The 57,671-nt window shown below is 59.7% G+C and carries 48 protein-coding genes, 1 tRNA gene and 2 pseudogenes (2 of these 51 cut by a window edge); 20 read left to right on the forward strand and 31 right to left on the reverse strand.

The window, feature by feature from the left end:
- The 6 genes in view from sctN to PMI01S_RS07030 are tightly spaced (at most 22 nt apart) and all read right to left on the reverse strand, a layout consistent with a single transcriptional unit that may run on beyond the window.
- Positions 1-462: the beginning of a type III secretion system ATPase SctN gene (gene sctN, locus PMI01S_RS07005; protein WP_084318712.1), read on the reverse strand. It extends 825 nt beyond the left edge of the window; the window shows 462 of its 1,287 coding nt (coding positions 1-462); its start codon is at positions 460-462; its stop codon lies beyond the left edge, outside the window.
- On the reverse strand, positions 459-866 hold the full coding sequence (locus PMI01S_RS07010; protein ID WP_084318714.1) for an InvB/SpaK family type III secretion system chaperone: 408 nt from the start codon (positions 864-866) through the stop codon (positions 459-461). Before PMI01S_RS07010 ends, sctN begins: the two co-directional genes overlap by 4 nt.
- Before the next feature lie 12 nt (positions 867-878).
- The gene (locus PMI01S_RS07015; protein WP_084318715.1) at positions 879-2,930 is read right to left on the reverse strand and encodes an EscV/YscV/HrcV family type III secretion system export apparatus protein; all 2,052 of its coding nucleotides are present in this window, start codon (positions 2,928-2,930) and stop codon (positions 879-881) included.
- Positions 2,931-2,952: 22 nt separating this feature from the next.
- On the reverse strand, positions 2,953-4,059 hold the full coding sequence (gene sctW, locus PMI01S_RS07020; RefSeq protein WP_084318717.1) for a type III secretion system gatekeeper subunit SctW: 1,107 nt from the start codon (positions 4,057-4,059) through the stop codon (positions 2,953-2,955).
- Positions 4,056-5,711, reverse strand: coding sequence for a type III secretion system outer membrane ring subunit SctC (sctC, locus tag PMI01S_RS07025; RefSeq protein ID WP_084318719.1), 1,656 nt, complete (start codon positions 5,709-5,711; stop codon positions 4,056-4,058). Before sctC ends, sctW begins: the two co-directional genes overlap by 4 nt.
- A 4-nt stretch (positions 5,712-5,715) precedes the next feature.
- The gene (locus PMI01S_RS07030; RefSeq protein ID WP_084318721.1) at positions 5,716-6,444 is read right to left on the reverse strand and encodes a helix-turn-helix domain-containing protein; all 729 of its coding nucleotides are present in this window, start codon (positions 6,442-6,444) and stop codon (positions 5,716-5,718) included.
- Positions 6,445-6,672: 228 nt separating this feature from the next.
- Between PMI01S_RS07030 and PMI01S_RS07035 the strand changes: the two genes are divergently transcribed.
- The 7 genes and pseudogenes from PMI01S_RS07035 to cobA all read left to right on the forward strand — a co-directional run bounded on the left by PMI01S_RS07035 (position 6,673) and on the right by cobA (position 16,744).
- Entirely contained in the window at positions 6,673-7,884 is a 1,212-nt protein-coding gene (locus PMI01S_RS07035) for a CmpA/NrtA family ABC transporter substrate-binding protein (protein ID WP_084318723.1), read from the forward strand.
- A 15-nt stretch (positions 7,885-7,899) separates the two neighbouring features.
- On the forward strand, positions 7,900-8,475 hold the full coding sequence (locus PMI01S_RS07040; RefSeq protein ID WP_084318725.1) for an ANTAR domain-containing response regulator: 576 nt from the start codon (positions 7,900-7,902) through the stop codon (positions 8,473-8,475).
- 283 nt (positions 8,476-8,758) lie between these two features.
- Positions 8,759-9,970, forward strand: coding sequence for a nitrate/nitrite transporter (locus PMI01S_RS07045; RefSeq protein WP_084318727.1), 1,212 nt, complete (start codon positions 8,759-8,761; stop codon positions 9,968-9,970).
- A gap of 7 nt (positions 9,971-9,977) precedes the next feature.
- Positions 9,978-11,648 carry a bifunctional protein-serine/threonine kinase/phosphatase gene (locus PMI01S_RS07050; protein ID WP_084318729.1) on the forward strand — a complete coding sequence of 557 codons (1,671 nt, stop codon included), beginning with the start codon at positions 9,978-9,980 and terminating at the stop codon, positions 11,646-11,648.
- Between the two features lie 377 nt (positions 11,649-12,025).
- A pseudogene (locus PMI01S_RS07055) lies at positions 12,026-13,225 on the forward strand (NAD(P)/FAD-dependent oxidoreductase); the annotation flags it as partial.
- 20 nt (positions 13,226-13,245) lie between these two features.
- Positions 13,246-15,963 (forward strand): nitrate reductase, encoded by a 2,718-nt coding sequence (locus PMI01S_RS07060; RefSeq protein ID WP_084318733.1) that lies wholly within the window; start codon positions 13,246-13,248, stop codon positions 15,961-15,963.
- A gap of 10 nt (positions 15,964-15,973) precedes the next feature.
- Positions 15,974-16,744 (forward strand): uroporphyrinogen-III C-methyltransferase, encoded by a 771-nt coding sequence (cobA, locus tag PMI01S_RS07065; protein WP_084318735.1) that lies wholly within the window; start codon positions 15,974-15,976, stop codon positions 16,742-16,744.
- A gap of 129 nt (positions 16,745-16,873) precedes the next feature.
- On the opposite strand, the gene PMI01S_RS07070 is transcribed toward cobA, so the two are convergent.
- The 8 genes from PMI01S_RS07070 to ppsA all read right to left on the reverse strand — a co-directional run bounded on the left by PMI01S_RS07070 (position 16,874) and on the right by ppsA (position 24,997).
- Positions 16,874-17,908 carry an OmpA family protein gene (locus PMI01S_RS07070; protein ID WP_017337464.1) on the reverse strand — a complete coding sequence of 345 codons (1,035 nt, stop codon included), beginning with the start codon at positions 17,906-17,908 and terminating at the stop codon, positions 16,874-16,876.
- A gap of 107 nt (positions 17,909-18,015) precedes the next feature.
- Positions 18,016-18,606 carry an RNA polymerase sigma factor SigX gene (gene sigX / locus PMI01S_RS07075; protein WP_011333251.1) on the reverse strand — a complete coding sequence of 197 codons (591 nt, stop codon included), beginning with the start codon at positions 18,604-18,606 and terminating at the stop codon, positions 18,016-18,018.
- 86 nt (positions 18,607-18,692) lie between these two features.
- Positions 18,693-19,517: a mechanosensitive ion channel family protein gene (locus PMI01S_RS07080; protein ID WP_008027407.1), complete on the reverse strand. Its 825-nt coding sequence runs from the start codon at positions 19,515-19,517 to the stop codon at positions 18,693-18,695.
- Positions 19,518-19,519: 2 nt separating this feature from the next.
- Complete coding sequence (locus tag PMI01S_RS07085) at positions 19,520-19,768, reverse strand: hypothetical protein (RefSeq protein WP_007944521.1); 249 nt, start codon at positions 19,766-19,768, stop codon at positions 19,520-19,522.
- Between the two features lie 63 nt (positions 19,769-19,831).
- A complete protein-coding gene (gene cmaX, locus PMI01S_RS07090) occupies positions 19,832-20,827 on the reverse strand; it encodes a divalent cation transporter CmaX (RefSeq protein ID WP_084318737.1) in 996 nt (331 codons plus the stop codon).
- 26 nt (positions 20,828-20,853) lie between these two features.
- The gene (gene rraA / locus PMI01S_RS07095) at positions 20,854-21,345 is read right to left on the reverse strand and encodes a ribonuclease E activity regulator RraA (RefSeq protein ID WP_084318739.1); all 492 of its coding nucleotides are present in this window, start codon (positions 21,343-21,345) and stop codon (positions 20,854-20,856) included.
- A 121-nt stretch (positions 21,346-21,466) separates the two neighbouring features.
- On the reverse strand, positions 21,467-22,456 hold the full coding sequence (locus tag PMI01S_RS07100) for an alpha/beta fold hydrolase (RefSeq protein WP_084318741.1): 990 nt from the start codon (positions 22,454-22,456) through the stop codon (positions 21,467-21,469).
- Between the two features lie 165 nt (positions 22,457-22,621).
- A complete protein-coding gene (gene ppsA, locus PMI01S_RS07105) occupies positions 22,622-24,997 on the reverse strand; it encodes a phosphoenolpyruvate synthase (protein ID WP_084318743.1) in 2,376 nt (791 codons plus the stop codon).
- A gap of 174 nt (positions 24,998-25,171) precedes the next feature.
- Between ppsA and ppsR the strand changes: the two genes are divergently transcribed.
- Positions 25,172-25,990: a posphoenolpyruvate synthetase regulatory kinase/phosphorylase PpsR gene (gene ppsR / locus PMI01S_RS07115; RefSeq protein ID WP_084318745.1), complete on the forward strand. Its 819-nt coding sequence runs from the start codon at positions 25,172-25,174 to the stop codon at positions 25,988-25,990.
- Between the two features lie 112 nt (positions 25,991-26,102).
- Here the strand turns inward: ppsR and prpD are convergent, their stop codons facing one another.
- From prpD to PMI01S_RS07145, 6 genes are all read right to left on the reverse strand, one after another.
- Positions 26,103-27,587 (reverse strand): 2-methylcitrate dehydratase, encoded by a 1,485-nt coding sequence (gene prpD / locus PMI01S_RS07120; RefSeq protein ID WP_084318747.1) that lies wholly within the window; start codon positions 27,585-27,587, stop codon positions 26,103-26,105.
- A 183-nt stretch (positions 27,588-27,770) separates the two neighbouring features.
- Entirely contained in the window at positions 27,771-28,961 is a 1,191-nt protein-coding gene (prpF, locus tag PMI01S_RS07125) for a 2-methylaconitate cis-trans isomerase PrpF (RefSeq protein WP_084318749.1), read from the reverse strand.
- A gap of 56 nt (positions 28,962-29,017) precedes the next feature.
- The gene (acnD, locus tag PMI01S_RS07130) at positions 29,018-31,615 is read right to left on the reverse strand and encodes a Fe/S-dependent 2-methylisocitrate dehydratase AcnD (RefSeq protein ID WP_084318751.1); all 2,598 of its coding nucleotides are present in this window, start codon (positions 31,613-31,615) and stop codon (positions 29,018-29,020) included.
- Between the two features lie 199 nt (positions 31,616-31,814).
- The gene (prpC, locus tag PMI01S_RS07135; protein WP_084318753.1) at positions 31,815-32,942 is read right to left on the reverse strand and encodes a bifunctional 2-methylcitrate synthase/citrate synthase; all 1,128 of its coding nucleotides are present in this window, start codon (positions 32,940-32,942) and stop codon (positions 31,815-31,817) included.
- Between the two features lie 152 nt (positions 32,943-33,094).
- Complete coding sequence (gene prpB / locus PMI01S_RS07140; RefSeq protein ID WP_008027432.1) at positions 33,095-33,985, reverse strand: methylisocitrate lyase; 891 nt, start codon at positions 33,983-33,985, stop codon at positions 33,095-33,097.
- Positions 33,982-34,701, reverse strand: coding sequence for a GntR family transcriptional regulator (locus tag PMI01S_RS07145; RefSeq protein WP_174602652.1), 720 nt, complete (start codon positions 34,699-34,701; stop codon positions 33,982-33,984). The genes prpB and PMI01S_RS07145 overlap by 4 nt, the downstream gene beginning before the upstream one ends.
- 1,019 nt (positions 34,702-35,720) lie before the next feature.
- Here PMI01S_RS07145 and rloA point away from each other — a divergent pair.
- The 4 genes from rloA (at position 35,721) to pabB (ending at position 40,264) form a co-directional block, all read left to right on the forward strand.
- A complete protein-coding gene (gene rloA, locus PMI01S_RS07160; protein WP_084318757.1) occupies positions 35,721-36,257 on the forward strand; it encodes a retropepsin-like aspartic peptidase RloA in 537 nt (178 codons plus the stop codon).
- 5 nt (positions 36,258-36,262) lie between these two features.
- Positions 36,263-37,798, forward strand: a complete 1,536-nt coding sequence (gene rloB, locus PMI01S_RS07165) for an osmotic stress tolerance membrane protein RloB (protein ID WP_084318759.1) — start codon at positions 36,263-36,265, stop codon at positions 37,796-37,798.
- On the forward strand, positions 37,798-38,784 hold the full coding sequence (locus tag PMI01S_RS07170; protein WP_084318761.1) for an alpha-L-glutamate ligase-like protein: 987 nt from the start codon (positions 37,798-37,800) through the stop codon (positions 38,782-38,784). The genes rloB and PMI01S_RS07170 overlap by 1 nt, the downstream gene beginning before the upstream one ends.
- A 142-nt stretch (positions 38,785-38,926) precedes the next feature.
- Positions 38,927-40,264 (forward strand): aminodeoxychorismate synthase component I, encoded by a 1,338-nt coding sequence (gene pabB, locus PMI01S_RS07175; protein ID WP_084318763.1) that lies wholly within the window; start codon positions 38,927-38,929, stop codon positions 40,262-40,264.
- Positions 40,265-40,374: 110 nt separating this feature from the next.
- Here pabB and thrH read toward each other — a convergent pair whose 3' ends face one another.
- Complete coding sequence (gene thrH / locus PMI01S_RS07180) at positions 40,375-40,992, reverse strand: bifunctional phosphoserine phosphatase/homoserine phosphotransferase ThrH (RefSeq protein ID WP_084318765.1); 618 nt, start codon at positions 40,990-40,992, stop codon at positions 40,375-40,377.
- Positions 40,993-41,164: 172 nt separating this feature from the next.
- Between thrH and PMI01S_RS07185 the strand changes: the two genes are divergently transcribed.
- The 3 genes from PMI01S_RS07185 to PMI01S_RS07195 all read left to right on the forward strand — a co-directional run bounded on the left by PMI01S_RS07185 (position 41,165) and on the right by PMI01S_RS07195 (position 44,793).
- Positions 41,165-41,905 (forward strand): phosphoadenylyl-sulfate reductase, encoded by a 741-nt coding sequence (locus PMI01S_RS07185; protein ID WP_008042297.1) that lies wholly within the window; start codon positions 41,165-41,167, stop codon positions 41,903-41,905.
- A 566-nt stretch (positions 41,906-42,471) separates the two neighbouring features.
- Positions 42,472-44,007, forward strand: a complete 1,536-nt coding sequence (locus PMI01S_RS07190; protein WP_084318767.1) for an NCS1 family nucleobase:cation symporter-1 — start codon at positions 42,472-42,474, stop codon at positions 44,005-44,007.
- Between the two features lie 57 nt (positions 44,008-44,064).
- Positions 44,065-44,793, forward strand: a complete 729-nt coding sequence (locus PMI01S_RS07195; RefSeq protein WP_084318769.1) for an aspartate/glutamate racemase family protein — start codon at positions 44,065-44,067, stop codon at positions 44,791-44,793.
- 46 nt (positions 44,794-44,839) lie between these two features.
- On the opposite strand, the gene PMI01S_RS07200 is transcribed toward PMI01S_RS07195, so the two are convergent.
- Positions 44,840-45,763, reverse strand: coding sequence for a LysR family transcriptional regulator (locus PMI01S_RS07200; RefSeq protein WP_084318771.1), 924 nt, complete (start codon positions 45,761-45,763; stop codon positions 44,840-44,842).
- A 125-nt stretch (positions 45,764-45,888) separates the two neighbouring features.
- On the opposite strand from PMI01S_RS07200, the gene PMI01S_RS07205 reads away from it, so the two are divergent.
- The gene (locus tag PMI01S_RS07205) at positions 45,889-46,635 is read left to right on the forward strand and encodes a 3-oxoacyl-ACP reductase family protein (RefSeq protein WP_084318773.1); all 747 of its coding nucleotides are present in this window, start codon (positions 45,889-45,891) and stop codon (positions 46,633-46,635) included.
- A gap of 167 nt (positions 46,636-46,802) precedes the next feature.
- Here the strand turns inward: PMI01S_RS07205 and PMI01S_RS07210 are convergent, their stop codons facing one another.
- Positions 46,803-47,498, reverse strand: coding sequence for an HAD-IA family hydrolase (locus tag PMI01S_RS07210; RefSeq protein ID WP_084318775.1), 696 nt, complete (start codon positions 47,496-47,498; stop codon positions 46,803-46,805).
- Positions 47,499-47,759: 261 nt separating this feature from the next.
- Between PMI01S_RS07210 and PMI01S_RS07215 the strand changes: the two genes are divergently transcribed.
- The gene (locus tag PMI01S_RS07215; protein WP_084318776.1) at positions 47,760-52,628 is read left to right on the forward strand and encodes an RHS repeat-associated core domain-containing protein; all 4,869 of its coding nucleotides are present in this window, start codon (positions 47,760-47,762) and stop codon (positions 52,626-52,628) included.
- On the forward strand, positions 52,625-53,020 hold the full coding sequence (locus tag PMI01S_RS07220; protein ID WP_084318778.1) for a hypothetical protein: 396 nt from the start codon (positions 52,625-52,627) through the stop codon (positions 53,018-53,020). Before PMI01S_RS07215 ends, PMI01S_RS07220 begins: the two co-directional genes overlap by 4 nt.
- Before the next feature lie 59 nt (positions 53,021-53,079).
- On the opposite strand, the gene PMI01S_RS07225 is transcribed toward PMI01S_RS07220, so the two are convergent.
- The 8 genes and pseudogenes from PMI01S_RS07225 to PMI01S_RS07260 all read right to left on the reverse strand — a co-directional run bounded on the left by PMI01S_RS07225 (position 53,080) and on the right by PMI01S_RS07260 (position 56,294).
- Positions 53,080-53,295 (reverse strand): hypothetical protein, encoded by a 216-nt coding sequence (locus PMI01S_RS07225; protein WP_084318780.1) that lies wholly within the window; start codon positions 53,293-53,295, stop codon positions 53,080-53,082.
- Between the two features lie 108 nt (positions 53,296-53,403).
- Complete coding sequence (locus PMI01S_RS07230) at positions 53,404-53,592, reverse strand: hypothetical protein (protein WP_084318782.1); 189 nt, start codon at positions 53,590-53,592, stop codon at positions 53,404-53,406.
- Between the two features lie 128 nt (positions 53,593-53,720).
- Positions 53,721-54,149: a glycine zipper domain-containing protein gene (locus PMI01S_RS07235; RefSeq protein ID WP_084318783.1), complete on the reverse strand. Its 429-nt coding sequence runs from the start codon at positions 54,147-54,149 to the stop codon at positions 53,721-53,723.
- Between the two features lie 191 nt (positions 54,150-54,340).
- A complete protein-coding gene (locus PMI01S_RS07240; RefSeq protein ID WP_008027331.1) occupies positions 54,341-54,712 on the reverse strand; it encodes a hypothetical protein in 372 nt (123 codons plus the stop codon).
- Between the two features lie 310 nt (positions 54,713-55,022).
- On the reverse strand, positions 55,023-55,211 hold the full coding sequence (locus tag PMI01S_RS07245) for a hypothetical protein (protein WP_084318785.1): 189 nt from the start codon (positions 55,209-55,211) through the stop codon (positions 55,023-55,025).
- A 178-nt stretch (positions 55,212-55,389) separates the two neighbouring features.
- Positions 55,390-55,710 (reverse strand): YbjQ family protein, encoded by a 321-nt coding sequence (locus PMI01S_RS07250; RefSeq protein WP_084318787.1) that lies wholly within the window; start codon positions 55,708-55,710, stop codon positions 55,390-55,392.
- A gap of 28 nt (positions 55,711-55,738) precedes the next feature.
- Positions 55,739-56,083, reverse strand: a pseudogene (locus tag PMI01S_RS07255) (6-aminohexanoate hydrolase); the annotation flags it as partial.
- Positions 56,084-56,204: 121 nt separating this feature from the next.
- Positions 56,205-56,294 (reverse strand) — tRNA-Ser (locus PMI01S_RS07260).
- 310 nt (positions 56,295-56,604) lie between these two features.
- Between PMI01S_RS07260 and PMI01S_RS07265 the strand changes: the two genes are divergently transcribed.
- On the forward strand, positions 56,605-57,294 hold the full coding sequence (locus PMI01S_RS07265) for a crotonase/enoyl-CoA hydratase family protein (RefSeq protein WP_084318789.1): 690 nt from the start codon (positions 56,605-56,607) through the stop codon (positions 57,292-57,294).
- A 213-nt stretch (positions 57,295-57,507) separates the two neighbouring features.
- On the forward strand, positions 57,508-57,671 hold the 5' end (the start) of the coding sequence (locus PMI01S_RS07270) for a 1-acylglycerol-3-phosphate O-acyltransferase (protein WP_084318791.1). 559 nt of this gene lie beyond the right edge of the window; 164 of the gene's 723 nt are visible here — the first part of the coding sequence; its start codon is at positions 57,508-57,510; its stop codon lies beyond the right edge, outside the window.

The following is a 57,671-nucleotide window of genomic DNA, read 5'->3' on the forward strand; positions in this document are numbered from 1 at the left end:
GATGCGCTGACCGACACCGCAGGTCAACAAGCCATCGATAACGCGAATGCCGGTGCTCAGCGGCTCTGCGACCGGGCGACGCTGGTGGTACGACGGCGGGGCGGCATCCACCGGATAATCCTGTTGCTCAACGGCTGTCGACGGTGCCAGTCGCTCAACGATATTGCCCTGGGGATCGACCACGCTGCCCAGCAGCGCATCGCTGCAGCGCAGGCGCAATGTCGAACCCGTCGGGACAATCATCGACTCCCTGGACAATCCTTTGGCGTCGCCGAGCAAACTGAGCAGGACGGCGCCGGGTTTGAAGCCGATGACTTGCGCCCTGGCCGCCACGTGCGGCGAACGCCAATGGCGACGCACTTCGCAGACTTCACCGACCACCACATTGTCCAGCGCCGCTTCGATCAAAGGACCGCTCAAGCGCAAGGGATGGGCAGCATGCCGTTCCAACCGGGCGCTCATCGGCGCAGCAGTTCGCACAGCGTTTCAATCGACTGCACAAAAGCATCCAGGGCTTGGGCGAAATGCTCGGCGTCACCCAGGGCGTGGTCGTTGGCCATCAAGCGCAGTTCGAGCTGCCCCTGGACTTCGCACAGGTGCAGTTGGCCAGTGCGAGAAAAAGCATTGCCCTCCAGCAAGAACTGCATCAATTCGAAGGCGCAATGGTTCATGACGCTTGAGGTCGCCTGTGCGACTGCGGCCCAGATCCACACATCGCCCGCTACCACGGCCACGTTGACACTGGGCAGGTTTTTCATCTGCATTTCAATGGTGCTGTGGCTGTCGAAATGCCCTATCTGGCTGTCCACGCAGCCACTGTGTCGCAGGGCTTCACGCAGCAGGTCGGCAATATCGGGCTGTCTCATTTACAGGTTTCCTCAGAGGGTCTTGATGACATTGACCGAGATGGTCTCGGAGATTTCGCCGAACGACATCACGTCCAGCTCCCGGAATCGCCCCTCGATCAGTTTCTTGATGTAGCGCCGCACATCGACCGAACACAGCAACACCATGTCTTTGTGCGCAATGTGCAGGCTGTCCAGGCCGACACTCAGGCGGTCCATCAGCTCTTCCGACTCTGCCGGCTCCAGGTTGATGAAACTGCCGCCCGAGGTTTGCCGGATGCCCCGGCGTACCACCTCTTCGAATTCCGGCGACAACAGCAGGACGCGCAAGTCATTGCCGTGGGCGAATTTGTTGCTGATGTAGCGCGCCATTGCTCCGCGAACGTGCTCGACCAGCGCCAGCACGTCCTTTTCCCGCGACGCCCAATGGGCCAGCGACTCCAGGATCAGCTTCATGTTGCGCACGGAAATGCGTTCGCCGATCAGGCGCTGCAACACCTCGGCGATCTTCTGCACCGTGACGTGGCGATACACTTCCTTGAGCAGATCGGGGTATTTCGCTTCCATTTCGTCGAGCAGTTGCTTGGTCTCCTGCACACCGAAAAACTCCTGGATATTGCGCGCCAGCAACGTGACCAGGCAGCGGTAGCACTCCTCGTCCGCGGGGCGCAGTTGATAGCCCAACTGTTGCACTCGCTCCTTGTCTACGGCGTTGACCCAGACGCCGCCCAGGCGATTGCTGTCGTTGCCGCGCACCAGGGCAAAACCCAAAGGTTCAAGGTCTGGCGAATAGTCGAGCAGGCGCCAGTGATCGAAATGGATATCGAACTGCTCGGCACGCACTTCATTGATCAGCACCGCCACTTGATGAGCCGGCAACGCCTCGCTGGCGCGTACCTGCGGTTCGGGTATCCGCAAGCCGTAGTCGACGAAAAACTGGCTGCGAAAGCGCGCCGCCCAACGGGCTTTGCTCAGCGCACCCAGTTGCGACGTGGGCACCAGCAGCATCAGGGCGATGGTTTCGGTGGCGATGTTATCGACGTCATCGAGCAATCCCGCCCCGGTTTGCAGCGCGTCTTGCTCCGTGGCGGCAGCACGGTTTTCACCGTCGCCGGTTAACCTGGAGGCCTTTCGATGCCGGGTAAACACCACCAGCGCCAGCATCGCGGCGATGGGCAGAAACGTCATCAACGGGAAACCGGGGAGCAGACCGACCCCCACCGCCAGCAGCGCAGTGACCCCCATCACGAATGGATTGCCGAGCATCTGGGCCAGCATGTTGCGCCCCAGGTTGCTGTCGTCGCCGTTGACCCGGGTCACGATGAAGCCGGCGCCGATGGCGATCAGCAGCGCTGGAATCTGTGCGACCAGGCCATCGCCGATGGTCAGCAATGTGTAGGTCGACAAGGCTGTGGACATGTCCATGCCCATTTGCCCGACACCGATGGCCATGCCGCCGATGAAGTTGACGAAAATAATGATGATGCCGGCGATCGCATCGCCCTTGATGAACTTCATCGCGCCGTCGAAGGAGCCATACAACTGGCTTTCACGCTCCAGCACGCTGCGTTTTTCCTTGGCTTCTTCGGCCGTGATGGCGCCTGCCTTGAGGTCGCCGTCGATGCTCATCTGCTTGCCGGGCATGCCGTCCAGCGAGAAGCGCGCCGCGACTTCGGCGACCCGCTCCGAGCCTTTGGTGATCACGATGAACTGAACAATGGTGACAATCGAAAAGATCACGAAACCCACCACCAGGCTTTCGCCGATCACGAACTCACCGAAGGACGCGATGATCTCACCCGCATCGGCCTGGCTCAGGATCAAGCGGCTGGTACTGATCGACAGCGCCAGGCGAAACAGCGTGGTCAGCAGCAGCAACGCCGGAAACGTCGAGAAGCTGAGGATGCGTTCGATGTAGAACGACCCCATGAACACCAACAGCGAAATGACAATGTTCAGGCCGATGAGAAAATCCACCAGCACCGTCGGCAGCGGAATGATCAGCATGGCGATGATCATCACCATGAGGGTCAGGATCAGCAGCTCCGGGCGAGCGCCGACGTTGCGCAAAAACACATTGAGCATGGCAGTCAGCTCCGGGGAAAAGTCATGAGCAACCGCCGGGACGACGCTGTTCGATACATTCGTGGGCGTAGGCAACGTCGGCCAGCAGCGAAAACTGTTGCGCCAGGCGCAGCGGCGCCTCTTCGTCGGCAAACAGTTGCAACGGCAGTTGCAGGCTGAACCGGCGCACCGTCTGCAGCAGCGTCGAGCGCTCACGGTGCAGGCTCAACAGCACGCGCTCACCGAGCACGCCGAGCAACAACTGGTCGAGCTCATCGGGCCAGGTCAACAGGCCGAACAGGAACAACAGCCAGTCGGATTCATCGGGGTTGTGCTGACGGATCAGTTCATCGCGCAGCAGGCCGCCGATGAACAGGCCGTCGGCTGAACGCAGGCGCTTGAGGTCATTCAGCCGGACCAGCAGTTGGCCAAACTCTGTGCGCGAGCAACTTGGATCCTGGGCGCTGATATCGGTGAGCAGCGCCGCTTCGATGAAGGCCAGCACATTCGTGCGTTGCGGTGGGCCGTACAGGGCAATCCAGTCCTGATAACAGCTGACCGGCCCTTCATCGGACTCGAGAAAATCCCGGTACGTTTCGCGCAACAGCGCGGCGCGCACGGCCATGCTCTTACCGAACATTCTGGCCTTGAGCGCGGCATTGATGCCGGCGTTCATGCGTTTGGGGGACGCTTGGGCGACCACCGTCTGCAACAGCGTTTCGAGCCGCTGACGGGTGCTTTTCTCGAGCTTTTTACGGCGCAACAGTTCTCGCAGCACCAACGCCAGGTCGCTGTCATCGGCAAACAGCTTGCGCGCCATTTGCAGCAACCAGCTGACGGGTTTGTCGGCGAGCCGCGCCAGGCTGAGGATCTGCCGCACCTTGGGCACGGTGTCGTCGTCCAGCACCCTTTCGAAGTTGTCGGTCAAGGTGTCGGACTTCAGTTCGAAATGCCGCCGGCCACGAAACTGCGCCAATGCCGCCGACATTTCATCGCTGATCTGCACGAAACGCTGCATAACGGCAGCCGTGCCGCTTTCGTCGAGATCAGTGTCCACCGTTGCCTGTGACTGCGGATGCTCTGCGGCCTTCTCGGCATTCAGCCGCGCCTGGGCCGCTCGCCCGCCGGTGGAAATCGCCGGCAGGATCATTTTATGGCCGCCCGAAAATAGGAACGGCGCAACCGTTCGTGCTGTTCCGGGGTCAGCAACTGTGGAGCCGGTTCAACGGCGTTCGGCTCGAGCGTGTCGCGAATTTCCTTGGGTTGAATCAGGAACACCCGCACGGTATTGGCCGAGCGGTTCTGTCGATAACTGAACAGCCGACCGACCCAAGGAATCGACCCCAGCACCGGAATCCGGCCGATCTGTTCGCTGTGGTCATCGCGGGTAAAACCGCCCACCAACAGGCTCTTGCCCGGCGGCACTCGCGCTACGGTGCTGATCCGGGTGCGGCCGACCGTCGGCAGAGCGCTCGGTCGCTCGCCCTGGCCCGGGTTCTCGATTTCGTTGCCGTCTTCGATATTGAGCGACATTTCAATCTCGTCCGCCTGGGCGAAACGCGGCAATACGCTCACCAGCGTGCCGTAGGTCACATGCTGCAAATCAACACTGCGCTCGCCCACCAGCGGCGCATAAAAGGTGCGGTTATTGTCGAAAATAGCCGGCACATTTTCCTGGGTCAGGATCACCGGTCGCGACACCACATTCGCCCGACTCGTGCGCTCCAGCGCCATGACCTGGGTGACGAACGACGCACCGTCAAGCGTGGTCGCGGAGCCAGCGTTGAGCGAGGCGCTGAATTTTCCGCCCGAATTTACGACGCCTTGCCAATTGACGCCCAACTGATTGAGTTCATCCTTGTGCAGATCAATGATCCACAACGACAACTCCACGTGACGTTTGGGCGTGTCCAGCGCGCTGACCAGGTTCTCGATAAAGCGCACCTGCTCGGGCAACCCCTTGACCAGCAGGCTGTTGGTGTCGGGATAGGCCACGACCCGAATGTTCCCGGCGGCCGTGTCGCGGGCAATAATTCGCGGCGCGGAGGGGTCCTGACCCGAAGGCCCGGTCGCCAGGCCTTCCAGTGGAAACGCCGGCATCAAGCCTGGCGGTCGTTGTGCCGGGACTTGCGCCACCGCAGACTCGACGCCATTTTTTTCGCCACGCAGCAAGGCCTCAATCACGGTGGCCAGCCCGGGAATCGTCACCTTGTCATCACGCAACTCGTATTTACGGTCGCTCACAAAGGTGTTTCGCACCTGGATAACGCCGATCTGCTGCTTGCCCAGCAACAGTTCCGAGCGCTGGTTATCCATCAACCCGGCCGCTTGCGTGACCAGATCGACATACATCGGCGGGCCGGACACATGGAACGTACGCAAACCATCGTGACGCAACGGATAACGCCGATCGTGCAACCCGGAACGTTCCAGGAATGCCTGAAGCTTCGCCACGGTCAGGGTCTGCAGCGATACCATCGAGCTTTTGAGTTCCGGGGCGTCATACAGATAAATCGCCTGACCATCGCTGTACCAGATAAGCCCCATTTGCGCGCTGACTCGCTCAAAGGTGCGTTGCGGCGCGAGCAGGTCGAACGTACCGGAAATCCGCTTGGCCGCAGCGGCCTTGCTGACGATGACCGGCTTGCCCAACGATCCGGACAGCTCACTGAAAAAAGTGCGCGCGCTTTGTTCACGGGCCTCGAAATCATAGGTAGCGGCCGGTGCGGCAAAGGGTGCGAGCAGCAACACCGTAGTCAGGCAGACGGGCAAAAGGGATAAGGGCAACGATCGGCGTTTCATCGGTTCACTTGCCTGGAAGGTAGGTAATGTCGGCGAGGCTGCTGGGCGTGAACCCCACCAGTTCGCGGATCTCCTTGGAGAAATGCGAAGAAGAGGCAAAACCGAATTCCAGCGCGACCTCTGTCAGCGAGCAGTCCCGCAGACTCATGTTCAACAGCGCCTGAGCCGTGCGCCAGCCGCGCAACGCAGGCTTGGCGGCACTGCCCAGCGCCTGTCGGCACAATCGACGAAAGTGCGACACGGAAACACCATAGCGTTGCGCCAGGTCACTCAGTTTTTCACTGCGGGTGCCCTGCTCCAGCAGGAATCGCACAAGCCCGTAGCTCTCGGTATGACGCAGCACGCCGGCGAAAGCCTGAAAAGCCGAACCGCCACCCATGGCCTGCGCGATGTACCAGCGTTCCAGTGCGCCCTCCGACCGAACGGTCTCGTACGTCACCGGCAACATCGCCCACGGAGCATGGCGTGGTCGCTGGCCCGTCAACGCATCACTCAAGTCGATAAAGACCTGCAATTTCACCAGCAGGGTTTCGGACAGCGGCAGCACTTGCACACAGCCGCCGCGCATTTGCAGAGTCTCGCTGACCGCGACCAGCCCTTCCCAGCCGCCGGGCAACCGATGGCACTGCGTCGACCCCAGCAGGTCGGTCGATTCGCTGACACGCAGATGCAACATGCGCTCGCCGGAACGAGCATCCGGGAATGTGGTGGCACGAAGTGATTCGGTTTGCACGCCAACCTCCTTTGCAGCCTGACGATGAAGGGTCGGCAGGATGAAAGAGCGGGCGCGGGAAGTCCTGATGGAAAGCTGATGAAACCCGGGATGGCATATGCCTTGCACCCTCATTGACATCAGCACTCATTCCAACGGCGGGATGAGTCGAAAGACAAAGGCGTCGTCACCTGGCCTTGCCCTGGCAAGCAGCCAGGTACGGCGCTTTTTTTTGGAAGGTGTTTAGCCATGAATGAAACCACAGCCGGCCCATTGGCCTGGGTCAATGGCAGCGATGCCCCGGAAAAGACTGAAATCAACCTCGGTTTCATGGCCCTGAGCGACTGCGCCTCGGTGGTGGTCGCGGCCACGCAGGGTTTTGCCCAGCCTTACGGCCTGACCCTTAACCTCAAGCGCCAGTCCTCCTGGGCCAACCTGCGGGACAAACTGGTCAGCGGCGAACTCGATGCCGCCCACAGCCTTTACGGCCTGATTTACGCCGTGCACCTGGGCATCGGCGGCGTCGCGCCCACCGACATGGCGGTGCTCATGGGCCTGAACCAGAACGGCCAGAGCATCAACCTTTCCCATGGCTTGCAGGCGCTGGGCGTGACCGGTCCTGAAGCACTGGACCGCCACGTGCACCAAACTCGCCCAAAACTCACCTTTGCCCAGACATTTCCGACCGGCACCCACGCCATGTGGCTGTATTACTGGCTGGCGAGCCAGGGCATTCATCCGTTGCACGACGTCGACAGCGTGGTGGTGCCGCCACCGCAAATGATCGCGCACCTGCAAGCGGGCCGTATCGACGGGTTCTGCGTCGGTGAGCCCTGGTCCGCCAGCGCCGTGAAACAGAATCTCGGCTTCACAATGGCGACGAGCCAGACCATCTGGCCCGACCACCCGGAAAAAGTCCTCGGTTGCACCCGCGCGTTCGTCGAGCAATACCCCAACACCGCCCGGGCGCTGGTGATGGCGATTCTGGAAGCCAGCCGCTTCATCGAAGAAAGCGTCGAGAATCGCTGCAGTACCGCGCAGCTGTTAAGCGCCGCGGATTACCTCGATGCACCGCTCGATTGCATCAAGCCACGCCTGCTTGGCGAGTACGACGACGGCCTCGGCAATCGCTGGCAAGACCCGCACGCATTGCGCTTCCACGCAGGCGGCGACGTTAACCTGCCTTATCTGTCCGATGGCATGTGGTTCATGACCCAGTTCCGTCGCTGGGGCTTGTTGCGCGACGACCCGGACTACCTTGCGGTGGCTCGTCAGGTCCAGCAGCTAGACTTGTATCGAGAGGCGGCGACCGCCGTCGGTGTTGCCTCGTCGAGCCATGAAATGCGCAGCAGCCAGTTGATCGACGGCAAAATCTGGGACGGTTGCGACCCGGCCGGTTATGCCCGCAGTTTCAAGCTGCACGCCATGAGCGACAGCTCGCCCCTACTCGCCAGCCGCTGACAGGAGACTGCGAACATGTTGCGTATCCTGCTGATCAACGACACCGCGAAGAAAGTCGGCCGGCTGAAAGCGGCCCTGACCGAAGCCGGATTCGAAGTGATCGACGAATCCGGCCTGACCATCGACCTGCCCGCACGCGTCGAAACGGTGCGTCCGGACGTGATATTGATCGATACCGAGTCACCGAGCCGCGATGTGATGGAGCAAGTGGTGCTGGTGTCCCGCGACCAGCCGCGGCCGATCGTGATGTTTACCGACGAACACGACCCCGACGTGATGCGCCAGGCGATCAAGTCCGGGGTCAGCGCCTACATCGTCGAAGGCATTCATGCACAACGCTTGCAGCCGATTCTCGACGTGGCCATGGCACGCTTCGAAAGCGACCAGGCCCTGCGCGCCCAACTGCACGCCCGCGACCTGCAACTGGCCGAGCGCAAGCGCATCGAACTGGCCAAAGGGTTGCTGATGAAGATGAAAGACTGCAACGAGGAAGAGGCCTACACCCTCATGCGCCGCCAGGCCATGAGCCGCCAGCAGAAGCTGATTCAGGTGGCCGAGCAGATTATTGCGATGAGTGAGCTGCTGGGCTGAGACTTCGTGGCTCCTTTGATGGCCCCTTCGACTTGCTCGCGAAGGGCAGCGACCCGGTCTCAAATTGTTGGCACAGATCTCGCTAAGTAATCCACACAGGTAACCAACGGCGGTTGCCCCACCTACGACAAAGACGTCGCTCACCTCATTTGCCCATGGCGAATCCGGTGGCGGCGTTTTTTTGTTTTGGCCCCACAGCCCGGGGCCGGTGGTGCGGCCGTTGCGGCGCCCCACCTGCAAGCTCATGACTCCTTCTCGAGACGACTCACAGCTGAGGTGTGCAATGAATTCAAGCTTCTGGAAATCCGGCCATACCCCGACACTGTTCGCGGCCTTCCTCTATTTCGACCTGAGCTTCATGGTCTGGTACCTGCTCGGCCCTTTGGCGGTGCAAATCGCCGCCGACCTGCACCTGACCACGCAACAACGCGGCATGGTGGTGGCTACGCCGATTCTGGCCGGTGCCATATTGCGCTTCATCATGGGCATGCTTGCAGATCGCCTGTCGCCGAAAACCGCCGGGCTGATCGGCCAGGTGATCGTCATCTGCGCCCTGTTCGGCGCCTGGAAACTCGGCATTCACAGTTACGAACAGGCGCTGCTGCTGGGCCTGTTCCTCGGCATGGCCGGCGCGTCTTTCGCCGTGGCGCTGCCGCTGGCTTCGCAGTGGTATCCGCCGCAGCATCAAGGCAAGGCCATGGGCATCGCCGGTGCCGGTAACTCGGGCACCGTGCTTGCGGCCCTGATCGCCCCGGTGCTGGCCGCCGCGTTTGGCTGGAGCAACGTGTTCGGCTTCGCCCTGATCCCGCTGATCCTGACCATCATTGTCTTCGCCTGGCTGGCCAAAAACGCACCTGAACGGCCGAAAGCCAAATCGATGTCCGACTACTTCAAGGCCCTGGGCGACCGCGACAGCTGGTGGTTCATGTTTTTCTACTGCGTGACCTTCGGCGGCTTCATCGGCCTGGCCAGCGCCCTGCCCGGCTACTTCAACGACCAATATGGCCTGAGCCCGGTCACCGCCGGTTACTACACCGCAGCCTGCGTGTTTGGCGGCAGTCTGATGCGCCCGTTGGGCGGTGCACTGGCCGACCGATTTGGCGGGATTCGCACGTTGCTGGCGATGTACACGGTGGCGGCGATCTGCATCGCGGCGGTGGGTTTCAACTTGCCGAGTTCCTACGCGGCGCTGGCACTTTTTGTGTGCACCATGCTTGGTCTGGGTGCGGGTAACGGCGCGGTGTTCCAATTGGTCCCGCAACGTTTCCGTCGTGAAATCGGCGTGATGACCGGTTTGATCGGCATGGCCGGTGGCATCGGTGGTTTCGCCCTCGCCGCAGGCATGGGCGCGATCAAGCAAAGCACCGGCAGCTATCAACTGGCCCTGTGGTTGTTCGCCAGCCTCGGCGTCCTCGCCTGGTTCGGTCTGCACGGCGTGAAACGTCGCTGGAGAACCACCTGGGGCTCGGCAGCCGTCACCGCGGCACGGGTGTGAGGGCTGAATGAGCCTGCAACTGAGTTTCGCCGAAGCCAGCGCCACGGGTCCACGCGAGGAGAATCAGGACGCCCTGCGCCTGGTCACTCCCGCGCCGGCGCTGGCGGCGAGCAAGGGTTATCTGTTCGCCATTGCCGACGGCGTCAGCCAGTGCGCCGATGGCGGGCTCGCCGCCCGTTCGACTTTGCAGGCGCTGGCGCTGGACTACTACGCCACCCCGGAAACCTGGGGCGTCGCCCAGGCACTGGATCGTTTGCTGCTGGCACAGAATCGCTGGTTGCAGGCCAATGGCGGTGGGCAACCGCTGCTGACCACTGTCAGTGCCTTGGTCATGCGCGGCAGGCGTTTTACCCTGGCGCATGTCGGTGACTGCAGGGTTTATCGCTGGCACGCCGATCAATTGCAGCGGATCAGCGAAGACCACGTCTGGGACCAGCCTGGCATGCAACATGTGCTCAAACGGGCGCTGGGCCTCGATCAACATCTGGTACTGGATTTTCTCGATGGCGAGTTGCGCCTCGATGAAAGTTTCGTACTGCTCAGCGATGGCATCTGGGCCGTGTTGGGTGACACCGCCATTGCGGCGATCCTGCGCGATCAACCGGATCTGCGCAGCGCGGCACAAACCCTGGTGAGTGCAGCGCATCTGGCGGGCAGCCAGGACAATGCCAGCGCGCTATTAGTGCGGGTCGACGCCCTCGGAGAAACGAACATCGGCGATGCCCTGATTCATCTGCAGCAATGGCCATTGCCGCCGCCGCTGAAACCGGGGCAGAACTTTGAGGGCTGGCAGGTCGAAGGAATACTCGGCCAGAGTCAGCAATCGCTGCTTTATCGGGTGCGCGACGCTCAGCAACAGCCCTGGTTGCTGAAAACCTTGCCCGGTGCACTGCGCGACGATCACCTGGCCGGGCAAGCGTTGCTGTCGGAAGAATGGTTTCTCAAGCGTGTAGCCGGTCGGCATTTTCCTGAAGTCCATGCCGCTCTTCAGCGTCAGCATTTGTACTACGTGATGCGTGAATACTCCGGCGCTACCCTGGCGCAACTGAGTGAGCGAAACGCAATGCTGCCGATGGCTCAGTGGCAGGACTTGGCGGAACGTTTGCTGCGGGCGGTCGGCATGTTGCATCGACGGCAGATTCTCCATCGCGACATCAAACCGGAAAACCTGCTGCTGGGGGACGACGGCGAGCTGCGCCTGCTGGACTTCGGCCTCGCCTACTGCCCCGGTCTGTCTGAAGATCAGGCCTCGGCCCTGCCCGGGACCCCCAGCTATATCGCGCCGGAAGCCTTTCGCGGCGACCCGCCTTCCGTGCAACAGGATTTGTATGCGGTCGGCGTGACCTTGTATTTCCTGCTCACAGGGCATTATCCCTACGGCGAAATCGAAGCATTCCAGCGACCGCGGTTTGGTGCACCGGTCAGTGCCAGTCGCTACCGGCCCGACCTGCCCGAATGGATCGCGCTAAGTCTGGAGCGCGCGGTGGCGGCGAATCCGGATGAGCGATATGAAACGGCGGAAGAATGGTTGCTGGTACTGGAACAGGGCGAGCGACGCAGTTTGAGTGTGCGACCAAAGCCTTTGCTGGAGCGCGAGCCGGTGAAGGTCTGGCGGACGTTGGCGCTGGGCTCGTTGCTGGTGAATCTGGTGCTGTTGGTTTTGGTGTTTCACGGCTGAACCGAGTCGCGTCCTTCGCGAGCAAGCCCGCTCCCACAGGGGGAACACATTCCAAATGTGGGAGCGGGCTCGCTCGCGAAGACGCAATGACAGCCAACACAAATCCACCGCCAGCCCGCTCCATTAACGGGCACCACGCTTCGATTCGGTGCAAGCGCAACGGTTGATAAAGTGCTCAGGGCCCATAAACCGGCCACCGGACAACTTGGCACAACCGCTGCATTACCTCTCTCAACTTACATAAAGCCCAGCCTTCAACGACGAAGGATGCGCTTCCCGAAATAACGGGACCAGGACAAAGGCGTCCTCGCTAGGCAACTAGCGGGACGCCTTTTTTTGTTTGCGCGAAATGTGTGCCGAGCCCCCCGGAGAACCTGATGAAAAAACTCAAACTGGTGATGATCGGCAATGGCATGGCCGGGGTTCGGACCCTGGAAGAGTTGCTCAAGCTGAGCAACGAGCTGTACGACATCACCGTCTTCGGCGCCGAACCCCATACCAACTACAACCGCATTCTGCTGTCGCCCGTACTGGCCGGCGAACAAACCTTCGAAGAGATCGTGCTCAACGATCTGGACTGGTACCTGGACAACAACATCAAGTTGCTGCTCAACCGCAAAGTGGTGGAGATCGACCGGGTCAAACGCCGGGTCATCGCCGAAGATGGCACCGAAGCCGAGTACGACCGCCTGCTGATCGCCACGGGCTCGACCCCGTTTATCCTGCCGATCCCCGGCAACACCCTGCGCGGTGTGATCGGCTACCGCGACATCGCCGATACTCAGGCGATGATCAACACCGCCAAAACCCACGAGCATGCCGTGGTCATCGGCGGCGGTCTGCTGGGGCTGGAGGCGGCCAACGGCCTGATGCTGCGCGGCATGCAGGTCACCGTGGTGCACAACGGAGAGTGGTTGCTGGAGCGACAACTGGACAACGTCAGCGGCCAAATGCTGCAAACCGCGCTTGAGGCCCGTGGCCTGAAGTTCCGCCTTCGCGAGCAAACCCGGGCCCTGCACGATGCCGGCAATGGCCGGGTCGGCTCGGTTGAGTTCCACAATGGCGACATCATTCCCGCCGACCTGGTGGTAATGGCCGCCGGCATTCGCCCCGCGACCGAGCTGGCGGAAAAGTCCGGCCTCCCCTGCAACCGCGGGATTCTGGTCAGTGACACGATGCAAACCTACGACCCACGGGTCTACGCCATCGGCGAATGCGCCAGCCACCGTGGCATCGCCTATGGCCTGGTCGCGCCACTGTTCGAACAGGCCAGAGTCTGCGCCAACCATCTGGCCCGGCTGGGGTTCGCCACCTACAAGGGGTCGGTGACCTCGACCAAACTGAAAGTCACCGGCATCGACCTGTTTTCCGCCGGCGACTTCATGGGCGGTGAAGGCACCGAAACCATCACCCTCTGCGATCCCATCAGCGGGATCTACAAAAAACTGGTGATTAAAAATGACGTGCTGGTGGGCGCCTGTCTGTACGGCGACACGGCAGATGGCGGTTGGTATGTCCGGCAGATTCGTGAGAACCAGGACATCGCTGAGCGCCGCGATCACCTGATGTTTGGTGAAACCCTGAAGGAAGCCAGCTGATGAACCGCCAGATCACCGCCTCCACTTGCTGCTATTGCGGGGTTGGCTGCGGCGTGCTGATCGAGCATGACGGCGAGCACATCCTCGGCGTCAGCGGCGATCCGACCCACCCGGCCAACTTTGGCAAACTGTGCAGCAAGGGCTCGACCCTGCACCTGACCGGTGACCTCGCGGCCCGAGCGCTGTATCCGGAACTGCGCCTCGGCAAAGGCCTGGCCCGCAGCCGCACCGATTGGGACACGGCCCTCGATCACGCCGCCAGTGTCTTCGCCAAAACCATTGCCGAACACGGCCCGGACAGCGTGGCGTTCTACATCTCCGGGCAACTGCTGACCGAGGATTACTACAGTTTCAACAAACTGGCGCGAGCGCTGGTCGGCACCAACAACATCGACAGCAATTCACGGTTGTGCATGTCATCGGCAGTGGTCGGCTACAAGCGCAGCCTCGGTGCCGATGCACCGCCATGCAGCTACGAAGACCTGGAATCGAGCGACTGCGTGATGATCGTCGGCAGCAACATGGCCTACGCCCACCCGGTACTGTTTCGTCGCCTGGAAGAGGCAAAATCCCGCCGGCCACAGATGAAAGTCATCGTCATCGACCCACGTCGCACCGACACCTGCGACCTGGCTGACCTGCATCTGGCGATTCTTCCGGGCACCGATGTCGCGTTGTTCCATGGGATTTTGTACCTGTTGCTGTGGGAAGACTGGATCGACCGCGACTTCATCCAGGGCCACACCGAAGGGCTCGCCGAACTGAAAGACCTGGTTCGCGACTACACCCCGCCGATGGTTTCGCAGCTGTGCGGGATCAGCGTTGAACAACTGCAAGAATGTGCCGAGTGGGTGGGCACCTCGCCGAGTTTCCTGTCGTTGTGGTGCATGGGCTTGAACCAGTCCACCGCGGGCAGTGCGAAAAACAGCGCGCTGATCAACCTTCACCTCGCCACCGGGCAGATTGGCCGTCCGGGTGCAGGACCTTTCTCCCTGACCGGTCAGCCGAATGCCATGGGTGGTCGCGAAACCGGCAGCCTGTCGAACTTGCTGCCGGGCCATCGCGAAGCGGCCAACGCCGAACACCGAGCAGAAGTGGCAACCTACTGGGGCGTAGACCAGTTACCTGAAACCACCGGGCTCACCGCTATCGAGCTGTTTGAGCAGGTTCGTAGCGGAACCATCAAAGCTCTGTGGATTGCCTGCACCAATCCCGCGCAATCCATGCCGGACCAGACCGCCGTGCGCGCAGCCCTGGAAGCCTGCCCGTTCGTGGTGTTGCAGGAAGCCTTTCGCACCACCGAAACCGCCGCGTTCGCCGACCTGCTGTTGCCTGCCGCCAGTTGGGGTGAAAAGGACGGTACGGTCACCAACTCCGAACGGCGGATTTCCCACGTCCGCCGTGCGATTGTCGCCCCCGGAGAAGCACGCTCAGACTGGGCGATCACGGTGGATTTCGCACAGCGTCTGGAAAAACATCTGCGTCCCGGGCAGGACAGCCTGTTTGCGTTCGAAGCTGCGGCGCAGATCTTCGATGAGTACAAGCAATTGACTCTTGGCCGAGATCTGGACCTGTCCGGCATCAGCCATGAGCTGATCGACCATCTCGGTCCGCAGCAATGGCCCTTTCCTGCAGGCGCCAGCGAAGGTACGGCCCGTCTGTATGTGGACGGCGTTTTCCCGACCGCCAACGGACGCGCCCGGTTCATCGCCGATCCGTATCGCGCCGCCAGAGAACAACGCGATGGGCAGTTCCCGCTGACCCTGATTACCGGCCGCCTGCGGGATCAGTGGCACGGCATGAGCCGCACTGGCACGGCCGCGCAGTTGTTCGGTCATGTGAGCGAAGCCGTGTTGAGCCTGCACCCGGATGAACTGCACCGCCATGGCCTGCAACCGGGTGAGCTGGTCAGCCTGAAAAGCCGTCGCGGCGCGGTCATTGTTGCCGTCGGCAGCGATGACAGTGTGCGCCCCGGCCAGGCCTTCCTGCCCATGCACTGGGGTGATCGCTTCCTGAAGGGGGGTGTCAATTCGATCACCCAACCGGCGTTTGATCTGTTGTCGAAACAGCCTGAACTCAAACACACCGGCGTAAGACTTGACCCGGTAAACCTGCCCTGGAACCTTTTCGTCTTGGTCGAGGGTGATATCCAACAGCATTTTGAGACGCTACGACCACTCTGTGAGGCGTTTTCCTACGTCAGTCTCAGCCTCGCAGGCCGTGAACGCCCTGCGCTGCTCATACGCGCTTCCAGCGCCGCCGCGCCAGATCCGCAATTGCTGCGTGACATCGACCGCTGCCTGAAGCTCAACGACGGGCCAGTACTGGCCTATGACGACCCTCAACGCTCCATCGGTAAACGGGTGCGGATCGAGAACGGCCGAATTACCGCGATTCGTCTCGCCGGCGAAACCCTCGCGCAGCACTGGCTGCAGGATCTTTGGCACGAAGGTCGCGTCGACCAGCAACTGCGACGCTGGCTGCTCGCACCGCTGAGCGCGCCGCCAGGTAACGCCAGCGCGCCGACCGCCGGCACCCGGACCCTGTGCAACTGCAAAAACGTCAGCCAGAACGCAGTCTGTGCCGGCATTCGCCGAGGACTGGACTTGCAAGGTTTGAAACAAGAATTGGGTTGCGGTACGCAATGCGGCTCCTGCGTCCCGGAAATCAAGCGTTTGTTGGCTGCCACCGCGCAGCCGATCGCCGTCATCTCGTGAGGAAAACACTATGAACGCAAAAGTCTGGCTGGTGGGTGCAGGTCCTGGCGACCCGGAATTGCTGACCCTCAAGGCTGTTCGAGCGTTGAGCGAAGCCGAAGTGGTGTTGATCGACGATCTGGTGAACGAAGCCGTGCTTGAGCATTGCCCACAGGCGCGAATCATTGCCGTGGGCAAACGCGGCGGCTGTCGCTCCACGCCTCAGGCGTTCATTCATCGATTGATGCTGCGTTATGCCCGTCAGGGCAAATGCGTGGTACGGCTCAAGGGCGGCGATCCGTGCATTTTTGGTCGCGGCGGTGAAGAGGCGCAGTGGTTGCGCGAGCGCGGGGTCGATGTCGAGCTGGTCAATGGCATCACTGCCGGGCTTGCCGGTGCGACGCAATGCGATATCCCGTTGACTCTCAGGGGTGTGGCGCGGGGTGTGACGCTGGTGACGGCCCACACGCAAGATGGCAGCAGTCTGAATTGGCAAGCCTTGGCTCAAGGCGGCACGACATTGGTTATCTACATGGGCGTGGCGAAGCTGAGTGAAATTCGCGAGCAGTTGCTGATAGGAGGAATGGCGGCGGATACCCCGGTGGCAATGATTGAAAACGCTTCCCTGCCACACCAACGGGAATGTCGCAGCGATCTGACCGCGATGGAAGAGGATGCCTGCGCCTTTGAGCTGAAGAGCCCGGCCATTCTGGTGATTGGCGCGGTGGCCGCCCACACAAGTCACTGTAGGAGCGAGCTTGCTCGCGAAGAACCTGAGAACGCCGCGGCGTGTCAGGCTTAACGCGTCATCGTTGACGACCATCGTCGGAACGCCCGGAGACAAGCTCGCGCCTACAAACGACGTGAAACCCAAATCGCAGACAAAGAAAAGCCCGGCCTAAGCCGGGCTTTTCTCAGAGCTGCGGGCTAATTACTTAGCTTGAGCTTCAACCTGCGCTTCTACGCGACGGTTAACAGCGCGACCAGCTTCAGTTTTGTTGTCAGCAACTGGGCGGGATTCGCCGTAGCCAACAGACTGAACGCGGGACGATTCAACACCGTACTGGTTGGTCAGAACTTGCTTAACGGCGTTTGCACGACGCTCGGACAGTTTCTGGTTGTAAGCGTCAGGACCGACGGAGTCAGTGTGACCTTCAACAGTAGTGGTGGTGGATGGGTACTGCTTCATGAAGTCAGCCAGGTTCTTGATGTCGCCGTAGCTGTTGGTTTTAACAACAGATTTGTCGAAATCGAACTTAACGTCCAGCTCTACACGAACAACTTCAGCAACTGCTGGGCAGCCATCAGCATCAACAGTTACGTTGGCTGGGGTGTCCGGGCACTTGTCAACGTTGTCGCAAACGCCGTCGTTGTCGCTGTCGGAGCAGACTTCAGCCGGTGCTGGAACTGGAGCAGCAGCTGGCTTGGAGCCGCCACCGAAGTTCACACCGATACCGACGCTAGGAGCCCACTCGGTGTCGCCCTGGTCGATGTTGTACTGAGCTTCAACGCCGGCACGAGCGTAGAAGTTGTCTGTGAAGTACAGCTTGGCACCGCCGCCAACGTTGGCGAAGGTGGAACCGTTACGACCACCGCGATCGTTCTGACCGATGCTCTGATCGGAGAAGCCGGCCGAAACGTACGGACGCAGCATGTCGCCTGGGTTGTTGAAGTGGTACAGAGCGTCCAGGGCGGTGTTGGAGCCCTTGATGTTCTTGCCCGACTCGCTACGAACGTTGTGAACTTCGTCGTAGCCCAGACGCAGTTCAACGTCGTCGGTCAGGAAGTAACCAACCGAACCACCGAACAGGTTGCCGTCGTTTTTGAAATCGCGCTGGCTATCGTAATACTCTTTCTTTGCAAAGCCTTCGATTTCAACTGCGCCTTGGCCTTGTGCCAGTGCGCCGAACGAAGTGGCTGCAATAAGAGAACCAATGGCCAAGCCCAAGGTGTTTTTCAGTTTCATCCGTTAAATCCCCATCTGGTGATTGTGAAGCAGTCCCGCAAACCGGGGGACAACTCGGCGGCAAGTCTATCAGAACTTGCCTACACGTAAGAGATATTTGCGCCGAACTAAGTTTCAGCAATACCTGCAAATTTCTCACGCAATTTGTCTAGAGCGCGTTTGTAACGCATTTTTGTTGCACTCAAACCCATGTGCATGATGTCTGCGATCTCCTGAAACTCCAGCTCTGCGACAAATCGTAGCACCAGAATTTCACGGTCAATCGGGTTCACATACACCAGCCAGCGATCAAGTCCGCCCTTCTCCTCGGGTTTCGGCGCCTTCTCTTCAGACGCTTCCTCGAGGGGGTCCAGACTCAAAGCATCCATCAAGCGACGCTTTCGCCGTTCTTTCCGATACTGCGTGATGCACTCGTTGTACGTGATGCTATATAGCCATGTCTTGAACTTCGATTTCCCCTCGAAGTTCTTCAGGCCATACAACACCTTCAACATCACTTCCTGACAGACATCGTCTGCATCGCGATCGTTCCCAAGATACCGTGCACAGACGTTAAATAATGTTCGTTGGTAACGCCGCATCAATTCTTCATAGGCGCGCGTTACGTGAAACAGCTCGGTATGCGAGCGCGCGACCAACTCCTCATCAGAGAGCTCGCGGGGGTCGTAGCGCGTGGAGAGCGTTTGAGCTTTATTCAAAACAAGTCGGGCCGACAGTCAGGTCAATGTCCGCCGCAGCCCCTCGGGGCATTTTGCGGCGGCATACATTAGCAGGGTTTGCCGGGTTAGCGGCTACTCACATGCTGCTCCAGGAGAATCCGATTGGAGAGAGAGACTAGCTCACCCTCATCGGTCAGCAATGTGGTTTTAACCGTGCCGATCTCTTCGATCTGACCTTCGACCTCGCCAACACGCACTTGTTGCCCAACCTGATACAACTCACGCACATAGATGCCCGCAAGAATCTGACCGGCAATTTCCCGGCTTCCCAAACCCATGGCCAGCGCAACCGCCAGACCAACGGTAATCAATACGATCACAATGACATGGTTCAGCAGGTCGGTCTTGACCTCCAACTGGCTGATCGCGACCGAAATACTGATGATAATCACCAGGCCCTGGGCGATTCGCCCCAGCCCAGCGGCGTAATCCAGCCCTACGCCTTCTGCCGCTCCCCGTACCAGCCCATTGGCCAGTTGTGCCAGCAAAACACCCACCAGCAGCACCAGCGCAGCGCCGAAAACTTTCGGCAAATACAGCGCAAGCATGTCCAGCGTAGCTGAAACTCGCTCAAGTCCAAGGGATTCTGCGGCCGAAACCAGAAAAATCAGCAGAACGAACCAATAGACAATTTTGCCAATCAGCGTCGAAATCGGCACTTGAAGGCCGGCCCGGGACAGCAATTTTGTCAGACCGGTACCGCCCATCAGGCGATCGAGCCCAAGCTTGGCGAGCAACTTTGACAGCAAAGTGTCCAAAAGTTTCGCAACGACAAAACCCAACAGCAGCACAACCAATGCGCCGAACAGGTTCGGAATGAAATTCGCAACCTTGGTCCATAACGCAGTCATTGCAGTGACGAGGCTCTGAGTCCAGAGATCAAGTTCCATATTCAATCAGCCTTATCAGCAGTGCGAACGGTAGGTTTACGGTGACGTGAAACCGGCGAAACATGCGCCGATCCGTTATTCAGGGCGATCATCAGCGCGGGCAACCAGCGGCCCAGCAGGCTGAAAAGATCACCGGCGCCGACCTGGCGGTTGGCGGTTTTCAGGACACGCCCGAGGCACGCATCGTCGTCACGGGTGGACGGTGAGGCGTTCAGCATGTCGCGCAAAGACTGTTCAAACGGATCGTGCATACGCACCTCTCGTGATGTCTGTGAAAGACGCGGTCAGATTTGCACGGGTCACATGGCTCATCGTCAGACCCAGCGCAAACGTCGGAATAACCACCACTGCCCCAGTGCCACCGAAACCATCATCAGGCAGGCAATCAGGAAGCCATAAGGGCTGGCAGAGAACGGAATTCCCCCCACGTTGATCCCCAAAAGACCGGTCAGAAAACTCATCGGCAAAAAGATTCCGGTGATGATCCCGAAGCGGTACATCGTGCGGTTCATGCGCACGCTCAAACGTCGGTCTTCAGCCTCCAGGACCAGCCCCACGCGCTCCCGGGTCAACTCCAGCTCCTCGAGATAGCGGGTCAGGCTGTTGTTCAATTCGTTCCAGTAATCGCCGTCATCTTCGACAAACCAGGGTAGTTTTATCCGCGTCAGCTGTCCGAAAATTTCCCGCTGCGGTGCCAGAAAACGTTTCAGCGCAGCCGCCCTTCGACGGATCTGCAAAATGGAGTCATGTTCGGGTGTATACCGTTCGTCGGTATCCAGTTTCTCTTCTTCCTCATCGACCACTTCCGAGAGGCAACCGACCAGATCCTGCACCTTGTTGGTGAGGAACTGAGCCATATAAAGGATGAGTTCGGAGGCAGTTTTCGGTCCTTTGCCTTCGCCGAGCTGCACCAGCAATTCATCGGTGGCACGCAACGGACGCAGGCGCAGGGAAATCACCCGCTGTGCCGAGGCGAAAATCCGCACCGAGACCATGTCTTCCGGTTCGGCCCCCGGATTCAGATTGACCCCGCGCAAAAATAGCAGCAGTTCGCTGTCGGAAAGCTGTAAGAGACGCGGACGGGTGTTTTCTTCGAGCAGCAAATCACAGCTGAATTCACTCAGACCGCTGGATTTGCGCAGCCAGGTCTGGGTTTGCGGGTGACTGCGATCCCAGTGCAGCCACAGGCTTTCATGCGCCTGCAGCTGCAAGTCATCGAGTTCTGTCCGGGCTATCGAACGCGCACCGCCTTTACCATCCAGCACCAGGGCATGCACCAGCCCCCACTGCGCGTTTTCTTCCTCGAACATCCTCACCCCTTTGCTTGGCTCAACGTTTATTCAGGCATCTTCAGTGGGCTTGGCGAGATGATCACGCCGTTATTGTCCGCATAGATGTATTCGCCTGGACGGAACGTCACACCGGCAAAAGTCACCACCACGTTGAGATCGCCGAGCCCGCGCCGGTCGGATTTCCTCGGGTGGCTGGCGAGGGCCTGAACGCCAAGATCGGTCTGCGCGATGATGTCGACGTCGCGGATGCAACCGTAGATCACCAGCCCTTCCCAACCGTTGTTCGCGGCTTTCTCGGCCAGCATGTCGCCCAGCAACGCATGACGCAAGGAACCGCCACCGTCGACCACCAGCACTTTGCCATTCCCCTTGAGCTCGACCTGCTCCTTGACCCGCGAGTTGTCTTCGAAGCACTTGATGGTCACGATTTCGCCGCCGAAGGAATCACGGCCGCCGAAATTGCTGAACATCGGTTCGAGCACCTGCACCAGTTCCGGATAGGCGTCGCACAGGTCAGGCGTGATGTAATGGTTCATCGAGAAACTCCTGTAAAGAGGAAGACAATCGAGGATGTCGTAAAGTGACCGGAAAAGCTCAATGCGTCATATCTTAGCCGCAAGCCGATCAGAGCGAAATGCCCTTGATAGAGCATCAGGCTCAGACTGCCGCCGCCAAATCCGGCTTGTCTCCCGACAACGGGGTGTGCTGATCCGCCAACCAGCGCGCCACCAATGGCCAGACCTCAGTCTGCGCCGCTTTGCTGACGAGCATTTCCACGTGACCGAAGTTGTCGCCAAAGCCCTGCTCACGACCGAGGTTGATGAATTGCTTGTGCTCGGAGCCAACCTGGTCAAATAACTTGCGGCAGGCCCACGCAGGGTCCTGGTGGTCGCCTGCCGCACTCACCGCCAGTACCGGCAAGCGGACTTCGGCCAATCCGGCCCACCAGTCCTTGTCGGCATCGCCAAAGCGCCCGAACAGACCGTACCAGCGCATGCTTTCCAGGGCCAGGCCAATCGGCTCGTCCTCCGGGCCGCGCTTGAGCCGTGAACCGGATAGCTGGGCGAAACGCTTGAGAATGAAGCGCCCGCTCCACTCGACCGGCGGGATCTTCAACGGCCAGTAGGTGCGGCTGACTTGCGTACCAAAGAACGCCGCAGAGGCCACAACCGGTTCGCCGATGTACTCGCCACCGAGCGCCGCCGCCAGGGTAATCCCGCCCAGCGAATGGCCGATCCAGTGCGGCACCTGGCCGCTCTGCTCACGCACGAACGCGCCAATGGCCGGCAGATCGTAACGAGCGTAGTCGGAGACGCGGTTTTTACGGTAGTTCTGGTTGCGCTGGGACAGGCCATGGCCGCGCATTTCCGGAATCCATACATCGAACCCCAGGCGAGCCAGGTAAGCCCCGAGTCCCAGCCCCTTTGGAGAAAACCAGAAGCGCCGGTTGGAAAAACTGCCGTGCAACAGAATCACCGGCACGCCCCCGTGCGCGGGCGCATCCGCCATGCCTAAACGGGTCACCGCCAACTCCACAGTGCCATCAGGACTGTTGCCGGGTTTCAAACGATAGACGTCTTCGCTCAGATCGCCGCGCCGCTCGGCGCTGATCAGGGCGACAGGAAATAGGTTGCTGCTGCTTTGCATAATGCTCTTGCACAAAAAAGGGCGGCATCCTTGAGGAGCCCGCCCTACTTCAATCTCTTAAAACGGCCCCCCCCCTGTAGGAGCAGAGCTTGCTGGCGATGGCGATTTTGAAGACGCCATCGCGGGCAAGCCTGCTCCTACAGTGAGCGAGCCGTTCCCACACCATCACGCCGAAGCTTGACCTTCCGCCAGGAAGAACCAGGTTTCCAGTACGGAATCAGGGTTCAACGAAACGCTTTCGATACCCTGTTCCATCAGCCATTTGGCCAGATCAGGGTGGTCCGAAGGGCCCTGACCGCAAATGCCGATGTACTTGCCGGCCTTGTTGCACGCGGCAATGGCGTTAGCCAGCAGCTTCTTGACCGCCGGATTACGCTCGTCGAACAGGTGAGCGATGATCCCGGAGTCACGATCCAGGCCCAGCGTCAGCTGAGTCAGGTCGTTGGAGCCGATGGAGAAGCCATCGAAGAACTCGAGGAATTCTTCCGCCAGAATCGCGTTGGACGGCAGTTCGCACATCATGATGATGCGCAGACCGTTCTCGCCGCGGGCCAGACCGTTTTCAGCCAGCAGGTCGACGACCTGGCTCGCTTCGCCCAGGGTACGGACGAACGGCACCATGATTTCGACGTTGGTCAGGCCCATCTCGTTGCGCACACGCTTGAGGGCGCGGCATTCGAGTTCGAAGCAGTCACGGAACGATTCGCTGATGTAACGCGAAGCGCCGCGGAAGCCCAGCATCGGGTTTTCTTCTTCCGGCTCGTAAAGCTTGCCGCCGATCAGGTTCGCGTATTCATTGGACTTGAAGTCCGACAGTCGCACGATGACCTTTTTCGGCGTGAACGCTGCCGCCAGGGTGCTGATGCCTTCCACCAGTTTGTCGACATAGAAGTCGACCGGATCGTTGTAACCGGCGATGCGCTTGTCGACGCTGTCCTTGATTTCCTGCGGCAGGCCGTCGTAGTTCAACAGCGCTTTGGGGTGCACACCGATCATGCGGTTGATGATGAATTCCAGACGGGCCAGGCCCACACCGGCGTTCGGCAGTTGCGCGAAGTCGAAGGCGCGGTCCGGGTTGCCGACGTTCATCATGATCTTGAACGGCAGGTCCGGCATGGCATCGACGGAGTTCTTCTTGATGTCGAAGCCCAGTTCGCCTTCGAAGATGTAGCCGGTGTCGCCTTCAGCGCAGGAAACGGTCACGCCCTGGCCGTCTTTCAACAGCTGGGTGGCGTTGCCGCAACCGACCACGGCCGGGATGCCCAGCTCGCGAGCGATGATCGCTGCGTGGCAGGTACGGCCGCCACGGTTGGTGACGATGGCGCTGGCGCGCTTCATGACCGGCTCCCAGTCCGGGTCGGTCATGTCGGAAACGAGAACGTCGCCCGGCTGGACTTTGTCCATCTCGGACACGTCCTTGATGATGCGAACCTTGCCGGCGCCGATGCGCTGGCCGATGGCGCGACCTTCAACCAGCACGGTGCCGGTTTCTTTCAACAGGTAACGTTCCATGACGTTGGCCTGGGTGCGGCTCTTCACGGTTTCGGGACGGGCCTGAACGATATAGAGCTTGCCGTCGTCGCCGTCTTTGGCCCATTCGATGTCCATCGGGCACTGGTAGTGCTTCTCGATGATCATCGCCTGCTTGGCCAGCTCGCTGACTTCGGCGTCGCTGAGGCAGAAACGTGCGCGATCGGCCTTGTCGACGTCAATGGTCTTGACCGACTTGCCGGCCGTGGCGACTTCGCCGTAGATCATCTTGATCGCTTTGCTACCCAGGTTACGGCGCAGGATGGCCGGACGGCCAGCCTCGAGGGTTTGTTTGTGGACGTAGAATTCGTCCGGGTTCACCGCGCCTTGTACGACGGTTTCACCCAGGCCGTAGGCGCCGGTGATGAACACCACGTCACGGAAGCCCGATTCGGTATCGAGGGTGAACATCACGCCGGCGGTGCCGGTTTCGGAGCGAACCATGCGCTGCACGCCAGCCGACAGGGCCACCAGCTTGTGATCGAAGCCCTGGTGCACGCGGTAGGAAATGGCACGGTCGTTGAACAGTGAAGCGAACACCTCTTTGGCGGCGCGAATGACGTTTTCGACACCACGGATGTTCAGGAAAGTTTCCTGCTGACCGGCGAAGGAAGCGTCCGGCAGGTCTTCGGCAGTAGCGGAAGAGCGCACGGCCACGGCCATGTCAGGGTTGCCGGCCGACAGCGTGGCGAACGCGGTGCGGATCTCGGCGTTGAGCTTCTCGGGGAATTCGGCTTCCATGATCCATTGACGGATCTGGGCGCCGGTCTTGGCCAGGGCGTTGACATCATCGACGTCCAGGGCGTCGAGGGCAGCGTGGATCTGATCGTTCAGGCCGCTCAGTTCCAGAAAATCACGATAAGCCTGAGCTGTCGTGGCGAAGCCACCGGGCACCGATACACCGGCACCTGCAAGGTTACTGATCATCTCGCCCAGGGATGCGTTCTTGCCCCCTACGTGCTCTACATCATGGACGCCGAGCTTATCGAGGGAAACTACGTACTCTACCAAGGTGATCTCTCCACTAACTGTGTTGGAAAAGCTCAGAAGCCGGCGCTCTAAAGGAGCATTTGCCAGCTGTATGGCCTGGACCTGGAAAATAAGTGAGAATGCGGGCCAATGGCGGCCGGCAAATCGCGCCTATCATATCCAAGATTCGTCACTAGCTTAAGGCCCAAGGTGCAAATGAAACGATCTGCTTTCTTTATCTCCGATGGCACCGGCATCACAGCCGAAACCCTGGGTCAAAGCCTCCTGGCGCAGTTCGAAAACATTACCTTCAGCAAATTCACGCGGCCGTACATCGACAACGTGGATAAAGCGCGGGCCATGGTACAACAAATCAACAAAGCCGCCGAAACCGACGGCTTCCGGCCGATTATCTTCGATACCATCGTCAATCAGGACATTCGTGAGATCCTCGCAACGTCCAATGGTTTCATGATCGACATTTTCTCGACCTTCCTGGCACCGCTTGAACAGGAACTGACCGAGCATTCTTCCTACACCGTCGGCAAGTCTCACTCGATCGGCGGCAACTCCAATTACATGGAGCGCATCGAGGCGGTGAACTTCGCCCTCGACAACGACGACGGTGCACGCACGCATTATTACGACAAGGCCGACCTGATCCTAGTGGGCGTGTCGCGTTGTGGTAAGACACCGACGTGCCTGTACATGGCGATGCAATTCGGTATTCGCGCGGCCAACTACCCGCTGACTGAAGACGATATGGAGCGCCTGACCCTGCCAAACGCCCTGCGCGCCCACCAGCACAAGCTGTTCGGCCTGACCATCGACCCGGACCGCCTCACCGCGATCCGCAACGAGCGCAAGCCCAACAGCCGCTATTCGAGCTACGCGCAGTGCGAGTTTGAAGTGCGCGAGGTGGAGAATCTGTTCCGCCGCGAGAACATTCCGAACATCAACTCCACGCATTTCTCCGTTGAAGAAATTTCGGCGAAGATCCTCGTTGAAAAAGGTGTTGAGCGGCGGTTCAAGTAATTTTTTAGCGCCTGTTCGGTCGCCTTCGCAAGCAAGCCCGCTCCCACATTTCTGTGCCCACCGAAGATCAAATGTGGGAGCGGGCTTGCTCGCGAAGAACGATGACGCGGTCTTAAATCACGAACAAATCCACAAACCGGTTCACCGGTGTTGCCTCAAGCCGCGCCTGGTCCTTGCACAATGCAAATATCTCGGCACTGCGCTGCGCCGTAAAGCGCGTCGCCAGGTTCGCCTTGAACTTGTCCTCCAGCAGCGGAATACCGTCCGCACGGCGCCGACGATGGCCGATCGGGTACTCGACCACCACCTTCCCGGTGCTTGAACCGTCCTTGAAAAACACCTGTATCGCATTGGCAATCGAGCGTTTGTCCGCCTCCAGGTATTCGCGGGTGTATTGCGGGTCTTCGACGATGACCATTTTCTCGCGCAGCACATCGATGATCGGATGCGCCGCATGGAAGTCATCTTCGTATTGCTCGGCCACCAGATTGCCGAAGGCCAGCGGGACGGCGGTCATGTACTGGATGCAGTGATCACGGTCTGCCGCGTTGGCCAGCGGGCCGACCTTGGAAATGATGCGGATCGCCGACTCGTGGGTGGTGATGACGATTCTGTCGATCTCGTGCAGGCGATTCCTGACTTGCGGATGCAACGTCACAGCCGCTTCGCAAGCCGTTTGTGCGTGGAATTCGGCCGGGAAGCTGATTTTGAACAGCACGTTTTCCATCACGTAGCTGCCATATGAACGGGTAAAACCGAAGGCACGCTTGTCTTCGGGCTTGAGCGCCAGGTCGTTGTTGGTGTGGCTGAACAACACGTCGTAGAAGCCCCACTGTCTGGCGGTCAGTACACCGGGAATGCCCATCTCGCCCCGCATTGCGATGTCCGCCAGACGTACGCCTCGACTGGTCGCATCACCCGCCGCCCAGGATTTGCGTGAACCGGCATTCGGCGCATGCCGATAGGTGCGCAACGCTTGCCCGTCAGCAAAGGCATGGGACAACGCGGACAGCAACTGCTCGCGATTGGCGCCCATCAGTTTGGCGGTAACGGCGGTCGAGGCAACTTTCACCAGGATGACGTGATCAAGGCCGACACGATTGAAGGAGTTTTCCAGCGCGATGACGCCCTGAATCTCGTGGGCCATGATCATCGCTTCAAGTACGGCGCGGACGGTCAGCGGCGCGTCGCCATTGGCCAGGCGCTTTTGCGACAGGTGATCGGCCACCGCGAGAATGCCACCGAGGTTATCGGACGGATGGCCCCATTCGGCGGCGAGCCAGGTGTCGTTGTAATCGAGCCAGCGCACGATGCAGCCGATGTCCCACGCGGCTTTGACCGGATCGAGACGATAGCTGGTGCCGGGTACGCGGGCGCCGAACGGGACGACGGTGCCTTCGACGATCGGGCCCAGGTGTTTGGTGCATTCGGGAAAGCGCAGGGCCAGCAGGCCGCAGCCGAGGGTATCGATCAGGCAGTTACGGGCGGTGTCCAGCGCTTCCCCGGACTCGATCTTGAAGTTGAGGACGTAATCGGCAATGTCCTGCAGGACGCTGTCGTAGTCGGGGCGGTTGTTCAGGTCGACGTTGGCGCTCATGTTCGATTCACTCTTGAAGTGGTTCGTTGAGGGGACCTCGGTTCAGGGTAATCAGATTCTTATAATTGAAATGCACTCTCTGTAGGAGCCGGCTTGCTGGCGATCCAGGCAACGCGGTCTTGTCTGATACACCGAGTTGTCGGGATCGCCAGCAAGCCGGCTCCTACAGGTGGGTGTGTTGGATTAGAAGGAATCGCCCGGCACGCGCACGAAGCCTTCCATCAACACCCGCGCACTGCGGCTCATGATGGCCTTGTTCACGGTCCATTCACCGTTCACCTGGCTGGCCTCGGCGCCGACGCGCAACGTCCCGGACGGATGCCCGAAGCGCACGGCATTGCGCTCGATGCCGCCGGCGGCAAGGTTAACCAAGGTGCCGGAAATCGCCGCTGCCGTACCGATTGCGACCGCAGCGGTGCCCATCATCGCGTGGTGCAATTTGCCCATCGACAGAGCGCGTACCAGCAGGTCGACATCACCCGCCTTGATCGCCTTGCCGCTGGACGCCACGTAATCCGCCGGCCTGGCCACAAACGCAACCTTCGGCGTGTGCTGCCGCCTGGCCGCTTCGTCAAGGTTCGAAATCAGTCCCATGCGCAACGCACCATAAGCACGGATGGTCTCGAACATCTGCAGTGCTTTCGGATCGCCATTGATCGCACCTTGCAGCTCGGTGCCGGTGTAACCGATGTCTTCGGCATTGACGAAAATAGTCGGAATACCGGCATTGATCATGGTCGCCTTGAAAGTCCCGACGCCGGGCACTTCAAGGTCATCCACCAGGTTGCCGGTAGGGAACATTGAACCGCCACCGCCCTCTTCTTCCGCTGCCGGGTCCATGAATTCGACCTGCACTTCGGCCGCCGGAAAGGTCACGCCGTCGAGTTCGAAATCACCGGTTTCCTGAACCTCACCGTTGGTGATCGGCACATGGGCGATGATGGTCTTGCCGATGTTGGCCTGCCACACGCGCACCACCGCCACACCGTTGTGCGGGATGCGGCTGGCGTCCACCAGACCGTTGCTGATGGCGAACGAACCGACCGCCGCCGACAGGTTGCCGCAGTTGCCGCTCCAGTCCACGAAAGGCTTGTCGATGGAGACCTGACCGAACAGGTAGTCGACGTCGTGATCAGCCTTGATGCTTTTCGACAGGATCACGGTTTTGCTGGTGCTGGAGGTCGCGCCGCCCATGCCGTCGATTTGCTTGTCGTATGGGTCGGGGCTGCCGATCACGCGCAGCAACAAGGCGTCGCGCGCCGGGCCGGGAATCTGTGCCGCTTCGGGCAGGTCTTTCAGGCTGAAAAACACGCCTTTGCTGGTGCCGCCGCGCATGTAGGTGGCGGGGATTTTGATCTGGGGTGCGTGAGCCATGGGTGCTCCTTCAAGACAGGCACGGGACTTGAAGCCCCGTGCCCGCACTGGGTGATTTAGACGGCGACCGCCGATTCTTCGAGGAAGTCCTGTGCGAAGCGTTGCAGCACGCCGCCGGCCTCGTAGATCGACACTTCTTCAGCGGTGTCGAGGCGGCAGGTCACCGGCACTTCGACGCGCTCACCGTTCTTGCGATTGATCACCAGCGTCAGTTCGGCACGTGGCGTGCGTTCGCCAATCACGTCGTAGGTTTCGCTGCCGTCGATGGCCAGAGTGTGGCGGTTGGTGCCCGGCTTGAACTCCAGCGGCAACACGCCCATGCCCACCAGGTTGGTGCGGTGGATGCGCTCGAAACCTTCGGCGGCAATCGCTTCCACGCCTGCCAGACGCACGCCCTTGGCCGCCCAGTCGCGGGACGAACCCTGACCGTAGTCGGCGCCGGCAATGATGACCAGCGGCTGCTTGCGTTCCATGTAGGTTTCGATGGCTTCCCACATGCGCATGACCTTGCCTTCCGGCTCGACACGGGCCAGCGAACCCTGCTTGACCTTGCCGTTTTCCTGGACCATTTCGTTGAACAGTTTCGGGTTGGCAAAGGTGGCGCGTTGCGCGGTCAAATGGTCGCCGCGATGCGTCGCGTAAGAGTTGAAGTCCTCTTCCGGCAGGCCCATTTTCGCCAGGTACTCGCCGGCGGCGCTGTCGAGCATGATCGCGTTCGACGGCGACAGGTGATCGGTGGTGATGTTGTCCGGCAGCACCGCCAGCGGGCGCATGCCCTTGAGCGGACGCGCGCCGGCCAATGCGCCTTCCCAGTACGGAGGACGGCGGATGTAGGTGCTCATCTCGCGCCAGTCATACAACGGCGTCACTTTCGGGCCGGTGTCTTCATGGATGGCGAACATCGGGATGTAGACCTGACGGAACTGCTCCGGCTTGACCGAGGCTTTCACCACCGCGTCGATTTCTTCGTCGCTCGGCCAGATGTCCTTCAGACGGATTTCCTTGCCGTTCGCATCCAGGCCCAGCACATCTTTTTCGATGTCGAAACGGATGGTGCCGGCGATGGCGTACGCGACCACCAACGGCGGCGAAGCGAGGAATGCTTGCTTGGCGTAAGGGTGAATCCGACCATCGAAGTTGCGGTTACCGGAGAGCACGGCGGTGGCGTACAGGTCGCGGTCGATGATCTCTTGCTGGATCACCGGGTCCAGCGCGCCGGACATGCCATTGCAGGTGGTGCACGCGAAAGCCACGACGCCGAAACCGAGTTGTTCCAGTTCGTCCGTCAGGCCCGCTTCATCGAGGTACAAAGCGACGGTTTTCGAACCCGGCGCCAGGGACGATTTGACCCATGGCTTGCGGGTCAGCCCGAGCTTGTTGGCGTTGCGCGCCAGCAGGCCGGCCGCGATCACGTTGCGCGGGTTGCTGGTGTTGGTGCAGCTGGTGATGGCGGCGATGATCACCGCGCCGTCGGGCATCTGCCCCGGCACGTCATCCCACTGGCCGGAGATGCCTCGCGCGGCCAGATCGGAGGTGGCGACGCGGGCGTGCGGGTTGCTCGGGCCCGCCATGTTGCGCACCACCGAGGACAGGTTGAAAGTCAGGCCGCGCTCGTATTGCGCGCCCTTCAGGCTGTCGGCCCACAGGCCCGTGGTCTTGGCGTAGTTCTCGACCAACTGCACCTGCTCGTCTTCACGGCCGGTGAGTTTGAGGTAGTCGATGGTCTGCTGGTCGATGTAGAACATCGCTGCGGTGGCGCCGTATTCCGGGGCCATGTTGGAAATGGTAGCGCGGTCGCCGAGGGTCAACGCGGAGGCGCCTTCGCCGAAGAATTCCAGCCATGCGCCAACGACTTTTTGCTTGCGCAGGAACTCGGTCAGCGCCAGCACCATGTCGGTGGCGGTGATGCCTGGCTGCAGCTTGCCGGTCAGCTCGACGCCGACGCTTTCCGGCAGACGCATCCACGATGCGCGGCCGAGCATAACGCTTTCGGCTTCCAGACCACCGACGCCGATGGCGATCACGCCCAGCGCATCGACATGCGGGGTGTGACTGTCGGTGCCGACGCAGGTGTCGGGGAACGCCACGCCATCGCGCACCTGAATCACCGGAGACATTTTCTCCAGGTTGATCTGGTGCATGATCCCGTTGCCGGGCGGAATCACGTCAACGTTCTTGAACGCTTTCTTGGTCCAGTTGATGAAGTGGAAACGGTCTTCGTTGCGACGGTCTTCGATGGCGCGGTTCTTCTCGAACGCGTCCGGATCGAAACCACCGCGCTCGACGGCCAGGGAGTGGTCGACGATCAGTTGTGTCGGCACCACCGGGTTCACTTGCGCCGGGTCGCCACCTTGCAGGGCGATGGCGTCACGCAGGCCGGCGAGGTCGACCAGCGCAGTCTGGCCGAGAATGTCGTGGCACACCACGCGGGCCGGGAACCATGGGAAGTCGAGGTCGCGTTTGCGCTCGATGAATTGCTTCAGGGATTCGGTGAGCGTGGACGGGTCGCAGCGACGCACCAGGTTTTCCGCCAGCACGCGGGAGGTGTACGGCAGAGTGTCGTAGGCGCCGGGCTGGATGGCTTCGACTGCCGCACGGACGTCGAAGTAATCCAGATGGCTGCCGGGCAGCGGTTTACGGAATTCAGTGTTCATCGTCAGGACTCGGTCACGGTGGTTTCAAAAGGCGAGGCCTGGCACCGATCTTGAAATTAACATCGCCCCTGTACGAGCAAGCTTGCTCGCGATAGCGGTATATCTGTCGACATCAATGTTGAATGTCAGACCGCCATCGCCAGCAAGCCGGCTCCTACAAGGGGATCTGCGTTGAATTCAGATCCCAGGCCCACCCCGGTCAGCGTTGTTCGATTGGCACGAACTTGCGCTGTTCGACGCCGACGTACTCGGCGCTCGGGCGGATGATGCGGTTGTTGGCACGTTGTTCGAACACATGCGCCGCCCAGCCGGTCAGGCGCGAGCAGACAAAAATCGGCGTGAACAACTTGGTCGGAATCCCCATGAAGTGGTACGTCGACGCATGGTAGAAGTCAGCGTTCGGGAACAGTTTTTTCTGCTCCCACATGGTTGCGTCGATGGCTTCGGAAACCGGGAACAACACCGTGTCGCCCACTTCGTCGGCGAGTTTTTTCGACCAGCCCTTGATCACTTCATTGCGCGGATCGTTGTCCTTATAGATCGCGTGGCCAAAGCCCATGATCTTGTCCTTGCGCGCCAGCATGTCGAGGGTGCCCTCGACCGCCTCTTCAGGCGAAGAGAAGCGTTCGATCATTTCCATCGCCGCTTCGTTGGCGCCGCCGTGCAGCGGGCCGCGCAGGGAACCGATGGCCGCCGTGATGCAGGAGAACAGGTCGGACAGGGTCGATGCACACACCCGAGCGGTGAAGGTCGACGCGTTGAACTCGTGTTCCGCGTAGAGGATCAGCGAAACGTTCATCACTTTGACGTGCAACTCGCTTGGCTTCTTGTCGTGCAGCAAGTGCAGGAAGTGGCCGCCAATGGATTGTTCGTCGCTCACGCAGCTGATGCGTTTGCCGTCGTGGCTGAAGCGATACCAGTAGCACATGATCGCCGGGAACGCGGCCAGCAGGCGGTCGGTTTTGTCGTGCTGCTCGGAGAAATCTTTCTCTGGTTCGATATTGCCCAGGAACGAGCAACCGGTGCGCATCACGTCCATCGGGTGGGCGTCGGCGGGGATGCGTTCCAGCACTTCCTTGAGCGCTTGCGGCAGGTCGCGCAGCTTGCCCAGTTTGCTGATGTAGGCGTCCAGTTGCGCCTGGGTCGGCAGTTCGCCGTACAGCAGCAGGTAGGCCACTTCTTCAAACTGGGCGTCAGCCGCCAGTTCGCGAACGTCGTAGCCGCGATAGGTCAGGCCTGCGCCCGACTGGCCCACGGTGGACAGTGCGGTTTGCCCGGCAACCTGGCCACGGAGCCCGGCGCCACTGAGTACTTTTGCTTCGGCCATTGCTGTCTCCAGTTTTCTTGAATTTGTTAGGGAATCGGCAAATTTGGGTGTTGCCAACAAGATCGCAGCCTTCGGCAGCTCCTACATCGACCGCGTCCGGCAACCTCCCCGTAGGAGCTGCCGAGTAAAACGAGGCTGCGATCTTTTGATCTTTACTTCTTCGCGGCAAACAACGCATCGAGCTTCTGCTCGAACGTGTGGTAGTCGATGCGATCGTAGAGCTCCATGCGCGTCTGCATGGTGTCGATCACGTTCTGTTGCGTGCCGTCGCGACGGATCGCGGTGTAGACGTTTTCCGCAGCCTTGTTCATCGCGCGGAACGCGGACAACGGGTATAGCACCAGCGACACATCGGCACCGGCCAACTGCTCGGTGGTGTACAGCGGCGTCGCGCCGAATTCGGTGATGTTGGCCAGGATCGGCGCTTTCACGCGGCTGGCGAACAGCTTGTACATCTCAAGCTCAGTGATCGCTTCCGGGAAGATCATGTCGGCGCCGGCCTCGATGCACGCCGCAGCGCGATCCAGTGCGGATTCCAGACCTTCAACGGCCAGGGCGTCGGTGCGGGCCATGATCACGAAGCTGTCGTCGGTGCGCGCATCGACCGCCGCCTTGATGCGGTCGACCATTTCCTGCTGCGAAACGATCTCTTTATTAGGACGGTGACCACAGCGCTTGGCGCCGACCTGATCTTCGATGTGAATCGCCGCCGCGCCGAACTTGATCATCGACTTGACGGTGCGCGCGACGTTGAACGCCGAGGAACCGAAACCGGTGTCCACGTCCACCAGCAGCGGCAGGTCGCACACGTCGGTGATGCGACGCACATCGGTCAGCACGTCATCCAGGCCGGTGATGCCCAGGTCCGGCACGCCGAGGGAGCCGGCAGCCACCCCGCCACCCGACAGGTAAATCGCCTTGAAACCTGCGCGCTTGGCCAGCAGCGCATGGTTGGCGTTGATCGCGCCGACCACTTGCAGCGGATGTTCGCTGGCGACCGCATCGCGGAAACGCTGGCCTGGAGTGCTCTTGTTGGAACTCATGACTCACCTCGTTCAGTGGCTGTCTTAGTAGCGCCGTCCTGGTAGTGACGGGCGATATTGCGTTTGGAGGCGCCGATGTGACGGCGCATCAACAACTCGGCCAGTTCACCGTCACGGTCGGCGATGGCATCGAGAATCCTGTGGTGCTCGGCAAAGGCCTGGCGCGGGCGATTGGGCGTGGTGGAAAACTGGATGCGGTACATGCGCACCAGTTGATAAAGCTCACCGCAGAGCATCTGCGTCAGGGTGCGATTGCCGCTGCCCTGGATGATTCGGTAATGGAAGTCGAAATCGCCTTCCTGCTGGTAATAGCCGACACCGGCCTGAAACGCCGCATCGCGCTCGTGGGTTTCAAGGACGTGGCGCAGCTCGTCGATTTCTTCGACGGTCATGCGTTCAGCGGCCAAGCGACAGGCCATGCCTTCGAGGGATTCGCGGATTTCGTAGAGCTCCAGCAGCTCGGCGTGGCTCAGGGAAACCACCCGCGCCCCGACGTGCGGCACGCGAACCAGCAGGCGCTGGCCTTCCAGACGGTGAATGGCTTCACGCAGCGGGCCGCGGCTGATGCCATAGGTGCGCGCCAGTTCCGGCTCGGAGATCTTGCTGCCCGGGGCGATCTCGCCCTTGACGATGGCCGCCTGAATGCGTCGGAAGACGTTCTCGGAAAGTGTTTCCGAATCGTCCTGAGCAATGACCGGGGGATCGAGTTGATCCAGCATATTGTCGACACCTTGAAAGCTGATGCGGCAAAAACTAGCGAATACAGGTCTCTTAGTCAAAGGATAAATGGATATTGTCGACAATCGTCTAATAACCGGATTGTTTTAGCGTAGACCGAGTGCATGTCCGTTGCTGCTTTTGGCGGCGGGGCGGTTCTTTTGATGGGGTACATATCCGTTGCTGCGGTAACGGCGGGTAATGGTTCCGCCCTTACGGCGGGTTACTTGGAAAAGCGCCAAGTAACCAAGCGCCTGCGCCCCTGACGTACGGTGGCTCGCTAAGGCTCGCCATGCCCTCGCTCCGGTCCTGCTCCGTGGGCCCGCCGCCATCGGCCATCCATGGCCGGGGGCGGCTAACCCGGCATCCCTGCCGGGTTGCCCACTGCGCAGAACCTGCGCTCGGCCTTCCGACGGGGCAGATCAAGATCAAAAGCCAAAGCGAGGCGGCCTTATAGCCGACCTGATGTTCGTCAAGGTCATCGGCGGTGAACCCCCATGTCATGCCCACCAAAAATCCCCTGTGGGAGCGGCGGTGCGACGATTCGACTTGCTCGCGAAGGCGTCCGGTCAGTCGACATCAATGCTGAATGCCAGTTCGCATTCGCGAGCAAGTCGAATCGTCGCACCGCCGCTCCCACATTTAATAGGAGTTGCTCAAGAGGGATGTAAACGACAAATGAGCGAAGCGCGCCCGCTTGAAGCCCAGGTCGGCCCGAAGGCCGCCTCGCGCTGCTGTGGCGGTAGTCGCCCCCTCACGCCCTGAGCCTGTCCGTCAACCGGTGACTACCTCCATCGACGCCTCTACCAGCGTTGATCCGCCCCGCGCCCGCCTGCGAGCGAACACCAAACCGAAAAGGCCAACGCTGGCGCCATAAAACCACCGTGCTAGAATGCCGCCCGCATTTGTTTGTGACATCTGCACTGCTTGTCATAAATGGCTGATAGGCATACGAGGGAGCTTGCGCAGCGATGCCAGGGCCTTGAATCGAAACACGGACCGCTGCGCACCAGGATTTATGAGACTCAAGCCCTTCCCCACCTTCTTTTATCTGCTTTGCCTGCCCGGTGTCGCCGCGGCGGGGGAAAAGACCGTGTACGGCCTCAACGAGTACGCCTCGCTGGATGGCATCAACCTGGAAGTCGCTGCCAAACTCGACACCGGGGCGAAAACCGCCTCCCTGAGCGCCCGCGACATCAAACGCTTCAAACGCAATGGCGAATCCTGGGTACGCTTCTATCTGGCGATCGACGCGGCGCACTCGCACCCGATCGAACGGCCGCTGGCCCGCGTCAGCAAGATCAAGCGTCGCGCTGGCGACTACGATCCGGACGAAGGCAAGAAATACACCGCCCGTCCGGTGATCGAGCTGGATATCTGCATGGGTTCGGCTTTACGCAGCATCGAAGTGAACTTGACCGACCGAAGTGCCTTCCAATATCCGCTCCTGATCGGCTCCGAAGCGCTCAAACGCTTTGATGCGCTGGTCGACCCCAGTCTTAAATACGCTGCTGGCAAACCCGCCTGCGCCACCGACGCACATACCGCAGAGTAATTCCAATGCGCTCTCTTACCCTTCATCTGAAAATGCTGATCGCCATCCTGGTGGTGCTGGGCATTTCAGTTACGGCCTATCAGATCTTCGTGCTTGGCATTCCGGTGACCGAAGATGCCACCGACGACTTGTGGAACATCGACGCCAAAGTGGAGTTCGTCCCGAATGCCAAGGACCCGGTCAAGATCCAGATGTTCGTGCCACCGCTGAGCCGCGACTACGTCAGCCTCAACGAAAGCTTTATTTCCAATAATTACGGCGTGGCCGTGAACCGTGTCGACGGTAACCGCAAGGTCACCTGGTCGGCGCGACGGGTGAAGGGCAACCAGACGCTTTATTACCGTCTGGTGCTGACCAAGCGCTATACCGGTGAAAAATCCAAGATCAAGGGCCCGACCTTCCGCGACAGCATTGCCGTCGAAGGCGCGGAAAAAGTCGCCGCCGAAGCCCTGCTCGCGCCGATTCGCCAGCACTCGGCCGATGTCGAAACCTTCATTGGCGAGGCGATCAAGCGGGTCAACAACGTCAATGACGACAACGTGAAACTGTTGCTGGGCGGCGACCCGTCCAGCGGGCACAAGGCCAAAATCGTCGAACTGGTACTGTCCATCGCCCACGTGCCGGTGGAAAAGGTCCACACCATTCGTCTGGTGGCCGACCAACCGCAAACGCCTGAGCTCTGGCTGCGCAGCTTCAACGGCACCGACTGGCTGTACTTCAACCCGGAAACCGGCGAACAAGGCCTGCCGACCGACCGCCTGCTGTGGTGGACCGGCGACGAAAACCTGATCACCGTCGATGGCGGCAAGAAAGCCACCGTCACCTTCAGCATGAACAACAGCGAAATGAACGCCATTCGCCTGGCCAAGCTGACCGACGAAAACACCGACGCCAACTTCCTCGAATACTCGCTGTATGGCCTGCCGCTGCAAACCCAGCAGACCTTCATGATCATGGTGATGATCCCGATCGGCGTGCTGGTGATCCTGATCCTGCGCAACCTGATCGGCTTGCAGACCCTCGGCACCTTTACCCCGGTGCTGATCGCCCTCGCCTTCCGCGAAACCCAGCTCGGCTTCGGCATTGTGCTGTTTACCATCATCACCGCACTGGGGCTGTCGCTGCGCTCGTACCTTGAGCATTTGAAACTGCAAATGTTGCCAAGACTGTCGGTGGTGCTGACATTTGTGGTGGTGCTGATCGCGGCGATCAGCTTGCTCAGCCATAAGCTCGGCCTGGAGCGCGGGTTGTCCGTGGCGTTGTTCCCGATGGTGATTCTGACCATGACTATCGAACGCCTGTCGATTACCTGGGAAGAACGCGGTTCCGGGCATGCGATGAAAGTGGCGATCGGCACCCTGTTTGCCGCCACCCTGGCGCACCTGATCATGAGCGTGCCGGAACTGATTTACTTTGTGTTCACCTTCCCGGCGGTCCTGCTGATTCTGGTGGGCTTCATGCTGGCGATGGGGCGCTATCGCGGTTACCGCCTGACTGAACTGGTACGTTTCAAGGCATTCCTGAAGAAGGCTGACGCCTGATGTTCGGCTTCTGGAAGACCTGGAAGGCCCTGGAAGCCCGGGGCATCATGGGGATCAATCGGCGCAACGCGGACTACGTGCTCAAGTACAACAAGCGCAGCCTGTACCCGATCGTCGATGACAAGATCATCACCAAGGAACGGGCGATCGCCGCCGGCATTCACGTGCCGGAACTGTATGGCGTGATCTCCACCGAGAAAGAGATCGACAACCTCGACGAGATCATCGGCGGGCGCAACGACTTCGTGATCAAACCGGCCCAGGGCGCCGGCGGCGACGGCATCATTGTGGTTGCCGACCGTTTCGAGGGGCGCTATCGCACGGTGTCCGGCAAGATCATCAGCCATGAGGAAATCGAGCACCATATCTCCAGCATCCTCACCGGCCTCTATTCACTGGGTGGTCACCGCGACCGTGCACTGATCGAATACCGCGTGACGCCCGATCAGATTTTCAAAAGCATCAGCTACGAAGGCGTGCCGGATATCCGCATCATCGTGCTGATGGGCTACCCGGTGATGGCGATGTTGCGCCTGCCGACGCGCCAGTCCGGCGGCAAGGCCAACCTGCACCAGGGCGCCATCGGCGTCGGTGTCGACCTCGCCACCGGCCTGACCCTGCGCGGTACCTGGCTGAACAACATCATCACCAAACACCCCGACACCACCAACGCGGTGGACGGTGTGCAGCTGCCCTACTGGGACGGCTTCATGAAACTCGCCGCCGGCTGCTATGAGCTGTGCGGGCTGGGTTACATCGGTGTCGACATGGTGCTGGACCAGGAAAAGGGGCCGCTGATTCTTGAGCTGAATGCCCGGCCGGGGTTGAACATCCAGATCGCCAATGATTGCGGCCTGACGTTGCGCACCCATGCGGTCGAGGCGCGGCTGGAGGAGCTGAAGGCTCGCGGGATTACCGAGTCGGTGCAGGAGCGGGTCGAGTTTGTTCAGGAGATGTTCGGACATATCCCTGCAGTTGAAGGCTGACCTTGTGGCGAGGGGGCTTGCCCCCTCGCCACAGGTTCGTGCTACCGCTGCCGATCGGTCACTTCGCGACATCCCCTCTAGGAGCAAATCCCTGAGGGGACTACAATCGCCACCCCGCCTCGATGGCTGATCTGCCCCGCCCATGTTGACCTGTTCCGTACACCCCCTGCCCTATCTCGCCAATCCCGCCGAGTACTTCGCGGCGATCCGTCATGCCCCCGGTGCCGTGCTGCTCGACAGCGGCCGACCAACGGCTGATCGCGGACGTTATGACCTGCTCAGTGCCTGGCCACTCGAGCAACTGACGGTGTTGCCTGACGAAAGTGGCAGCGATTTCCTGCAGCGTCTGCGCACCCATCTGACACGACTGGGCGAAGCGGCTGTTCCGCATGATCTGCCCTTCGCTGGCGGTTTGATGGGCTATCTGAGCTATGACTTCGGTCGGCATCTGGAAAGCCTGCCGAGCCAGGCACAAGATGATCTGCAGTTGCCCGATGCGCGTTTCGGACTGTACGACTGGGCGCTGATCAGCGATCACCAACGAATGACCAGTCAATTGGTGTTCCACCCGTCACTGATCGACAGCGAACGTCAACGGCTGATGACGCTGTTCACTCAACCTGCGGTCGCAGCGGCCCAGGCATTTCAACTGAAAACGCCGATGCATGCCGATCTGAGCGCTGATCAATATCGCCGGGCACTGGAGCGTATTCAGCAGTACATCCAGGCTGGTGACTGCTACCAGGTCAACTTCGCCCAGCGTTTTCGCGCCGAGTGCGAAGGTGATCCGTGGGCCGCTTACTGCGCGTTGCGTGCAGCATGTCCGACGCCCTTCTCCGGCTTCCAGAGCCTGCCCGACGGTGGCGCGGTGCTGAGCCTGTCGCCTGAACGCTTCGTCAAAGTCAGCGAACGCCACGTTGAAACCCGCCCGATCAAAGGCACCCGCCCTCGCGGCCTGACCGATGCGGAAGATGCGGCGAACGCCGCCGAATTGTTGGCCAGTCCCAAGGACCGCGCGGAAAACCTGATGATCGTCGACCTGTTGCGCAATGATCTGGGCCGGACTTGCCGCATCGGCTCGGTACGAGTGCCGGAATTGTTCAGCCTGGAAAGTTACCCGAACGTGCATCACCTGGTGAGCAGCGTGACGGGCGAACTGGCGGATGACCGTGATGCCCTGGACCTGATCGCCGGCAGCTTCCCGGGCGGCTCGATTACCGGCGCCCCGAAAATTCGCGCGATGCAGATCATCGATGAGCTGGAGCCGACCCGACGCGGGTTGTATTGCGGTTCGTTGCTGTATCTGGACGTGCGCGGCGAGATGGACAGCTCCATCGCGATCCGCAGCTTGCTGGTGAAGGATGGGCAGGTGTGTTGCTGGGGCGGCGGCGGGATCGTGGCGGATTCGGAGTGGCAGGCCGAGTATCAGGAATCGATTACCAAGGTGAAGGTGTTGCTCGACACCCTGCAAAACCTTTAACAGCATCGCCAGCAAGCCGGCTCCTACGGGTTTTGTGTTGATCGCGTCATCGTGGTTCCACACAAAACCCGTAGGAGCCGGCTTGCTGGCGAAGGCATCATTTCAGGCGACTACAAACTCAACGCCCGATTCGAAGCCTTGATGAACTCCTGCTTCAAATCCTCAAACGTGTGCACCGCCGGGAACTGCGGAAACTCGCGAATCACGTTATCCGGCGCATGGAACAGAATCCCCGCATCCGCCTCGCCCAGCATCGTGGTGTCGTTGTACGAGTCTCCCGCAGCAATCACCCGGTAATAAAGGCTCTTGAACGCCAAAACCGACTGACGCTTCGGATCTTTCTGACGCAACTGATAGCTCGTTACCCGCCCGGTATCGTCGGTAATCAGACGATGGCAAAGCAAGGTCGGGAAGCCCAACTGGCGCATGAGCGGCTGCGAGAACTCGTAGAACGTATCCGACAGAATCACCACCTGAAAGCGCTCGCGCAGCCAGTTGACGAACTCGGCAGCACCGTCCAGCGGCTTGAGCGTGGCAATCACTTCCTGGATGTCGGTGAGTTTCAGGCCATGTTCGTCGAGGATCCGCAGGCGCTGCTTCATCAGCACGTCATAGTCGGGAATGTCCCGGGTGGTGGCCCTGAGGGATTCGATCCCGGTTTTTTCGGCGAACGCGATCCAGATTTCCGGGACCAGTACACCTTCCAGATCCAGACAGGCAATTTCCACAAGACACTCCCATTTGTATTGATTATTGAGTCGAGCGAGCAAAAGGACTGCCGAACTCTAGCGACTCGGGCGGGGCTGCGCAACGCAGAGGGCGCGCCAGCCACTGCAGGATTTTGTTACCATCAGCCCATATAGAGCGCCCAGCGCCACCGACCTGTAGGAAGCCGCCCTGATGAGCCCATCGTTCGATGTCGTGGAACTCGCCACGACCTATGCCAACAAATCCGCCCAGGACATCCTGAAACTCGCGTTTGCCGAGTTCGGCGATGACCTGTGGATATCTTTCAGCGGCGCCGAAGACGTGGTGCTGGTGGACATGGCCTGGAAGCTGAACAAGAACGTCAAAGTGTTCAGCCTCGACACCGGCCGCCTGCATCCCGAGACTTACCGCTTCATCGATCAGGTGCGCGAGCACTACAAGATCGACATCGAACTGGTGTCGCCGGACTACACGAAACTTGAACCGTTCGTGAAGGAAAAAGGCCTATTCAGCTTCTACAAGGACGGCCATGGTGAATGCTGTGGCATCCGCAAGATCGAACCTCTGCGCCGCAAGCTGTCGGGCGTGACCGCCTGGGCCACCGGCCAGCGTCGGGACCAGAGCCCTGGCACCCGCAGCGCCGTCGCGGTGCTGGAAATCGACACCGCCTTCTCCACCCCGGAACGCACCCTGTACAAATTCAACCCGCTGGCGCAAATGACCAGCGAGGAAATCTGGGGTTACATCCGCATGCTTGAGCTGCCGTACAACAGCCTGCATGAGCGCGGCTTCATCAGCATCGGCTGCGAGCCGTGCACCCGCCCGGTACTGCCAAACCAGCACGAGCGTGAAGGTCGTTGGTGGTGGGAAGAGGCAACGCAGAAAGAATGCGGGTTGCATGCCGGCAATATCATCAGCAAGTCCAAAGCCTGATCCCGCCTGGCGAATTTCCTGTAGGAGCCGGCTTGCTGGCGATAGCGATTTTCCAGTCAAGAAGCTGTGGCTGACACACCGCTATCGCCAGCAAGCCAGGCTCCTGCAGGTTTCGTGACCAGCCCATTAAATGTGTACACACGAATGTCACCATAGGTGCCATTAATGTGTGCACTTTTGTTTCGACGCCCCAAATGGTTACATCCTCCCTTCCTGAATTCCTCTGTAGACCTTCCCTGCGAATCCCGCTGAAAAATAAATACCTGTTCATCCGGTTAATTTATATCACCTGAATTTCAATCACTTATTGCACATCAATAACAAAACGAAATTAGCAGCGAAAATCATAGACCTCTGGCTGGCATGGATCTGGCTTATGTGCATACATGTTTTGTATACAATTAAATCAAAACATACACACACTTTAGATCCGCAAGCCTGAAGCGCCCTATCCCGTACAGGCTGCAGATGCCCCGTAACCAATGACGCTTGTTGCCCGCGACGAAGATTTGTCGAGCCTACGCTCATGCACAGTCATCGCGACGCCAAGCTCGGAGCCTGCCGGAATGCGTACTCGCCTCCCTGATAACAACATCGCGCTGGATCTGTCCTCCTTTCCACCTACTGCTCACGATAAAACCTTTCAAGAACCCGTGGTGCTCAGCCCGCGCCTGCACAATAAAGACCTGGCGCCGACCAAAGCCGAAGGCCGGCGCTGGGGCCGCTACAGCATCTTTGCCCTGTGGACCAACGACGTTCACAACATCGCCAACTACTCCTTCGCCATCGGTTTGTATGCGCTGGGCCTGGGCGGCTGGCAGATTCTGCTGTCGCTCGGGATCGGTGCGGCGCTGGTGTATGGCTTCATGAACTTGTCCGGCTACATGGGCCAGAAAACCGGGGTGCCGTTTCCAGTCATCAGCCGGATCAGTTTCGGTATCCACGGGGCGCAAATTCCTGCACTGATCCGCGCCGTTATCGCCATCGCCTGGTTCGGCATTCAGACATACCTGGCCTCGGTGGTGTTTCGCGTGCTGCTGACGGCAGTGCATCCGGGCTTCGCCGACTACGACCACAATTCGATCCTCGGTCTGTCGAGCCTGGGCTGGGTGTGTTTCGTTGCCATCTGGCTGGTGCAACTGGCGATCCTTGCCTACGGCATGGAGATGGTGCGGCGCTACGAAGCGTTTGCCGGACCGGTGATTCTGCTGACCGTCGCGGCCCTCGCCGCCTGGATGTACTTTCAGGCCAACGCGACCATCGCCTGGTCGATCCGCGAGCCGCTGACCGGCGGCGAGATGTGGCGCAACATCTTCGCCGGTGGTGCATTGTGGCTGGCAATCTACGGCACGCTGATTCTCAATTTCTGCGACTTCGCCCGCTCTTCGCCATGCCGCAAGACGATCCAGGTCGGAAATTTCTGGGGCCTGCCGGTGAATATTCTGGTGTTCGCCGGCATCACCGTCCTGTTGTGCGGTGCGCAATTTCAGATCAACGGCCGGATCATCGAAAGCCCGACTGAAATCATTGCGTCGATTCCCGACACCTTCTTTCTGGTACTCGGGTGCCTGGCGTTCCTGATCGTCACCGTGGCGGTGAACATCATGGCCAACTTCGTCGCCCCGGCCTTCGTCCTCAGCAACCTGGCGCCGAAGTACCTGACCTTCCGCCGCGCCGGGCTGATCAGTGCGACCATTGCGGTGCTGATCCTGCCATGGAACCTCTACAACAGCCCGCTGGTGATCGTGTATTTCCTGTCCGGCCTCGGCGCCCTGCTCGGCCCGTTGTATGGCGTGATCATGGTCGACTACTGGCTTGTACGAAAAGGTCAGGTCAACGTGCCGCAGTTGTACAGCGAGGACCCCGACGGCGCTTATTACTACAGCCGTGGCGTCAACTTACGTGCGGTGGCGGCGTTCATTCCTGCAGCGCTGATCGCCATCGTCCTGGCGCTGGTGCCGGGTTTCCACCTCGTATCGCCCTTCTCCTGGCTCATTGGCGCCGGCATTGCCGGGATGCTTTACCTGATCATCGCCAAGCGGCAGCCCCACTACGCGGACGTCAACGGCGAAGCCATCGCAGTCGACAACGTCAGCCATTAACCCCATGACGGCCCGGCACCGTCGGGCCGCAGAACCACCCCGCTATAAGGACTTCCCATGCGAATTCTCGTGGTCAACGTCAACACTACTGAATCCATCACCCAGGCCATTGCCCGTTCGGCACAAGCCGTGGCCGCGCCCGGTACCGAAATCATCGGCCTGACCCCGCATTTCGGCGCCGACTCCATCGAAGGCAATTTCGAAAGCTACCTCGCCGCTATCGCGGTGATGGACCGGGTGATGTCCTACGACCAGCCTTTCGATGCGGTGATCCAGGCCGGTTACGGCGAGCACGGTCGAGAAGGGTTGCAGGAGTTGCTCAATGTGCCGGTGGTGGACATCACCGATGCCGCCGCGAGCACGGCGATGTTTCTTGGCCATGCCTATTCGGTCGTCACTACGCTGGACCGAACGGTGCCGCTGATCGAGGACCGCCTGAAACTCTCCGGCCTCTGGGACCGATGCGCATCGGTGCGGGCCAGTGGCCTCGCGGTGCTGGAGCTGGAATCCGATCCGCAGCGGGCGCTGGAAGCGATTGTTGGTCAGGCTGAACGGGCGGTGCTTGAGGACAAGGCCGAGGTGATTTGCCTCGGCTGCGGCGGGATGGCCGGGCTGGACGAACAGATTCGCCGGCGCACCGGGGTTCCGGTGGTGGATGGTGTGACAGCGGCGGTGACCATTGCCGAATCGCTGGTGCGATTGGGGTTGTCGACGTCGAAAGTGCGGACGTACGCGACGCCGCGGCCGAAGAACATTATTGGGTGGCCGGGCCGGTTTGGGCGTTGAGTTTGCACCGTTAGACCCAGTCGACACCATCGCGAGCAAGCCAACCTCATAGAGCACTAAACCGCCGCCCCAACCCCTGCTCCGCAAACTGCTCAATAATGAAATCGACAAACGCCCGGGTCTTGCCCGGCAACAATTTGTGCTCCGCGTAATAGATAGAAATGTTGCCATCGTCGACGTACCAATCGGGCAACACCCGCTGCAACGTCCCGGCCTCCAGGTACCCCGCAGCAAACGGCATGCTCACCAGCGCAATGCCCAACCCCTGAGTCGCGGTCGCACAGGCAGCTTCCGAATCGCTCATGGTCATCCGCGCCTTGAGCGTCAGAGGACTGTGTTGCTGAGTGCGACTGGTCAACTGCCAGGAACGCACGCGCCCCGTCTGCGGCGACCGAATGAGGATGCCATCGTGATGTTTGAGGTCATCGGGTTCGACGATCGCCTCACGCCCTGCCAGATACTCGGCTGAAGCCACCAATACCCGATGGGCCGGCGTCAGCTTGCGCGCCACGACGCCTTGCGGCAGCTCGAATCCCCCTCCTATCGCGGCATCGAATCCCTGAGCGATCAGATCGACCTGTCGGTTATCGAAGTGCCAATCCGGGTTGATCGCCGGAAACCGCCGCAGAAACTCACCCAGCAACGGCACGACATACAATCGTCCGAACACCGTGCCCATGCTGACTTTCAGCGTACCGGCCGGACGTCCTTCGGCGCTGGCAAGGTTAGCCACCGCATTCTGGATCGTGAGCAAGCTGGAGCTGACTTCGCCGAGAAACAGCTGACCGGCCTCGGTCAACGTCAGGCTGCGGGTGCTGCGCTGGAACAACCGCACACCGAGGTGCGCCTCAAGTTTTGCCACACTCTTGCCCACCGCGGCGGGTGTCAGGCTCAGTCGCCGCGCAGCTTCGGCAAAGCTGCCGACTTCCGCGCTGCGCACGAAGCATTCGATACTGCTGAAGGTTTCCATAGGCGCCACTATAAACTTCTGGTTTACACAGACTATCGCAATTACCGGCTACTCAGCGTGTAATCGGAATTCGATACTAGGCTCCATCAACCGAGACATCTCGCCTCGGGACTTTGGAGATCAGCATGACTACTCAGAACCTCAGCGGCAAAGTGGCTTTGATTCAAGGCGGTTCCCGCGGCATCGGCGCAGCCATCGTCAAACGCCTGGCCGCCGAAGGCGCAACCGTTGCCTTCACCTACGTCAGCTCCACGGCCAAGGCCGAAGAGCTGCAAAACAGCATCATCGGCAACGGCGGCAAGGCGCTGGCCATCAAGGCTGACAGTGCCGACGCCGAGGCCATCCGCAACGCCGTGAGCGCCACCGTCAAAGCCTTCGGTCGCCTGGACATCCTGGTCAACAACGCTGGCGTGCTGGCCGTTGCCCCGCTGGAGGATTTCAAACTCGAAGACTTCGACCAGACGCTGGCGATCAACGTACGCAGCGTGTTCATCGCTACCCAGGCCGCCGCGAAACACATGACCGAAGGCGGTCGCATTATCAACATCGGCAGCACCAATGCCGACCGCATGCCCTTCGCCGGTGGCGGCCCGTACGCCATGAGCAAAGCGGCACTGGTCGGCCTGACCAAGGGCCTGGCCCGTGACCTCGGCCCGCGCGGGATCACGATCAACAACGTGCAACCGGGCCCGGTCGATACGGATATGAACCCGGCCAGCGGCGACTTCGCCGAAAGCCTGATCCCGCTGATGGCGGTGGGTCGTTACGGAAAAGCGGAAGAGATCGCCAGTTTCGTCGCCTACCTTGTGGGGCCGGAAGCGGGCTATATCACAGGGGCGAGCCTGACCATCGACGGTGGTTTCGGCGCTTGATGAGTTAAACGCAAATCAAATGTGGGAGCGGCGGTGCGACGATTCGACTTGCTCGCGAAGAGGGAGTGCCAGGCAACAATTATGTCGACTGATACGACGCCTTCGCGAGCAAGCCGAATCGTCGCACCGCCGCTCCCACATTTGCCGGTTTCTTCCTGCGTGTCGTGTTAGGCCCACTCGAGCGCGGGCAAACCACATGCACTCGGTTTGAACGCTTTCAGCGTACGAAGAATGCCATCAGCGTGTGCGTATTTTTCGTCAGCCATCGCTGCATCGGGAATCGCAATCGCCGTCATCCCCGCCGCTTTCGCCGCCGTGACACCGAACGGCGAATCTTCGAACACCAGGCAATCCTCAGGCGCCACGCCCAGGCGTCGTGCTGCCGTGAGGAAAATATCCGGCGCCGGCTTGGCTGCACCGACCTCCGGGTCATCGGCCGTCACGATGAAGTCGAACAGCGCAAACCAGTCGCGATGCAACGTGGTTTTCTGGCCAAACGACTGACGCGAAGAACTCGTGCCCACTGCAATCGGAATGTTGTTGGCCTTCAAGTGCCGAACCAGTTCCTCTGCCCCCGGCATCGCCAACGCTGTAGGAAAACGCTCGCGCATCAGCGGCTCGCGGATCACCAGAAACTCCTCGGCAGTGATCGGCAGTTCCAGCGCCTCGACCACATAACGCGCCAGATCGCCCGCGCCACGGCCGATGATGTTCTGCTTGACGCTCCAGTCGAAGGTCCGGCCATAGCGCCCGGCAATGATCGACGTCACCTCGGTGTAAATGCCCTCGGTGTCCAGCAGCAAGCCGTCCATATCGAAAATCACGGCTTTGATCGGGCCGAACTCTTTCAGCGGTGCATTCATCGCATCTGATCCGTTTTTAATGACATCCCGACCGATTCAGGTACGGCTGAATCGCGGATTGGATTAAAGGGTTCAGCAGCATAACGAGCGCGGCCGACATTGAGCAACGGGCAATCTCCCGACGCCGACAGAACCTGTTCCAAAGCGCTGCCCATGATTTAGCGATTCGCCCTACACCAAACGCCTCCTTTCCCGACTTCTTTCCCTGTTGATCCCCCGCAAAGTCTCGCGATCAAAATCGACCCGCGCGAGGGACTGCGAATGTTCAACCCCGACAAGGTCCTGGCCTTGAACAACGCCATCGGCCTGATCGTGGTCGCCGCCATGAACCCTGGACAACCGGACGTCGAGGCGCTGCTTGGGGATTTTCGTCTCTGCCTCAACGACTACGAAGCCTGGGCGGAAAATTTCTGGACCGGTTGGGCGCTGGACGTCGAGCAGGTGTTCAAGGTCGGTGACGACGTTCGCTTGAGCGCACCGAAGAATTCTACCGGCCCCATCAGCTCGACCCTCGCCACGTGCCCGGCCAGCGGCCCTTTGACCCTGGTGCACATGTTTGACACGGCGCGCTTTGTGCCGATTGGCGATACGCCAGTGATGCTCGAACCCCTGCTGGCCGAGGACAAAGGCGTACCGACGTTTGGCGAGGCGATTCACAAAGTCATTGGCCCCAGCGGCCTTCTCGAAATCCCTGAATGCTGGCGTGGCCAGCGATACCGCATCACATTTTTTCCCGACGTTTCCGTCGCTCACGTCAAAGCGCTTTACGCCTCTTATCAAAGCGTGATCGACGAACTTGAAGGTTGGTTGCGCAACGAGTGGACGACCGAGTTTGAGCCCTTGTGGGCGGGGTTTACCGAGGCCGGGTTCACTGAGCGCTATGGCCTGCTGCAACAGGCCGATTGGCGTGGTTTCGAGAAGTCGCTGCACGGTTTGTGGGATGACGTGAAGCAGGTCTTTGCTCTGATGGCCGACCTGCAAGCCAACAGCGAAAAACTCCTTGAGTACCTGAGCGAGGTTGAGCTCGAAACGCTGCTGAACGCGTCGGCCGAAGCCATCGCCAACGTGTTGCTGGTGTTGAGCGATGAACCGTTGATGTTCATCCATCTCGCGGCCTTCACCAGTTGGTTGCGCCTGTTGCCGCCGCAGTTCGTCGCCGAGGTGGTGGCGGACATTCGCACAGAGGTACTGATCGGTTTCCTGCTGGTGCGCCTCACGGGTCCTGCAGGACTGACCGTCGGCATGAGCGCCAAAGTACTGGGCAAGATCAAGTCCGAGCGTGCACGACAATGGCTGGCGGCGGCGAGTGTGCGACTGGCCGGGGTTACGACGGGCGCTGATCTTACCCGTCACGCGGGCGCGCTTAAACCATTGATGGTCAACGCCAGGAATGCGCCATTCAAACCTGCGCCAGCGGTTCCACTGCACATCAACGACGGTCAATCAGCGGCTGTGCAGGTCAACAATCCGCTCGCCATTGCCCGCAACAAGTCCGAAGCCAAGACCCGCCTGAGCCGGCAGGAACATCGCGATGATGCCTCCGCCCCGGCGAAAAACCCGAACGGCGACAGTGTCGATTCAGCGGACAACACCGCGACCAACGGCTGCCCGGTGTCGATGGTCACCGGCGAAGAACTGCTGACCCTGATCGATGGCTCGCTGGATGGTCTGTTGCCGTTCGAGTTCACCCGCGTGTACCGCACCAGTGCCGCCGAAATCGACGCAGGGCTCGGATTTGGCTGGAGTCATTCCCTGGCGCATCGGCTGGAAATCGATGGCGACATCGTCAGCTGGATCGACCACGAAAACCGTCGCATCACTTTCCCGCTGCCAGACAGCGAACGACCGGCCATCCACAACAGCCTGTCGCGGGCGGCGATTTATCTGGGGGACGAGCCAGAAGAACTGATGCTCGCACTGGCCGGCGAAACAGTGCGCTTTTACCACTTCCGGACAGGACGACTGACGGCCATCAGCGACGCCTATGGCAATCGGCTGACAGTGCAGCGCGACAGGTCCGACAGAATCAAGCGCCTCGACAATGGCGCCGGGCGCTCACTGCGATTGCGCTATGACCGCCGGCACATCGCCGCCGTCGAGTATCAGAGCTTCCATCCAGCCGCCATGCTGGAAGACGCCTGGCGCACCGAACAAACACTGGTTGCCTACCGTTACGACGCCTGCCATCGGTTGATCGAAGCCACCAATGCCCTCGGTGAAAGCGAACGCTACGACTACGACGACCAGCAGGTCATTTTGCAGCGGCAGCTGGCCGGTGGCGCGAGTTTCTTCTGGGAGTGGGAAAGGTCCGGCAAGGCTGCGCGATGCGTCCGACATTGGGCGTCGTTTTCACAAATGGATACGCGGTATGTCTGGGATGACAACGGTGGCGTGCAGGTAAAAAACGTCGATGGCAGCGAAGCGTTTTACCAGCACGATCATCAGGCGCGGCTCGTGCGGCGGGTTGAACCGGACGGAGCGGAACACTGCAACGCCTATGACGAAAAAGGCCGGCTGATTGCCGAAAAGAATCCGCTGGGGGCGATTACCCAATACCGCTATGACGAAATCGGGCGACTGATTGCCCTGGCTCCACCTGAAGGCGAGCCGACGTCCTACGAATACCGCCATGGTTTCCTGCATGCGCAGTCTCGCGGCAAAGCGGTGTGGAGGTACCAGCGCAATGCCCAGGGGGACGTCACCGAAGCGACCGATCCTGACGGGCAAGTCACCCATTATCACTACGACGGAAAAGGTCGGCTGCTCTCGGCCCGTTACCCAGACAACAGTCGGCATCTACTCGTCCGCAATGCCCTGGGCCAGTTGATCGAAGAGAACTTGCCGGATGGCAGTCAGCGGCGTTTTTCCTACGACATGCTTGGCCGGCAGACTACTCGTCAGGACGAGCACGGTGCCGTCACCCGGTACGAATGGGACGCCGTTGGACGACTGCTCCAGACGACGTTTCCCACAGGTGCCACTCGCGCCTTCAGCTACAACGCCTACGGCAAGATCGTTGCCGAACGTGATGAGCTGGGCCGCATCACCCGTTTTGAATACGCCGATGATCTGCACCTGATCAGCCGCAGGATCAATCCCGACGGCACGCAACTGCTTTACCGCTACGACAACGCACAGTTACTGCTGACCGGGATCGAAAACGAATCCGGCGAGCAATATCAGCTGGACTACACACCCAATGGATTGATCCGACAGGAAACCGGGTTCGATGGCCGCCGCACCGCCTATGCCTACGACCTCAACGGTCATCTGCTGGAGAAAACCGAGTTCGGTGATGACGACTCGACACTGATTACCGCTTATCAACGGGATTCGACTGGACGCTTGCTGGTCAAGACGCTGCCGGACGGCGTCAGCGTCGAGTACCGCTATGACAGCCTTGGGCGGTTGGTCAGCATCGATGACGGACACGATCACCCGCTGGAGTTCGCGTACGACCAACAGGACCGGCTGGTCACCGAACACCAAGGATGGGGCACGTTGCGCTATGGCTACGATGCCTGTGGACAACTCAATCACCTGCGTCTGCCGGACAACAGCAAACTCGATTTCCATCACGCCAAGGGTGGCGCACTGACGGCCATTGACCTCAATGGAGCTCGTCTGACGTTGCATACCTTGGTCGCCAATCGCGAACAGACCCGCCAACAGGGTCTGTTGCTCAGCGAGTACCAGTACGACGACCAGGGACGTTTGAAGACCCACGCTGTAAGCCGACAACAGCAATCGCTGTATCGCCGCGATTATGCCTACAGCGCCAATGGCAATCTCGACAGCATCGCCGACTCCCGGCACGGCCAGCGCAGCTACCGCTACGACCCGCTCGACCGGCTGATTTGCGTCCGCCACTCCCGCGATCACCAACCGGAAACCTTCGCCCATGACCCGGCCGGAAACCTGCTGATGCAGGATCGCCCCGGCGTAGCGAAGGTGCTGGGTAATCGCCTGCTGAGGCAAGGCGACCGGCATTACGATTACGACGCCTTCGGCAACCTCAGCCGCGAACTGATTGGCACTGGGCAAAAACTTGTCACCGAATATCGTTACGACTGCCAGCATCGGCTGATCGGCGTCACCCTGCCCGACGGTCGTTGCGCGAGTTACCGCTATGACGCCTTCGGCCGTCGTATCAGCAAAACGGTCGACGGCAAAACCACCGAGTTCTTCTGGCAGGGCGACAACCTCGTCGCCGAAAGCAGCCGCGAGCATTACCGCAGTTATGTCTACGAACCGGGCAGCCTACGGCCGCTGGCCATGCTCGACGGCAAAGGTCCGCGCAAGGCTTGCCCGTTTTACTACCAGCTCGACCATCTCGGTACACCGCACGAGCTCACGGATTACAGCGGCGACATCGTCTGGGCCGCCCGATACACCGCCTACGGCCGCCTCACCCGACTGAACCGGAACACCCACCAGATCCTTGACCAGCCATTGCGGTTTCAGGGTCAGTATTTCGACGCCGAGAGCGGCCTGCATTACAACCGGCATCGGTATTACCAGCCGGAGGTCGGACGGTATTTGACGTCGGATCCGAGCAAACTGGCCGGAGGATTGAACCAGTATCAGTACACGCGAAACCCGACGGGGTGGGTCGATCCGTTGGGGTTGAGTGATTGTCCGGGGACGGGGAAATGCGGGGCGGCGGTTGGGGACTCAACCAATAAGGCAACCGTAAAAGGTGCTGAACCCACATTGCCTAAGCCGAAGGGAGAAGACGATTACTTATACCGCGGAGATGGCCGAGAGCCTGATGATGTATTCGAAAACGGCTTCAAAAGTAAAGGTAAAAGCAATGATCTGTTACTCCACTCTATCGACAGTGACCACCCGCCGAGCAACTTTATTAGCACATCAACGTCGAGAGATATGGGAAAAACTTTTGCTACCGGCTTCAACACGAAAATAGGTTATCTCTACACGCTCCAGAAAATCCCCGGGTACGACTTGAAGAAAGAGCTTGGTGCGATGTATCAATTCGATAGGGAGAAGGAAATAGCCATACCAGACCGGATTAAAAATGAGGATGTCCTCGGAGCAACGTTGATCATTGATGACGGTAGAGAATTCGGCTATTCCATACCCAATCCAAATAGGAAAATCAGGAAATGACATCTGAAGTTGAATTGACAATCTGTATTGATGGAAGAAAGGAAACAGCTCAACTGATCTGCGACAGCAAAGCCGTATCCATCACTTTTGTGCTGGGAAACGGTGTCCAGAAAACATATGAAGATACTGACTTTTACAGATGCCTTGGTCTGATTCGAGAAGACCATCCCCACATTCGATTTCTTTGTAAAGGATCAAAGGTCAACGTTCACCCTTCCAGCATGTCTTCACAGATGTCTCGCGGCTTAAAAGCGTACGAATTAACACTGGGTAAAAAAGCATCACTCGACGACATCGTTTACATTTTTGACTATGACGAAGACAACTTGACGAATGATCCGGAGGTTCAACGAAATTTCTTCAGAAAATGGATCGAATCAGAAAAAGAATAACGTGGTTAACCCACGTTATCTTTTCGAGGTATGGCTCGAAGTAACAGCGGCTACAGTGATCAACTCGGCTCGTCAGAACCCTCCTTCCCCGCAATATCCGGATCATCAGGAAGCGCTTCAACATCAGTATCGCTGCGCTTTACATCACCGTCAGGCACCTGTTCCACACCAGGCTCATCATCCGGCGGCCGCTGATCGCGACTCAGGGGATCAGTCGGCGAAGGCAGCGGATACTCAGGGGTATCGTCGTCGGTGTCTTTGGGGTCAGCGTTCATAAAGCACCTCTCAAGGGGCCTGAAAAACAGGTCCTGACATTTTGATGACAGCGTGACGAACGCAGTTCGATCACGGGGACGATCGGTCGCCCCGATCGCAGCGGCCGATCATTGCTCGTCTTCGTCGTCATCCTCGTCTTCAAACTCTGTCTGGCCGACGTCGCCCGCATCATCGGCATCGTTGAGCGGCACCGTCGCATCATCCATCAGCGACCCCGGATCTTCATTACCCGGATCATTGATAAACGGCAGTCCGCTCGGACCTTTTTCTTCCTTGCCTTCGGTTTCAGGTGTCATGGCATACCCCTCGATATTCAGGTGTGTATGAAGTTCGAGGCAATCTGAGGGCCAAACGTTCCGGAGTACTTCTCGCGAAAACGAAAAACCCGGCGCCAGGCCGGGTTTCTAGTGTCATTCGCTATCGGTCAGCGATGTTTATTCCTGTGTTTATTCTTGTGTTTGTTTTTGTACCCGTTTCCGGAATGGGAACTGCCGCTGTCGGTGCCCAGGTTGTTGCCCACCGCGCCACCCGCTGCACCACCCAGGCCTGCGCCAATGGTAGAGCCGGTCGAACCGCCAAGGCTGTTACCAATCACCGAGCCACCCGCCGAGCCCAAACCACCACCGATGGCCGCTTCGGTGCGACTGCCTTTAGGCGCGCCAACCGCACTGCCCGCCGCCCCACCCACACCTGCGCCAATCGCTGCACCTGAGCTGCCGCCCATTTGCCGGCCGACCACGTCACCCAGCGCACCGCCAATACCACCGCCAACAGCTGCGGTGCCATCACCGGCAGCCATCGCACCTTGAGCGACCAAAAGTCCCAGAAACAACGTGGACAATGTCAAACGCATGATATGAACCTCTAATTCCGCATCGGGGGAAAGGAACGCGCTGCGGATGGGGCGGAGTCTAGCACCTGTCCCCGTTGAATCCGCTCAGCGATGACGTTTGGACAGCTTAAGATGCGCTAGATGCGAAGAAGAAACAGCCAGATACAAAAAGCCCGGCATCAAGCCGGGCTTTTTGAGCGGATCGATCAGGATCAGTGGCCCTTGTGGCCCTTGCCCAGGTTACTGCCAACGCCACCGCCCAACGCACCGCCCAGGCCTGCGCCGATGGTCGAACCGGTCTTGCCGCCCAGGCTGTTGCCGATTATCGAGCCGCCCGCAGCACCCACGCCGCCGCCGATGGCCGCTTTGGTGCGGCTGCCTTTGCGTGCTCCAACAGCGCTGCCGGCGGCGCCCGCGACACCGGCACCAATCGCAGCGCCAGTGCTGCCGCCCATGCTTTGGCCGACCACATTACCCAGCGCGCCACCCAGACCGCCACCCAGCGCGGCCGTGCCGTCGCCGGCAGCCATTGCACCTTGAGCAACCAAAAGCCCCAGAACCAGAGCGGGCAGTGTTAAACGCATGACAAGAACCTCAAAAATAGGGGGAAATCAAAAAGGGTCGAGATTGAATGCTTTAGCGGCGAGAAAGTCCAGACACACAGCCCCAACCTCACCATTGGCGACGGTTGGACAACGTTTATGGAAAAGGTTTTATGACAGGCAAAAAAAAGCCCGCTGGGGAGACGGGCCAGGTGTTGCTTTCTAACGGATGAGTTGAGACTACGTAAGACCTTGTGAAAACTTTGTGAAAAAACCGGACGAAAAAACAGGCATCAGCAAAATCATTCAGGCATAAAAAACCCCGCTCGATGACGGGGTCTATTCATGGCAGCTACTTCCTGACCGGAGCCGCTACCTTGGGTAAAAATTTAGCCTTCGGTCCCTGGCGCACCATCGTCTTCATCTTGCCGAGCTTGACCTTGTCGTCACCAAAGCCCGAGTCATAGTCTGTCTGGCCACACTGCACGCAATTGTTGATCGGAAATTCAGCACCGTCGTCTTCGATATACGGATCAGTCATCTTTTCACCCCTCTCAAAAGCGGGATCGACACCGGCAAGCCCTATTTGCCTGAAACATATCGACCACCAAGCTTTTGAGACTAGTCGGTCACTACCGGACTTGTAATTCAGATTTCCCGATGCCCGACGAATGGCCCACCTCGCTTCCTACAAACCAACACATCAATTCGTACCGGACTCACCTCAGTTTAACGGCTGTCCCGGTGACGAAAACCACCACCATCCCGCCCTTCCCGGCCGGCATGCTGATCTCATAATCAAGCCCCACCACAGCATCGGCCTGAATCGCACGCGCCCGTTCCTTGATCTCATCGGTCGCCTGAATCCGCGCTTCCTTCAACGCACGCTCCAATGTCTGAGAGCGCCCGCCGAAGAAGTCGCGCATCCCGGCGAACATGTCCCGAATAACGTTGACGCCCTGTACCGACTCGGCGCTGACGATGTCCAGGTAAGCCGTGATTTGCCGACCTTCGATGGCGTGGGTTGTGGTGGTGATCATGGGATTTCCTTTTTCAGGGCCTTGGGACTCAAGGCAACCGGGATAAATAGAGAGCCAGCGCATCAAACGCCGGCAACGTAACGGGATCGTTGGCCGAGTTGCTGGCAACGGGATGGGAAGCGTACCGAACAATCACCACCTCGGCCGCTGGGTCGACATAGATGCGCTGCCCATGAACGCCCCGCGCCATGAACGCCCCGCCCGTCTTGTCCGTCACCCACCACATCGACCGGTAACTCCAGCCTTTCAACAAATCGTAACCGGCCTTGGCAAAGGCTTGCTTGTTACCGCCACGACGGATGTCATCGACCACCGTTTTGGGCACGATCTGTTGGCCATTGAACCGACCGTCGTTGCGCAGCATCTCGCCAAACAAACGACCCAAAAAACAGTTCACATTCCCATATCGTTCCCATATCGCCCTTTTTCAGACGCCAAAAACCACAAACCCCCGACTTTCTCTAGGAAAATCAGGGGTTTGTGTTTTACAAATTTGGCGGTGAAGGAGAGATTCGAACTCTCGATACAATTTCTTGTATACACACTTTCCAGGCGTGCTCCTTAAGCCACTCGGACACTTCACCGTATCTCGTCAAACATGTTCTGTCTGTCGAGGCGCGCTAATGTAGTCGAAAGCTTTTCTGATGGCAAACTTTTTTTGCAGAATTTTCATGCGGTTAGCGATTTAGACGTTCTGCGGGTTTCGGAGTATGGCAAACCTGCCAATCTCCGGCTTCGCGCCCTCGCCTCTATATAGAAGGGAATACACGGTGGGTGTGGTGGGTCGGGCTTGCCCGAAGGGGAAAAGTGTGACTGGCGGGTCAGTCACGGCGCTTTACCTGGCCGGCGGCGGTGGGTAACGTCTGCCTCAACTTTCATACAAGGAATAGCGTCATGAGTGAGTTGATTTCCTACCACCTCGAAGACGGAATCGCGACCCTGACTTTGAGCAACGGCAAGGTCAATGCCATCTCCCCGGACGTGATTGCTGCGTTTAACGCTGCGCTGGATCAGGCGGTGACTGATCGTGCAGTGGTGATCATTACCGGTACGCCCGGGATTCTGTCGGGCGGTTATGACTTGAAAGTGATGACTGCCGGTCCCAAAGAAGCCGTGTCGCTGGTGACGTCCGGTTCGACTCTGGCCCGTCGCCTGCTGTCGCACCCGTTTCCGGTGATCGTTGCATGCCCGGGTCACGCGGTGGCCAAGGGTGCGTTCCTGTTGTTGTCGGCGGATTACCGCATCGGTGTCGACGGCCCGTTCAGCATTGGCCTGAACGAAGTGCAGATCGGCATGACCATGCACCATGCCGGTATCGAGCTCGCGCGTGATCGTCTGCGCAAATCGGCATTCCACCGGTCGGTGATCAATGGCGAGATGTTCAATCCGCAGAGCGCCGTGGATGCAGGCTTCCTTGACGTGGTGGTATCGGCCGAAGAGTTGCAGGGCGCAGCCCTGGCGGCGGCTCGTCAACTGAAGAAGATCAACATGACTGCGCACAAGAACACCAAGCTGAAAGTGCGCAAGGCGCTGCTGGAAACACTGGATAACGCGATCATCCTGGATCAGGAACACATGGGTTAAGCCCAAACGCGCGCCACTGAAAGCCCGACCGTCGTGTCGGGCTTTTTCGTATAGGCTCTGTTGAAAAGCCTGCAACTGCTCTAGAACACGTCTGACCAACAAGTCGGAAACATGCGCTCAAACATCGGCTATCTCCTACCTCTATAGCGGCAATTGCCGAAAACAGTGCACATCCGTACACTGCGCCACCTTTTGTCCCGGTGGGGCCTGTAAATGCTGTTCGTGTTTCGCATGTTATTGATGGGCCTGCATTTTGTCCTGGCCGGTGTGCTGGGGGTGATCCTGGGCCTGTGTCGGCCGTTCAATCCGGACAACAGCCGTTTGTGCGCACGTCTGTATGCGTGGCCGGCGATGTGTATTTTGCGTTTGCGGGTGAA

The organism is Pseudomonas migulae NBRC 103157 (genome assembly GCF_002091715.1).
Classification (GTDB): Bacteria; Pseudomonadota; Gammaproteobacteria; order Pseudomonadales; family Pseudomonadaceae; genus Aquipseudomonas; species Aquipseudomonas migulae_A.

Excerpts from the sequence above, each read along its gene's own strand:
- cmaX (WP_084318737.1), bottom strand. The coding sequence starts at position 20,827 with ATGTTCGAGGAAGAAAACGCGCAGTGGGGGCTGGTGCATGCCCTGGTG.
- rloB (WP_084318759.1), top strand. The coding sequence starts at position 36,263 with ATGCGCTCTCTTACCCTTCATCTGAAAATGCTGATCGCCATCCTGGTG.
- PMI01S_RS07195 (WP_084318769.1), top strand. The coding sequence starts at position 44,065 with ATGCGAATTCTCGTGGTCAACGTCAACACTACTGAATCCATCACCCAG.
- PMI01S_RS07240 (WP_008027331.1), bottom strand. The coding sequence starts at position 54,712 with ATGCGTTTAACACTGCCCGCTCTGGTTCTGGGGCTTTTGGTTGCTCAA.
- prpD (WP_084318747.1), bottom strand. The coding sequence starts at position 27,587 with ATGAGCGCCAACGTCGACCTGAACAACCGCCCCGACTACGACAGCGTC.
- acnD (WP_084318751.1), bottom strand. The coding sequence starts at position 31,615 with ATGAACACTGAATTCCGTAAACCGCTGCCCGGCAGCCATCTGGATTAC.
- PMI01S_RS07035 (WP_084318723.1), top strand. The coding sequence starts at position 6,673 with ATGAATGAAACCACAGCCGGCCCATTGGCCTGGGTCAATGGCAGCGAT.
- prpB (WP_008027432.1), bottom strand. The coding sequence starts at position 33,985 with ATGAGTTCCAACAAGAGCACTCCAGGCCAGCGTTTCCGCGATGCGGTC.
- cobA (WP_084318735.1), top strand. The coding sequence starts at position 15,974 with ATGAACGCAAAAGTCTGGCTGGTGGGTGCAGGTCCTGGCGACCCGGAA.
- PMI01S_RS07190 (WP_084318767.1), top strand. The coding sequence starts at position 42,472 with ATGCGTACTCGCCTCCCTGATAACAACATCGCGCTGGATCTGTCCTCC.
- PMI01S_RS07220 (WP_084318778.1), top strand. The coding sequence starts at position 52,625 with ATGACATCTGAAGTTGAATTGACAATCTGTATTGATGGAAGAAAGGAA.
- rraA (WP_084318739.1), bottom strand. The coding sequence starts at position 21,345 with ATGAACCATTACATCACGCCTGACCTGTGCGACGCCTATCCGGAACTG.
- PMI01S_RS07070 (WP_017337464.1), bottom strand. The coding sequence starts at position 17,908 with ATGAAACTGAAAAACACCTTGGGCTTGGCCATTGGTTCTCTTATTGCA.
- sctW (WP_084318717.1), bottom strand. The coding sequence starts at position 4,059 with ATGATCCTGCCGGCGATTTCCACCGGCGGGCGAGCGGCCCAGGCGCGG.
- PMI01S_RS07100 (WP_084318741.1), bottom strand. The coding sequence starts at position 22,456 with ATGCAAAGCAGCAGCAACCTATTTCCTGTCGCCCTGATCAGCGCCGAG.
- PMI01S_RS07245 (WP_084318785.1), bottom strand. The coding sequence starts at position 55,211 with ATGACTGATCCGTATATCGAAGACGACGGTGCTGAATTTCCGATCAAC.
- prpF (WP_084318749.1), bottom strand. The coding sequence starts at position 28,961 with ATGGCTCACGCACCCCAGATCAAAATCCCCGCCACCTACATGCGCGGC.
- ppsR (WP_084318745.1), top strand. The coding sequence starts at position 25,172 with ATGAAACGATCTGCTTTCTTTATCTCCGATGGCACCGGCATCACAGCC.
- PMI01S_RS07225 (WP_084318780.1), bottom strand. The coding sequence starts at position 53,295 with ATGAACGCTGACCCCAAAGACACCGACGACGATACCCCTGAGTATCCG.
- PMI01S_RS07205 (WP_084318773.1), top strand. The coding sequence starts at position 45,889 with ATGACTACTCAGAACCTCAGCGGCAAAGTGGCTTTGATTCAAGGCGGT.
- rloA (WP_084318757.1), top strand. The coding sequence starts at position 35,721 with ATGAGACTCAAGCCCTTCCCCACCTTCTTTTATCTGCTTTGCCTGCCC.
- PMI01S_RS07185 (WP_008042297.1), top strand. The coding sequence starts at position 41,165 with ATGAGCCCATCGTTCGATGTCGTGGAACTCGCCACGACCTATGCCAAC.
- PMI01S_RS07235 (WP_084318783.1), bottom strand. The coding sequence starts at position 54,149 with ATGCGTTTGACATTGTCCACGTTGTTTCTGGGACTTTTGGTCGCTCAA.
- PMI01S_RS07215 (WP_084318776.1), top strand. The coding sequence starts at position 47,760 with ATGTTCAACCCCGACAAGGTCCTGGCCTTGAACAACGCCATCGGCCTG.
- PMI01S_RS07200 (WP_084318771.1), bottom strand. The coding sequence starts at position 45,763 with ATGGAAACCTTCAGCAGTATCGAATGCTTCGTGCGCAGCGCGGAAGTC.
- PMI01S_RS07060 (WP_084318733.1), top strand. The coding sequence starts at position 13,246 with ATGAACCGCCAGATCACCGCCTCCACTTGCTGCTATTGCGGGGTTGGC.
- PMI01S_RS07050 (WP_084318729.1), top strand. The coding sequence starts at position 9,978 with ATGAGCCTGCAACTGAGTTTCGCCGAAGCCAGCGCCACGGGTCCACGC.
- PMI01S_RS07085 (WP_007944521.1), bottom strand. The coding sequence starts at position 19,768 with ATGCACGATCCGTTTGAACAGTCTTTGCGCGACATGCTGAACGCCTCA.
- PMI01S_RS07040 (WP_084318725.1), top strand. The coding sequence starts at position 7,900 with ATGTTGCGTATCCTGCTGATCAACGACACCGCGAAGAAAGTCGGCCGG.
- PMI01S_RS07015 (WP_084318715.1), bottom strand. The coding sequence starts at position 2,930 with ATGCTCAATGTGTTTTTGCGCAACGTCGGCGCTCGCCCGGAGCTGCTG.
- PMI01S_RS07010 (WP_084318714.1), bottom strand. The coding sequence starts at position 866 with ATGAGACAGCCCGATATTGCCGACCTGCTGCGTGAAGCCCTGCGACAC.
- PMI01S_RS07230 (WP_084318782.1), bottom strand. The coding sequence starts at position 53,592 with ATGACACCTGAAACCGAAGGCAAGGAAGAAAAAGGTCCGAGCGGACTG.
- PMI01S_RS07080 (WP_008027407.1), bottom strand. The coding sequence starts at position 19,517 with ATGGAACTTGATCTCTGGACTCAGAGCCTCGTCACTGCAATGACTGCG.
- PMI01S_RS07045 (WP_084318727.1), top strand. The coding sequence starts at position 8,759 with ATGAATTCAAGCTTCTGGAAATCCGGCCATACCCCGACACTGTTCGCG.
- PMI01S_RS07250 (WP_084318787.1), bottom strand. The coding sequence starts at position 55,710 with ATGATCACCACCACAACCCACGCCATCGAAGGTCGGCAAATCACGGCT.
- sctC (WP_084318719.1), bottom strand. The coding sequence starts at position 5,711 with ATGAAACGCCGATCGTTGCCCTTATCCCTTTTGCCCGTCTGCCTGACT.
- PMI01S_RS07210 (WP_084318775.1), bottom strand. The coding sequence starts at position 47,498 with ATGAATGCACCGCTGAAAGAGTTCGGCCCGATCAAAGCCGTGATTTTC.
- PMI01S_RS07170 (WP_084318761.1), top strand. The coding sequence starts at position 37,798 with ATGTTCGGCTTCTGGAAGACCTGGAAGGCCCTGGAAGCCCGGGGCATC.
- PMI01S_RS07265 (WP_084318789.1), top strand. The coding sequence starts at position 56,605 with ATGAGTGAGTTGATTTCCTACCACCTCGAAGACGGAATCGCGACCCTG.
- prpC (WP_084318753.1), bottom strand. The coding sequence starts at position 32,942 with ATGGCCGAAGCAAAAGTACTCAGTGGCGCCGGGCTCCGTGGCCAGGTT.
- pabB (WP_084318763.1), top strand. The coding sequence starts at position 38,927 with ATGTTGACCTGTTCCGTACACCCCCTGCCCTATCTCGCCAATCCCGCC.